Source organism: Rhodococcus sp. NPDC049939, assembly GCF_040656415.1.
In the GTDB taxonomy this organism is placed as follows: domain Bacteria; phylum Actinomycetota; class Actinomycetes; order Mycobacteriales; family Mycobacteriaceae; genus Rhodococcus_F.
The window spans coordinates 229667-287337 of the sequence record NZ_JBFAMC010000005.1; the positions used below are offsets into that span (position 1 = coordinate 229667).

The 57671-nt window shown below is 64.0% G+C and carries 51 protein-coding genes and 3 tRNA genes; 27 read left to right on the forward strand and 27 right to left on the reverse strand.

Annotation, left to right across the window (positions count from 1 at the left end; all coding sequences use genetic code 11):
- Positions 1 to 25 precede the first annotated feature (25 nt).
- Genes AB0I57_RS18015 through cmrA form a run of 3 tightly spaced genes read left to right on the forward strand, consistent with a single transcriptional unit; the run spans position 26 to position 3419 of the window.
- Complete coding sequence (locus AB0I57_RS18015) at positions 26 to 559, forward strand: PadR family transcriptional regulator (RefSeq protein ID WP_358338162.1); 534 nt, start codon at positions 26 to 28, stop codon at positions 557 to 559.
- A 12-nt stretch (positions 560 to 571) separates the two neighbouring features.
- On the forward strand, positions 572 to 2596 hold the full coding sequence (locus AB0I57_RS18020; protein WP_358338165.1) for an NADPH-dependent 2,4-dienoyl-CoA reductase: 2025 nt from the start codon (positions 572 to 574) through the stop codon (positions 2594 to 2596).
- A 19-nt stretch (positions 2597 to 2615) separates the two neighbouring features.
- The gene (gene cmrA, locus AB0I57_RS18025; protein ID WP_358338168.1) at positions 2616 to 3419 is read left to right on the forward strand and encodes a mycolate reductase; all 804 of its coding nucleotides are present in this window, start codon (positions 2616 to 2618) and stop codon (positions 3417 to 3419) included.
- Here cmrA and AB0I57_RS18030 read toward each other — a convergent pair.
- Positions 3416 to 4210 (reverse strand): GntR family transcriptional regulator, encoded by a 795-nt coding sequence (locus AB0I57_RS18030; RefSeq protein WP_358338171.1) that lies wholly within the window; start codon positions 4208 to 4210, stop codon positions 3416 to 3418. The genes cmrA and AB0I57_RS18030 overlap by 4 nt on opposite strands.
- 283 nt (positions 4211 to 4493) lie before the next feature.
- Here AB0I57_RS18030 and AB0I57_RS18035 point away from each other — a divergent pair, with 283 nt between their 5' ends.
- The 6 genes from AB0I57_RS18035 (at position 4494) to AB0I57_RS18060 (ending at position 9274) form a co-directional block, all read left to right on the forward strand.
- Complete coding sequence (locus AB0I57_RS18035) at positions 4494 to 5573, forward strand: sugar ABC transporter substrate-binding protein (protein ID WP_358338174.1); 1080 nt, start codon at positions 4494 to 4496, stop codon at positions 5571 to 5573.
- Positions 5574 to 5727: 154 nt separating this feature from the next.
- Positions 5728 to 6546, forward strand: coding sequence for an ATP-binding cassette domain-containing protein (locus AB0I57_RS18040; protein ID WP_358338177.1), 819 nt, complete (start codon positions 5728 to 5730; stop codon positions 6544 to 6546).
- Complete coding sequence (locus tag AB0I57_RS18045) at positions 6543 to 7778, forward strand: sugar ABC transporter permease (protein ID WP_358338180.1); 1236 nt, start codon at positions 6543 to 6545, stop codon at positions 7776 to 7778. The genes AB0I57_RS18040 and AB0I57_RS18045 overlap by 4 nt, the downstream gene beginning before the upstream one ends.
- Positions 7779 to 7955: 177 nt before the next feature.
- Positions 7956 to 8555, forward strand: a complete 600-nt coding sequence (gene orn, locus AB0I57_RS18050; RefSeq protein ID WP_358338183.1) for an oligoribonuclease — start codon at positions 7956 to 7958, stop codon at positions 8553 to 8555.
- Positions 8556 to 8639: 84 nt separating this feature from the next.
- Positions 8640 to 8712, forward strand: a tRNA-His gene (locus tag AB0I57_RS18055).
- A 166-nt stretch (positions 8713 to 8878) separates the two neighbouring features.
- A complete protein-coding gene (locus AB0I57_RS18060; RefSeq protein ID WP_358338185.1) occupies positions 8879 to 9274 on the forward strand; it encodes a tautomerase family protein in 396 nt (131 codons plus the stop codon).
- 165 nt (positions 9275 to 9439) lie between these two features.
- Here the strand turns inward: AB0I57_RS18060 and AB0I57_RS18065 are convergent, their stop codons facing one another.
- Positions 9440 to 10669, reverse strand: a complete 1230-nt coding sequence (locus AB0I57_RS18065) for an Ig-like domain-containing protein (RefSeq protein WP_358338188.1) — start codon at positions 10667 to 10669, stop codon at positions 9440 to 9442.
- A gap of 287 nt (positions 10670 to 10956) precedes the next feature.
- Here AB0I57_RS18065 and AB0I57_RS18070 point away from each other — a divergent pair.
- Positions 10957 to 11029 (forward strand) — tRNA-Lys (locus AB0I57_RS18070).
- A 153-nt stretch (positions 11030 to 11182) separates the two neighbouring features.
- Here the strand turns inward: AB0I57_RS18070 and AB0I57_RS18075 are convergent.
- On the reverse strand, positions 11183 to 11404 hold the full coding sequence (locus AB0I57_RS18075) for a DUF3618 domain-containing protein (RefSeq protein WP_358338191.1): 222 nt from the start codon (positions 11402 to 11404) through the stop codon (positions 11183 to 11185).
- 159 nt (positions 11405 to 11563) lie between these two features.
- Here AB0I57_RS18075 and bcp point away from each other — a divergent pair, with 159 nt between their 5' ends.
- Positions 11564 to 12037 (forward strand): thioredoxin-dependent thiol peroxidase, encoded by a 474-nt coding sequence (bcp, locus tag AB0I57_RS18080; protein WP_358338194.1) that lies wholly within the window; start codon positions 11564 to 11566, stop codon positions 12035 to 12037.
- Positions 12038 to 12076: 39 nt separating this feature from the next.
- On the opposite strand, the gene AB0I57_RS18085 is transcribed toward bcp, so the two are convergent.
- Genes AB0I57_RS18085 through AB0I57_RS18100 form a run of 4 tightly spaced genes read right to left on the reverse strand, consistent with a single transcriptional unit; the run spans position 12077 to position 14350 of the window.
- Entirely contained in the window at positions 12077 to 12388 is a 312-nt protein-coding gene (locus AB0I57_RS18085; protein ID WP_358338197.1) for a thioredoxin family protein, read from the reverse strand.
- Positions 12385 to 12804: a low molecular weight phosphatase family protein gene (locus AB0I57_RS18090; RefSeq protein ID WP_358338200.1), complete on the reverse strand. Its 420-nt coding sequence runs from the start codon at positions 12802 to 12804 to the stop codon at positions 12385 to 12387. Before AB0I57_RS18090 ends, AB0I57_RS18085 begins: the two co-directional genes overlap by 4 nt.
- Before the next feature lie 56 nt (positions 12805 to 12860).
- The gene (gene arsB / locus AB0I57_RS18095) at positions 12861 to 13967 is read right to left on the reverse strand and encodes an ACR3 family arsenite efflux transporter (RefSeq protein ID WP_358338203.1); all 1107 of its coding nucleotides are present in this window, start codon (positions 13965 to 13967) and stop codon (positions 12861 to 12863) included.
- Positions 13964 to 14350, reverse strand: coding sequence for a metalloregulator ArsR/SmtB family transcription factor (locus AB0I57_RS18100; protein WP_358338206.1), 387 nt, complete (start codon positions 14348 to 14350; stop codon positions 13964 to 13966). The genes arsB and AB0I57_RS18100 overlap by 4 nt, the downstream gene beginning before the upstream one ends.
- A 233-nt stretch (positions 14351 to 14583) precedes the next feature.
- Here AB0I57_RS18100 and AB0I57_RS18105 point away from each other — a divergent pair, with 233 nt between their 5' ends.
- Positions 14584 to 15249 (forward strand): TetR/AcrR family transcriptional regulator, encoded by a 666-nt coding sequence (locus tag AB0I57_RS18105; RefSeq protein WP_358338327.1) that lies wholly within the window; start codon positions 14584 to 14586, stop codon positions 15247 to 15249.
- A 3-nt stretch (positions 15250 to 15252) separates the two neighbouring features.
- Here the strand turns inward: AB0I57_RS18105 and AB0I57_RS18110 are convergent, their stop codons facing one another.
- On the reverse strand, positions 15253 to 15672 hold the full coding sequence (locus AB0I57_RS18110) for a holo-ACP synthase (RefSeq protein WP_358338208.1): 420 nt from the start codon (positions 15670 to 15672) through the stop codon (positions 15253 to 15255).
- A 6-nt stretch (positions 15673 to 15678) separates the two neighbouring features.
- Complete coding sequence (locus AB0I57_RS18115; protein ID WP_358338211.1) at positions 15679 to 25035, reverse strand: fatty acid synthase subunit beta domain-containing protein; 9357 nt, start codon at positions 25033 to 25035, stop codon at positions 15679 to 15681.
- Positions 25036 to 25531: 496 nt separating this feature from the next.
- Between AB0I57_RS18115 and AB0I57_RS18120 the strand changes: the two genes are divergently transcribed.
- The 3 genes from AB0I57_RS18120 to AB0I57_RS18130 all read left to right on the forward strand — a co-directional run bounded on the left by AB0I57_RS18120 (position 25532) and on the right by AB0I57_RS18130 (position 26489).
- Positions 25532 to 25615, forward strand: a tRNA-Leu gene (locus AB0I57_RS18120).
- A gap of 95 nt (positions 25616 to 25710) precedes the next feature.
- Positions 25711 to 26127 (forward strand): transcriptional regulator, encoded by a 417-nt coding sequence (locus tag AB0I57_RS18125; protein ID WP_358338214.1) that lies wholly within the window; start codon positions 25711 to 25713, stop codon positions 26125 to 26127.
- Positions 26124 to 26489, forward strand: a complete 366-nt coding sequence (locus tag AB0I57_RS18130; RefSeq protein WP_358338217.1) for a DUF3817 domain-containing protein — start codon at positions 26124 to 26126, stop codon at positions 26487 to 26489. The genes AB0I57_RS18125 and AB0I57_RS18130 overlap by 4 nt, the downstream gene beginning before the upstream one ends.
- Positions 26490 to 26508: 19 nt before the next feature.
- On the opposite strand, the gene rdgB is transcribed toward AB0I57_RS18130, so the two are convergent.
- From rdgB to clpS, 10 genes are all read right to left on the reverse strand, one after another.
- Positions 26509 to 27126 (reverse strand): RdgB/HAM1 family non-canonical purine NTP pyrophosphatase, encoded by a 618-nt coding sequence (gene rdgB / locus AB0I57_RS18135; protein WP_358338219.1) that lies wholly within the window; start codon positions 27124 to 27126, stop codon positions 26509 to 26511.
- A gap of 4 nt (positions 27127 to 27130) precedes the next feature.
- A complete protein-coding gene (gene rph / locus AB0I57_RS18140; RefSeq protein ID WP_358338222.1) occupies positions 27131 to 27919 on the reverse strand; it encodes a ribonuclease PH in 789 nt (262 codons plus the stop codon).
- 44 nt (positions 27920 to 27963) lie between these two features.
- Complete coding sequence (locus AB0I57_RS18145) at positions 27964 to 28722, reverse strand: cyclic nucleotide-degrading phosphodiesterase (protein WP_358338225.1); 759 nt, start codon at positions 28720 to 28722, stop codon at positions 27964 to 27966.
- A gap of 77 nt (positions 28723 to 28799) precedes the next feature.
- The gene (locus tag AB0I57_RS18150; protein WP_358338330.1) at positions 28800 to 29483 is read right to left on the reverse strand and encodes a rhomboid family intramembrane serine protease; all 684 of its coding nucleotides are present in this window, start codon (positions 29481 to 29483) and stop codon (positions 28800 to 28802) included.
- 10 nt (positions 29484 to 29493) lie between these two features.
- Positions 29494 to 30456 (reverse strand): cysteine synthase, encoded by a 963-nt coding sequence (locus AB0I57_RS18155; RefSeq protein ID WP_358338228.1) that lies wholly within the window; start codon positions 30454 to 30456, stop codon positions 29494 to 29496.
- Between the two features lie 8 nt (positions 30457 to 30464).
- The gene (locus AB0I57_RS18160) at positions 30465 to 30737 is read right to left on the reverse strand and encodes a MoaD/ThiS family protein (protein WP_358338231.1); all 273 of its coding nucleotides are present in this window, start codon (positions 30735 to 30737) and stop codon (positions 30465 to 30467) included.
- A gap of 65 nt (positions 30738 to 30802) precedes the next feature.
- Complete coding sequence (locus tag AB0I57_RS18165; RefSeq protein ID WP_358338234.1) at positions 30803 to 31279, reverse strand: M67 family metallopeptidase; 477 nt, start codon at positions 31277 to 31279, stop codon at positions 30803 to 30805.
- A 63-nt stretch (positions 31280 to 31342) separates the two neighbouring features.
- Positions 31343 to 32416 (reverse strand): P1 family peptidase, encoded by a 1074-nt coding sequence (locus AB0I57_RS18170; RefSeq protein ID WP_358338237.1) that lies wholly within the window; start codon positions 32414 to 32416, stop codon positions 31343 to 31345.
- Positions 32413 to 33006, reverse strand: coding sequence for a DUF2017 domain-containing protein (locus AB0I57_RS18175; RefSeq protein ID WP_358338240.1), 594 nt, complete (start codon positions 33004 to 33006; stop codon positions 32413 to 32415). The genes AB0I57_RS18170 and AB0I57_RS18175 overlap by 4 nt, the downstream gene beginning before the upstream one ends.
- Before the next feature lie 36 nt (positions 33007 to 33042).
- Positions 33043 to 33381 (reverse strand): ATP-dependent Clp protease adapter ClpS, encoded by a 339-nt coding sequence (gene clpS / locus AB0I57_RS18180; protein ID WP_358338243.1) that lies wholly within the window; start codon positions 33379 to 33381, stop codon positions 33043 to 33045.
- A 103-nt stretch (positions 33382 to 33484) separates the two neighbouring features.
- Between clpS and AB0I57_RS18185 the strand changes: the two genes are divergently transcribed.
- The 3 genes from AB0I57_RS18185 to AB0I57_RS18195 are packed head-to-tail and all read left to right on the forward strand — an operon-like array spanning position 33485 to position 37491.
- Positions 33485 to 34804: a nicotinate phosphoribosyltransferase gene (locus tag AB0I57_RS18185; protein ID WP_358338246.1), complete on the forward strand. Its 1320-nt coding sequence runs from the start codon at positions 33485 to 33487 to the stop codon at positions 34802 to 34804.
- A complete protein-coding gene (locus AB0I57_RS18190; protein WP_358338249.1) occupies positions 34801 to 35433 on the forward strand; it encodes an isochorismatase family protein in 633 nt (210 codons plus the stop codon). Before AB0I57_RS18185 ends, AB0I57_RS18190 begins: the two co-directional genes overlap by 4 nt.
- A gap of 9 nt (positions 35434 to 35442) precedes the next feature.
- Positions 35443 to 37491, forward strand: coding sequence for an ATP-dependent DNA helicase (locus tag AB0I57_RS18195; protein ID WP_358338252.1), 2049 nt, complete (start codon positions 35443 to 35445; stop codon positions 37489 to 37491).
- A 28-nt stretch (positions 37492 to 37519) separates the two neighbouring features.
- Here the strand turns inward: AB0I57_RS18195 and glgP are convergent, their stop codons facing one another.
- Complete coding sequence (glgP, locus tag AB0I57_RS18200; RefSeq protein ID WP_358338255.1) at positions 37520 to 40120, reverse strand: alpha-glucan family phosphorylase; 2601 nt, start codon at positions 40118 to 40120, stop codon at positions 37520 to 37522.
- A gap of 157 nt (positions 40121 to 40277) precedes the next feature.
- Here glgP and AB0I57_RS18205 point away from each other — a divergent pair, with 157 nt between their 5' ends.
- The 7 genes from AB0I57_RS18205 (at position 40278) to AB0I57_RS18235 (ending at position 50306) form a co-directional block, all read left to right on the forward strand.
- Positions 40278 to 42299, forward strand: a complete 2022-nt coding sequence (locus AB0I57_RS18205; RefSeq protein ID WP_358338258.1) for a maltotransferase domain-containing protein — start codon at positions 40278 to 40280, stop codon at positions 42297 to 42299.
- Positions 42296 to 44494, forward strand: coding sequence for a 1,4-alpha-glucan branching protein GlgB (gene glgB, locus AB0I57_RS18210; protein ID WP_358338260.1), 2199 nt, complete (start codon positions 42296 to 42298; stop codon positions 44492 to 44494). The genes AB0I57_RS18205 and glgB overlap by 4 nt, the downstream gene beginning before the upstream one ends.
- A 13-nt stretch (positions 44495 to 44507) precedes the next feature.
- Complete coding sequence (locus AB0I57_RS18215) at positions 44508 to 45965, forward strand: neutral zinc metallopeptidase (protein ID WP_358338263.1); 1458 nt, start codon at positions 44508 to 44510, stop codon at positions 45963 to 45965.
- A gap of 213 nt (positions 45966 to 46178) precedes the next feature.
- Positions 46179 to 47162: a 2-dehydro-3-deoxygalactonokinase gene (locus AB0I57_RS18220; RefSeq protein ID WP_358338333.1), complete on the forward strand. Its 984-nt coding sequence runs from the start codon at positions 46179 to 46181 to the stop codon at positions 47160 to 47162.
- Positions 47159 to 47791: a 2-dehydro-3-deoxy-6-phosphogalactonate aldolase gene (locus tag AB0I57_RS18225; RefSeq protein WP_358338266.1), complete on the forward strand. Its 633-nt coding sequence runs from the start codon at positions 47159 to 47161 to the stop codon at positions 47789 to 47791. The genes AB0I57_RS18220 and AB0I57_RS18225 overlap by 4 nt, the downstream gene beginning before the upstream one ends.
- A gap of 47 nt (positions 47792 to 47838) precedes the next feature.
- Positions 47839 to 48987 carry a galactonate dehydratase gene (dgoD, locus tag AB0I57_RS18230; protein WP_358338269.1) on the forward strand — a complete coding sequence of 383 codons (1149 nt, stop codon included), beginning with the start codon at positions 47839 to 47841 and terminating at the stop codon, positions 48985 to 48987.
- A gap of 5 nt (positions 48988 to 48992) precedes the next feature.
- Positions 48993 to 50306: an MFS transporter gene (locus tag AB0I57_RS18235; RefSeq protein WP_358338336.1), complete on the forward strand. Its 1314-nt coding sequence runs from the start codon at positions 48993 to 48995 to the stop codon at positions 50304 to 50306.
- Positions 50307 to 50320: 14 nt separating this feature from the next.
- On the opposite strand, the gene AB0I57_RS18240 is transcribed toward AB0I57_RS18235, so the two are convergent.
- Together AB0I57_RS18240 and AB0I57_RS18245 are read right to left on the reverse strand one after the other, a co-directional pair.
- The gene (locus tag AB0I57_RS18240) at positions 50321 to 51226 is read right to left on the reverse strand and encodes a tetratricopeptide repeat protein (RefSeq protein WP_358338339.1); all 906 of its coding nucleotides are present in this window, start codon (positions 51224 to 51226) and stop codon (positions 50321 to 50323) included.
- Positions 51227 to 51367: 141 nt separating this feature from the next.
- Complete coding sequence (locus AB0I57_RS18245) at positions 51368 to 51730, reverse strand: DUF3817 domain-containing protein (RefSeq protein WP_358338272.1); 363 nt, start codon at positions 51728 to 51730, stop codon at positions 51368 to 51370.
- A 176-nt stretch (positions 51731 to 51906) separates the two neighbouring features.
- On the opposite strand from AB0I57_RS18245, the gene mce reads away from it, so the two are divergent.
- Both mce and AB0I57_RS18255 read left to right on the forward strand, forming a co-directional pair.
- A complete protein-coding gene (mce, locus tag AB0I57_RS18250) occupies positions 51907 to 52377 on the forward strand; it encodes a methylmalonyl-CoA epimerase (RefSeq protein ID WP_358338275.1) in 471 nt (156 codons plus the stop codon).
- A gap of 65 nt (positions 52378 to 52442) precedes the next feature.
- Positions 52443 to 53567, forward strand: a complete 1125-nt coding sequence (locus AB0I57_RS18255; protein WP_358338278.1) for a hypothetical protein — start codon at positions 52443 to 52445, stop codon at positions 53565 to 53567.
- On the opposite strand, the gene AB0I57_RS18260 is transcribed toward AB0I57_RS18255, so the two are convergent.
- The 5 genes from AB0I57_RS18260 to AB0I57_RS18280 form a co-directional block, all read right to left on the reverse strand.
- The gene (locus AB0I57_RS18260; RefSeq protein ID WP_358338281.1) at positions 53564 to 53890 is read right to left on the reverse strand and encodes an ATP/GTP-binding protein; all 327 of its coding nucleotides are present in this window, start codon (positions 53888 to 53890) and stop codon (positions 53564 to 53566) included. The genes AB0I57_RS18255 and AB0I57_RS18260 overlap by 4 nt on opposite strands.
- A 16-nt stretch (positions 53891 to 53906) precedes the next feature.
- The gene (nucS, locus tag AB0I57_RS18265; RefSeq protein ID WP_358338284.1) at positions 53907 to 54581 is read right to left on the reverse strand and encodes an endonuclease NucS; all 675 of its coding nucleotides are present in this window, start codon (positions 54579 to 54581) and stop codon (positions 53907 to 53909) included.
- A gap of 111 nt (positions 54582 to 54692) precedes the next feature.
- Positions 54693 to 55364: a hypothetical protein gene (locus AB0I57_RS18270; protein ID WP_358338286.1), complete on the reverse strand. Its 672-nt coding sequence runs from the start codon at positions 55362 to 55364 to the stop codon at positions 54693 to 54695.
- 333 nt (positions 55365 to 55697) lie between these two features.
- Entirely contained in the window at positions 55698 to 56978 is a 1281-nt protein-coding gene (locus AB0I57_RS18275; RefSeq protein WP_358338289.1) for an MFS transporter, read from the reverse strand.
- Positions 56975 to 57628, reverse strand: coding sequence for a GntR family transcriptional regulator (locus tag AB0I57_RS18280; protein WP_358338292.1), 654 nt, complete (start codon positions 57626 to 57628; stop codon positions 56975 to 56977). Before AB0I57_RS18280 ends, AB0I57_RS18275 begins: the two co-directional genes overlap by 4 nt.
- Between the last annotated feature and the right edge of the window lie 43 nt (positions 57629 to 57671).

Consider the following 57671-nt stretch of genomic DNA (forward strand, 5'->3'; position numbering starts at 1 on the left):
ACCTCGTTGCATACATACTCTGCTCATGGCACTCGAACATGCGCTGCTCGTCTCCCTGACCGAGCATTCCGGGTCGGGCTATGAATTGGCGCGTCGGTTCGACAGGTCCATCGGCTTCTTCCAAAGCGCTACCCACCAGCAGATCTATCGCGTGCTCAAGCGCATGGACGAGTCCGGATGGGTCGAAGCCGAGGTGGTGAAGCAGGACGGCAGACCGGACAAGAAGGTGTACCGCGTCAGTGCCGCTGGGAGTTCGGAACTCCAGCGCTGGATCGCCGAGCCGACCAAGCCAAACCACCTACGCAACGATCTGGCGGTGAAGATCCGCGCCGCACGGCGCGGTGACCTCCCCGCACTCAAAGCCGAGGTCGCCCGCCATCGCGACGGCCACGCTGCCCGGCTCGAGGTCTACCGCATGATCGAAGAACGGGACTTTCCCAACCCGGATCAGCTTTCCGGGCCAGCCCTTCACCAGTACCTCGTCCTGCGCGGTGGAATCCGTGTGGAAGAGGGTTTTACCGACTGGTGTCAAGAAGTACTCGACACGCTCTCACAGTAAGGACACAGCTTGATGACACAGTTCCCGCAGCTCCTCGCCCCGCTGGATCTCGGCTTCACGACGCTGAAGAATCGGGTCGTCATGGGCTCGATGCACACGGGCCTCGAAGACCGCGCCAAGGACATCCCGCGGGTGGCCGAGTACTTCGCCGAACGCGCGCGTGGAGGTGTCGGGCTGATCATCACCGGTGGATACGCCCCCAACCGAACGGGCTGGCTCACCCCCTTCGGTGCCAAGTTGAGCAACAGATTCGAGGCCCGACGTCACCTCGCGATCACCAAGGCCGTACACGACGAGGGCGGCAAGATCGCCCTGCAAATCCTGCACGCAGGCCGCTACAGCTATCAGCCGTTCAGCGTCTCCGCGTCGTCGATCAAAGCCCCGATCAACCCGATCCGCCCACGCAAGCTCACCGACCGGGGAGTTCGGTGGCAAATTCGCAACTACGTGCGTTGCGCACGCTTGGCGCAAAAGGCGAACTACGACGGTGTCGAGATCATGGGCGGCGAAGGCTACTTCATCAACCAGTTCCTCTCCGAGCGCACCAACAAGCGCACCGACAGGTGGGGTGGCACGTCCGAGAACCGTCGCCGAATCGCGGTCGAGATCGTCCGCCGCACCCGCGAGGCGGTGGGCCCGAACTTCATCATCATCTTCCGCCTGTCGATGGCCGACCTGGTCGAGGGCGGCCAGACCTGGGACGAGATCGTCACGCTGGCAAAGGAAATCGAGGCTGCCGGCGCCACCATCATCAATACCGATATCGGTTGGCATGAAGCGCGGGTTCCGACGATCGTGACATCGGTACCGCGGGCCGCGTTTGTCGACATCACCGGCAAACTCGAGAAGCATGTGAACATACCTGTGGCAGCAGCGAACCGGATCAACATGCCAGAGGTCGCGGAAGAAATTCTCGTCCGCGGTGACGCCCAACTGATCGCGATGGCCCGGCCGATGCTCGCCGACCCCGACTGGGTTCGCAAGGCCGAGGCTGGGAAGTCGGATGAGATCAACACGTGCATCGCCTGCAACCAGGCCTGCCTCGACCACGTCTTCATGCGAAAGCAAGTGTCCTGCCTACTCAATCCCCGCGCGGGCCGCGAAACAGAACTCATCCTCTCGCCCACCAGAACCTCCAAGAATGTCGCCGTCGTCGGAGCAGGCCCTGCCGGATTGTCGGCTGCCCTCGGTCTGGCTCAGCGGGGCCACTCGGTGACGCTCTTCGAGGCGGACTCGCAGATCGGTGGACAGTTCGGAATCGCCCGCAAGATTCCCGGCAAGGAGGAGTTCGCAGAAACGATTCGCTATTACAACCGTCAACTCCCGCTGGCCGGCGTGGACGTCCGTCTCGACACTCGTGTCAGTGCAACCGAACTCGTCGGCAAGTACGACGAGGTGATCGTAGCGACCGGTGTGACGCCGCGCGTCCCGACAATCGAGGGGATCGACCATCCGAAGGTCCTGACGTATCCCGAGGTCGTGCGGGACGGTAAGCCCGTCGGGAAGTCGGTGGCGGTTATCGGCGCCGGCGGTATCGGCGTCGACGTCAGCGAGTTCCTCACGCACGAGCACTCCCCCACCCTCGACCTGAAGGAGTGGAAGCAGGAGTGGGGCGTCACCGACCCCGAGTCCGCCGCGGGAGCGCTCACCACACCGGACCCCGCGCCGTCCGCGCGCGAGGTCTACCTGTTGCAGCGTAAGGAGGGCCGGATCGGAGCGGGTCTCGCGAAGACCACTGGCTGGGTTCACCGCGCCGCGCTGAAGAACAAGGGCGTGCAGCAACTGTCCGGCGTGAACTACGAGCGCATCGACGACGACGGTCTGCACATCACGTTCGGTGAGAAGCGCGAGAAGGCCCGCACCCTCCCTGTTGACAACGTCGTGATCTGCGCAGGTCAGGAATCTGTTCGCGACCTTGTCGACGAGTTGACCGAGGCAGGCGTCACCACTCACGTCATCGGTGGTGCCGACGTAGCCGCCGAGCTCGATGCCAAGCGTGCGATCGAACAGGGCACCCGTCTCGCGGCACGGATCTGACCTATTAGGCTGACTGACCGTGAGCTTGCCGAACCCCACCCCCAATGCCCGCGCCGTCGTTACCGGCGCCTCGTCCGGAATAGGCGAGGCGCTGGCGGCCGATCTGGCCTCGCGCGGCCACTCCCTGATACTCGTCGCCCGCCGCGGTGAAGTCATGGAGTCGCTGGCCGAAACTCTCCGCGCCAAACACGGCGTGGAGGTCGAGGTGCAAGCGTGCGACCTGTCGGATCGTGACGCGCGCGCGAAACTGGTCGCCGACCTCGCCGGCCGTGAGATCAGCGTCCTGTGCAACAACGCTGGAATCGCCACGTTCGGCTCCATCGCCGAACTCGACCCCTCCTACGAGCGGGCCCAGGTGGAACTGAATGCGGTTGCCGTTCACGACCTGACCCTCGCGGTGCTCCCCGGCATGCTCGAACGCAAGTCCGGGGCGATCTTGATGGTCGGCTCCGCAGCCGGGAACATGCCAATCCCTCACAACGCGACGTACGCAGCCACCAAGGCATTCGTCAACACCTTCTCCGAGTCGCTTCGCGGTGAACTCAAGGGGACGGGTGTGAATGTGACCCTTCTCGCGCCCGGACCAGTCCGGACCGAAGAGCCCGATCCCGCCGATGCGTCGATCGTGGACAAGCTGGTGCCGGATTTCTTGTGGGTCTCGAGCCAGTACACCGCCTCGGTCTCGCTCGACGCCTTGGCTGACAACAAGATGCGCGTGGTACCCGGCGTCATCAGCAAAGCGATGTCCGCTGCCGGGCAATACAGCCCGCGTGCCGTCGTCGCACCCATTGTGGGGACTTTCTACAAGAAGCTGGGTAGCTAGCCGGGGCCGAATGTGCCTTTCGGCGGTTCGGAAACGTCGAAAGGCACATTCACCTCGTCAGGATCTGCCAAGCGGAGCCTGCTCTCGCGGCGTAGATGCACATCGGAAACGTATTTGCCACCAACGTATCTCGTGTCGGTTGCTTCGATACGAACACCGTTTTGGTCTTCGATACGCAACTTTTCGACCAACAGCGGCGAGCCCGTGGCGATGCCGAGATGTTCGGCGTCGTTGTCGTCGGCGATGGTTGCGGCGATCGTCCCGCGGGCTTCACTGACGATGATGCCGCGGTCCTCCAGCAACCGGTACAACGAGTTCGTGCCGAGGTCGTAGTCGAGAACGAAGGAGCAGCGCGGCGACAGAGTCACCTTTTCGAGCGCCACAGGCAGCCCGTCGCACAGGCGAACCCGTACAAGTCGAACCGCGCGACTGCCCGGAGGCAGAAGCAATTCCGCTGCAGTTTCCGGCGGCAGGTCGACCCAATCCGAAAACAGCACTTCGGAGGTGACCACTACGCCCCGTTTCGCCATCTCATCGGTGAACGAACGTAGGATCCCTACCTTCCGACCAGTTTCGTTGCCGGAGGCGTAGGTGCCACTACCGGGAACTCGATAGAGGAGTCCTTCGGCCTCGAGCGACTTGACCGCCTGGCGGGCCGTCATCCGGCTCACGCCGAACTTCTTCGAGAGTTCGGATTCACTAGGCAGGGGGTCACCGGCGCCGGCACAGCCCAACCGGCGCCGCAGCTCGTCTGCAATTTCCAAATAGCGAGGCGGTCGCACCCGTTTCATCCACCCACCCCTCCCTCGAGACCCAGATCATGGTTATCCGGACAGCTCTTGCCGCTGCCGATTCCCTGGTATGAAACCGCCGTCGGAATCCACCGGTGTCCTGCGGTTATCGAAAAGTCATTGGGCTGGACCTATTCCGATTCTTTACGCGAGGATGTGTATACCTTGACAAGAACACGTGTGACGGTCAACACTCCTTCCGGCTATACAGCTAGCCAACTGGCTTGGTTCTCTCGGTCGGGCTCCGCCCGGCTCATATGCGCCTCACGAAGGAGAGCGAATTATGCGTCTACACAAGAAGTTGTCGGTGCTCGCTGCGGCAGCTGCGACCATCCCTCTGCTCGCAGCCTGCGGTTCGAGCGGAGCTTCCAGCGACCAGAAAACGGTTGCGCTCCTGCTGCCTGAGACGAAAACGGCCCGATACGAGAGCAAAGACCGTCCGGCATTCACCGAGAAGTTCGAAGAGCTGTGCAGTGACTGCGAGTTGCTGTACTACAACGCCGACCAGGACCCGTCGAAGCAACAGCAACAGGTCGAGGCTGCCATCACCCAGGGTGCGTCGGTTCTCGTGCTCGACCCGGTCGACGGCAAGTCAGCTTCCTCGTTGGCCAATCGCGCCAATCAGGCTGGCGTCAAAGTAATCTCGTATGACCGCATGATCAGCGACGCTCCGGTTGACTACTTCGTCTCCACCGAAAACGAGAAGGTCGGTGAGATGCAGGCACAGGCGCTGCTCGACGCGTTGAGCTCCATCCCTAACCCTCGCATCGTCATGATCAACGGCTCGCCCCAGGACTCGAACGCCGGAGACTTCAAGGCCGGCGCGCACAACGTGTTCGACGCCAGCGGAGTCGAGATCGTCGCCGAATACGACACCCCGGACTGGAGCCCGGACAAGGCCCAGACGCAAATGGAACAGGCGATCGCGAAGGTAGGCAAGGACGGTTTCGATGCTGTCTACGCCGCCAACGATGGCACCGCGGGCGGTGCCATCGCCGCTCTGAAGGCGGCCGGCATCGACCCGGCCACCAAGCCGGTCACCGGTCAGGACGCAGAGCTGTCCGGAGTGCAGCGCGTCGTCGCGGGCGAACAGTTCATGACCGTCTACAAGAAGATCACGCCGCAAGCCGAGGTCGCCGCCGAACTCGCCGCCGCGCTGGCACAGGGCCAGGAGCCGCCGGCCGGGCTCGTCAACGCCTCGATCGACAACGGTGCGGGATCGATCCCCGCCGCCTACACCCCGATGGTTGCGATCACCAAGGACGTCGTCGCCACGGAGATCATCGACGACGGCTGGTGGAGCGAGTCGGACATCTGCACCGACTTCTACGCCCAGGCGTGTGAAGCCGCAGGAATCAACTGATCGAAAACCGGTAAACCAATCCGGTTGTCGCGAACTCGCAGCCGGACAGCGCAGATGTCACAAGCGTCCGCCTGATCCGGCTGCCCGTTCGCGCCGAGAGAGGAACGAACCACATGCATCACCACGCCATGCCGCCCGACCAGGGGTCTGCATCATGACTGTCACCACCGAAGGCCCCAGCGCCGCCTACACCCGGACCAACCAGCCATTGCTGTCGCTGAAGGGAATCTCGAAGTCGTTCGGCCAGGTGCAAGCCCTGACAAACGTGGACTTCGAGGTCCACCCCGGCGAAGTAGTTGCCCTGGTGGGCGACAACGGAGCGGGCAAGTCGACCTTGATCAAAGTGATGTCCGGCGTCGGCCCGCCCGACTCCGGGGAGATCTCCTTCGAAGGCAAGCCCGTTCGCATCGCCAGCCCACACGACTCGGCTGAACTCGACATCGCTGTCGTCTACCAGGATCTCGCCCTGTGCGACAACCTCGATGTCGTCGCGAACCTGTTCCTCGGCCGCGAGGAAGTCGGCAAGGCAGGGTTCCCACTCGATGAGATCACGATGGAACGTCGCTCCCGGGAGCTGCTCGACATCCTGGCCGTGCGGACCCTGCGGTCGGTCCGCTCGGAGGTCGGGGGTCTCTCAGGCGGCCAACGCCAAACCGTGGCCATCGCACGCGCAATGCTCGGCAACCCGAAGGTGGTGTTGCTGGACGAACCCACCGCCGCACTCGGCGTCGCGCAGACCGAGCAGGTCCTCGCTCTGGTCACGCGACTGCGTGAGCGTGGCCTGGGTGTGGTCCTGATCTCTCACAACCTCGCCGACGTCTTCCAGGTCGCCGACCGGATCGCTGTCCTGCGTCTGGGCCGCAACGCCGGATCCTTCCGCACCGACTCGGTCAGCCGCGAGACGGTCGTCGGCGCCATCACCGGCGCACAGTCCGACAGGCCGTCCACAGAAACCGAGGAGTCCCACTCGTGAGCACCCTTCCCGCCCAACGACTCACGGTCGAGCCAGACACTCCGGCGCCACAACCGAAAGCCAAGTTCGACCTGCGGGCTGCCGCCCGCAAGATCGCCGAAGGAGAACTCGGCTCCGTCCGCGTCCTGCTCGTGCTGATGTTCATCTGGATCGTCTTCTCCATCGCCAACGACCGCTTCCTGTCACCGGTCAACCTGAGCAACCTGGCGCTGCAGATCGCCGGTATGGGCACCATCGCAGTCGGCGTGGTTCTCGTACTGCTACTCGGCGAGATCGACCTGTCCGTCGGAGCGGTCAGTGGCCTCGCCGGCGGCATCATGGCCACAACCTCGGTGCTGCGTGGATGGCCGGCGTGGATGGCGATCCTCGCCGCTCTCGCGGCCGGGGCGGTGATCGGTCTCGTACAGGGCACGATCGCCACCCGCCTGCAGATCCCATCGTTCGTGATCACCCTCGCCGGCTTACTCGCCTGGCAGGGTGCCCTACTCGCCGTGCTGGGATCCAACGGAACCGTCAACATCACCGATCCCGCCATCCTCGCACTGGCAGGTACGTTCTTGAGTCCCGCAGTCGGATGGGGCCTGGCCGCGCTGTCGATCGCCGTCATCGCAGGCGGTGAACTGCTGCAACGCCGGCGCCGCAGCGCACAGAACCTCGAAGTCGAGCGCGCTGTCATGCTGGTGGTTCGCGTGGGCTCCATCGGGGCCGCCATCGTCGCGGGCACCGCCGTGCTGGGTTCGGACCGTGGCGTGCCCCTTTCACTGCTGATCCTGATCGGACTTGTACTCCTGGTCCACGGATTGCTCCGGTGGTCGGCCTTCGGACGCCATGTGTACGCGGTCGGCGGAAACGCCGAAGCCGCCCTCCGCGCGGGCATCCGGGTGAACCGCGTCCGCATCTTGGTGTTCATGCTTGCCTCCACCATGGCGGCGGCGGGCGGCATCCTTCTCGCCTCTCGACTCATGGCCGTCAACCAGAACTCCGGTGCGAGCGACCTGCTCCTGCTGACGATCGCGAGCGCGGTCATCGGAGGCGTCAGCCTGTTCGGCGGGCGCGGAACGGTCTGGGCGGCACTGCTCGGCGCAGTGGTCATAGGCTCCATCTCAAACGGAATGGACCTGCTCGCGCTGGATTCCTCGGTAAAGTTCATGGTTACCGGCGCCGTTTTGGTTACGGCGGTCTCCTTCGACGCAATCACGAGGGGGCGCCGAAGGGCGCACGGTCGGCTCTGAGTTCACACCGCACTGGCATTGCCGCACAGTGGTACACGTACGTACCGCTGTGCGGCAATGTTTTTCGCAGCCACACCGGGAACGATCCACCAAGAAGTCTCGCTCCCGATTGCGAATACCGCGAGAAATTGTCTACCGCAGATTCGTTCCGCTACCGACGTGACTACTGTGTTCCTAGTGCAGGACAAACTAGTGTGGATCGACTGTGAAATGACCGGCCTTCGGCTCGGTTCCGACAAGCTGATCGAGATCGCGGCTCTGGTCACGGACAGCGAACTGAATGTGCTGGGTGAAGGTGTCGACATCGTCATCCACGCCGACGACGAAGCTCTTGCCGCCATGCCTGACGTGGTGGCCAAGATGCACGAAAACTCTGGACTGACCGAGGAGGTTCGGAAGTCCACGGTCACCCTCGCCGAGGCCGAGCAGCAGGTGCTCGCCTATATCCGCAAACACGTACCGGTGGCAGGTACCGCGCCCCTCGCAGGCAACTCGATCGCGACGGACCGAGGGTTCATCACTCGTGACATGCCAGACCTCGACAACCACCTTCACTACCGGATGATCGACGTCAGCTCCATCAAGGAACTGTGCCGTCGCTGGTATCCGCGGATTTACTTCGGCCAGCCCGAGAAAGGACTCGCTCATCGCGCCTTGGCCGATATCCAAGAGTCGATCCGCGAACTGAAGTACTATCGAAAGACCGCCTTCGTTGCCGATCCTGGTCCGTCTACCAGCGACATTGCCACCATCGTCGAGGAACTCGGACCCGCCTGACATAGCGATTGGCTTCTCGGGCACCGAACACGCTAGTATCTTCCTCGCTGAAGTTACCGCCCTGGGCGGTGCCTGAAGCGCATGGTGAGTGTAGTTCAGTTGGTAGAGCACCAGGTTGTGATCCTGGCTGTCGCGGGTTCGAGTCCCGTCACTCACCCAAAGAGAGACACCGCCCCACCTGTGAGAACGCCGGTGGGGCGGTGTCGTTTCCGAGATTCGCGCAACGGGCCGTGCAAGCAAGCGCACGAGCGGAGGACGCGATGAGCGCCGATCAGGACCTAGGTACCTGCGCGCGACTCGAGCGGCGGTGCGATGATTGGCCGATGCCGAGCTCCCTTATCGAGGTCCGACGTAACTACTCCGAGGCGGAAGAGGTGCAGCTCATTGATGCTGTCCACGAGGCGTTGGTTGAGGCGTTCAAGATTCCAGAGGAAGACAAGGACGTACGCCTGATCTCGTACGCACCGCACCGGTTCAGCCATCGACCAGGACTCTCACAGCCAGAGTTCTTCACCCTGGTGTCGATAGATTGCTTCACTGGGCGCTCGACCGATGCCAAGCGCGCACTCTATGCGGCCGTAGTCGGCCGACTATCCGATCTGGGGATTCCCCGCGACCACATAACGGTCGTTCTCCGCGAGATTCCAACGGAGAACTGGGGCATTCGCGGGGGGCAGGCAGCCTGCGATGTCAACCTCGGCTTCAACGTAAACGTCTAGCCACCGCGCACTCCCGGCCTCCGGAGTGTCGAAATCCCTTGCGATGCAGGGGTTCAAGTCCCGCCACTACTGCAACCGGGTCATCGGCCGCACGTAGTCGGTGCAATCGCCTGGCCCAGCGAACCTTCCCGCAATGCCAGTTAGTCGACACGGTAACGCCCCTGCTCACGCTTCGGCGTTACCCGCCTTCCACACATCCCACGGGACGTTCCAGTCACCGAGGCCGTCCGTACCCGACAGCGTGCCTCCCACTGTGTTCTTGACGATCACGATGTCACCACGTTTGGTGTTGTCGTATACCCACTTGGCGTTGGCGGGGCTGAGGTTCAGGCAGCCGTGGCTCACGTTCGTGTAGCCCTGCTGCGCGACCGACCACGGTGCCGAGTGGAAGAAGATGCCACTGTAGGACATTCGAGTCGCCCAATCGACTGGCGTCCTGTATCCGTCGGCAGAGTTGACCGGCACACCGTAGGTCGAAGAATCCATGACGAGATGCGAATAGCGCTCTGCGATGATGTAGACGCCGTTGTCGGTTGGTGCGGCGTCCTTGCCCATCGACGTGGGCATCGTCATGATCACTTCGCCGTTGCGCTCGAAAGTCACCTGCTTGGTGTTGTCGTCCGCCGTGGCGACTACGGCGTCACCGATCGTGAACGAAGTACTACCGTCCTCTTGGCCGAACAGCCCGTCACCGAAATCCTGGCCGAACGCAGCGACTGTGACGTCCACAGTAGTTCCAGGCACCCAGAAGTTCTCTGGACGCCAGCGCACCTCACGCTTGTTCACCCAGTAGAACGCTCCCTCGACTGGCGGATTCGTCTTCACCGTAATTGCAGCTTCTGCGACCTCACGGTTGGGAATGTCCTCGTCGAACTGGACTGCGACGGGTTGACCGATGCCGACGACTTCGCCCTCCCACGGCAACACGTACGGTTTGGTGACATTGCCCGGTGCGCTGGTGGTGAACACAGACGTCGTGGTCGTCGCGCCACCCAGCCCCTGCGCCGTCGCTTCCAGCCGGTACTGCCTGTCGTAGCCCAGCGGCTCCGTGTTCACCCAGGACAATCGATCGGCCGCAATCGCGCCGTCCACGAGCTCGCCCTCTGGGTCGATCATGACGACCTGCGACAGGATGCCGTCGACCACCGTGACGGTCACCGGTTCGGCGGGCGAAATTCCCACGGCACCGTCTTCTGCCGACAGCGCCAACTTGGCCTTGAAGAGTTCGGTCGCCGGGTTGGAGTTGATCGGCGCCCGTCCGTCCGACGTGGCACTGCCGGCACCGGGGAGGGTGCACCCAGCGATCGACAGAGCTGATACGAGTGATGCTGCCACAATTGTCGCCGTCTTCGAGACCGACCCCACCGCTTGCCTGCGCCTGTGCTCAGCACTCATAGAACACCCCGTTCACGTCCTTGCTCCGGATTCACGCTCACGCCGGCAAGTCCTTCGCCTGTGCAGCAGGAATCCATACGTCGAGCCCGTGTGGATTCTTATGATGCCAGCTGCCGGAAGCCGGTTTCCCAACAACCGTTCGAGCAGCCAATAACGTTCGAATATCAATCGTGACCAGCAATGCCGTCGTTCCCGGTAGGAGAAGGATTCCTCGTCCAGCGGACCTGCAACCTGGCGATTTGCATTCCCGAGAAGCGAACCGCTAGTGTTTTGTCTCGCAAGAGCGAGCGCCTATAGCTCAGCTGGTAGAGCAAGTGACTCTTAATCACTGGGTCCGGGGTTCGAGTCCCTGTGGGCGCACTTGCAGGTAGACCCCCATTTCTTTGCAAAGAATGGGGGTCTTTCTCTTTGCTACCTACCTCGGTGCAGGCGGCGGTTTCGCGGATGAACGAAGATGCGGCTGGGATGTGAAGTTGCTGCGAACTTCACATCCCAGTAGCCGTCCGAGCGCCGTCAGCGAAACGCTTTGCGAAGCACCAGGAGTCCCACGACCGCGCCGGCGGCAATCAGGCTGTATTTGACTGCCGGCTCATTCAGCTTCGCGAGCACAGTCCGCTTGGTGTTCTCCACGAGAACCTTCGGATTGGTGCGGACCGCCAATTCGTCGAGAGTGCTCGCGAGCTGATTACGTGCGTTCTCTATCTCACGCTCGATGCTCTCGGTGTCCCTGGGCACGTATCCTCCAACTTGTTCGACTGTTCGATCAGCGAGAACGACGCTACCGCGACGGTCCCACACTTCCGTCAACGGTAGACGAGAACGACGAAGGCGCGACTACGTCTCCCCCAATCGCACTCGGCTCACGTTCATCCGCCTTCGGTAGCCTGACTTGCCGTGACGGATAACAGCAGACTCAGCCCCGGAGAAACCGCCCCGGCCTTCACTTTGCCCGACGCCGACGGCAACGACGTATCACTGGCCGACTACCGTGGACGCAAGGTAATCGTGTACTTCTACCCTGCCGCCGGCACTCCGGGTTGCACCAAACAGGCGTGCGACTTCCGCGACAACCTCGCCGCCCTCGGCGGCGCCGGCCTGGACGTGATCGGCATCTCCCCCGACAAGCCCGCCAAGCTGGCAAAGTTCCGCGACGCCGAGCAGCTGAGGTTCCCGCTGCTGTCCGATCCCGAGAAGGCAACGCTAGAGGCCTGGGGCGCGTTCGGCGAGAAGAAGATGTACGGCAAGACCGTGAGGGGCGTCATCCGCTCTACATTCGTGGTCGACGAAGAGGGAAAGATCGAGGTCGCCCAGTACAACGTCCGCGCTACCGGCCACGTCGCAAAGTTGCGTCGGGATCTGTCGGTCTGAATCGTCGAGGTGCGCCGTGGACCTATTCGTCGACGTCGGCTACGACTGCTGCAATGCGGCGATCACGTGGTCGACCGTCGGCGATCCGGCCAACCCCTCGGGCGTCCGATACAGCCGGCACGAAAGGCCCACGGCCGCGGACGGGTCGTCGAACAGGTCAACCCCGTCGACAAATACAGTGGGTGAGCCTCGAAACCCCATTCGGTGCGCTTGTTCATCGGATTCGATTGCAAGCAAATTGATTTCGACGTTGCTGTGGCCGAGCCGATCCAGTGCTTCACGCACGCGCACCTCGGCGATCTCCCGATGCGGACAACCCTCCGTGTACGCCACTGCTACGTGCATGGTCATGGTTTCCGATGTCCCAACTCGACGGCGAGTTCGTTGACACGGGCTGCGATGTCGTCCCGGACCAGGCGCATCCGTTCGATGCCCTCGATGCCGCGTTCGGACGGTTCGCCCGTGTCCCAGTTCTCGAACCGAGTACCCGGAACGGATTCGACGTGCGCCTCGCGACCGAGCGTGACCACCAGGTCGACGTCGCGGATCATCTGAGGGTCGACCGATGTAGGGGTCTCGCCGGTGATATCGACGCCCACCTCGAGCAGCGCCTCGGCCGACAGCGCATTGACCGCGGTGCCCGGCTTGGTACCGGCGGAGTACACGTCGACAGCCTCACCGGCAGCCTTGCGCATCAGCCCGGCCGCCATCTGGGACTTTCCGCCGTTCTTGACACACACGAACAACACGCTCGGGTTCTCGGACATGACGATCCTTTCGATCAGGGCATCGGCAGCTCCGCATCGAGCAGAACGCTTTTGCATCAAGGCTTCTTGACCAAGGATGCCGATGCGGGCGCGAATTCAGCCGAGTGGGCGAAGCGCTTGCGCAGTGCCAAGGATACGTAGACCAGTCCCACCAGGACGGGGACCTCGATCAATGGCCCGACCACCCCAGCCAATGCCTGCCCTGACGTTGCTCCATAGGTGGCGATCGCTACAGCAATGGCCAATTCGAAGTTGTTGCCCGCGGCGGTGAACGCCAAAGTGGTGGTTCGCTCGTATCCGAGACGTGTGACGGCACCGAAAAGGTAGCCGCCGCACCACATGATTGCGAAGTACACCAGCAGTGGGACCGCGATCCTGACCACGTCGAGGGGCCGGGAGGAGATCTGATCACCCTGCAGTGCAAAGAGCACCACAATCGTGAAGAGCAAACCGTACATCGCCCACGGGCCGATTCTGGGGATGAACGTCGACTCGTACCAGGTCCTGCCCTTGATCCCTTCACCGTAGCGACGGGTCAGGTATCCGGCGAGCAGCGGGATTCCGAGGAAGATGAGCACCGACTTCGCGATCTGCCACGGTGAGGTGTCGATGGTGGTCTGTTGGAGGCCGAGCCAACCGGGGAGGATCGACAGGTAGAACCAACCGAGGACAGCGAACATGATCACCTGGAAGATCGAGTTCAGGGCAACGAGGACGGCGGCAGCCTCGCGGTCGCCGCGCGCGAGGTCGTTCCAGATGATCACCATCGCGATGCACCGGGCGAGGCCGACGATGATCAGACCGGTGCGGTATTCGGGCAGGTCCGGCAGCAGCAACCAAGCCAGAGCGAACATCAGTGCCGGGCCGAACACCCAGTTCAGCAGTAGTGACCCGATGAGTAGTTTGCGGTCGCCGGTGACGGTGTCGAGGCGGTCGTAGCGCACTTTTGCGAGCACCGGATACATCATTATCAGCAGGCCGAGAGCGATCGGCAGCGAGATGCCGTCGATCTCCATGGCGCTCAGTGCGTCGTCGAGTTCCGGGATCGTCCGGCCCAGGAACAGACCCGCGACCATGGCGATGCCGATCCAGACCGGGAGGAACCGGTCGAGGTTGGACAGTTTGTCTACAACGGGAGTGCGTGCGGTGCTGGCCACGCTCACGACGACCCCTCAGCACACGCCTCGGACTGCACTGCGGGGCCGGGTTCGGCGCGCAATACGGCGCACAGTTGCTGCAGAGCCGAGGGATTCGCCCAGTAGTAAACCCAGGTTCCCCGTCGCTCACAGTCCAGCAATCCCGCTTCCCGGAGCACCTTCAAGTGGTGTGAGATCGTCGGCTGGGACAGATCGAACGACTCGGAAATGTCGCATACACAGGCTTCGCCGCCGGGGTGGCTGGCAACCAGACTCAGCAACCGGAGTCGAACCGGGTCTCCGAGCGCCTTGAACATCCGGGCCAGCCCACCAGCCCAGTCTTCGGTCAACGGTTCTCGCACCAAGGGCGAACAACATGCGCCAGTCGCCGGCAACACCTGATTCGACATTCGTCAATATTGACAGATATCTAATCAACCCGCCAGCCTCGTGATCCATGACCTGTCGCAAGCGCAGCGATCGATATCTGTGGTCGACTACAGGTTCGTCGCCACATCGCGCGATACGCCGCCGACTCGAGTTGAAGTAAGACGCGCCGCAGGTAGGAAACTTCGGAATCCCGAGAAAAGACCGATAGCCTGGGGCTGTGGAGTCTTCAGCTAGCAATCACGCGCCACACCGCATGGACCCAGCGTTGGAATTGCAGTCGGACCCGCAGGAGTTGATGCCTCGCAAGCGTCCGATCCAGGAACGTAGTCGCCGCAAGTTCGACGCACTTCTCGCTGCTTCACGAGAGTTGCTGGTGGAAGTAGGCTTCGAATCGTTCACCTGCGAAGAAGTAGCAGCCCGCGCCGATGTCCCTATCGGAACGCTCTATCAGTTCTTCGCAAACAAGTACGTGATCGTGTGCGAACTGAACAGGCAGGACCTCGTCGGTGTCCAGCACGAGCTCGCACAGTTCAACGGTGAGGTCCCGTCCCTCGACTGGCTGAGGTTTCTCAATTCCTTCGTCGATCACCTGGCGGGACTGTGGACCTCAGACCCGTCGAGGCGAGCGGTGTGGCTGGCGATGCAGTCGACGCCCTCGACCCGCGCCACCGGGGCACTCCACGAGAAAGCACTCGCGGAACAAATCTCCCGGATGCTTGCACCGCTCACCCCGCATACGTTGCGCGAGCGGCGCAAAATGATGGCGGAAGTCCTGGTCCACGTCGTGTACTCGATGCTCAATTTCTCAGTGCAGGACAATCAGAGCCATGCGGACGCCGTCGCCGAACTCAAACGGCTCATGGGGGCATACCTGCTGGTCGCCGAGAAGGAATCACGGTCGTCCGCACCCAAGTCATAGCCGTCACGGTGACTCGGTAGCGGCGGTGCCGTCACATGACTCGATCACGGCGAACGCACCGGCCATGTCTCCGTCATGAGTGAGGGATATGTGAATTTTCGTGTCCGACAGATGCTTGGCGACGTCTCCGAGTAGACGAATGCTAGGTCGCCCCCACGCATCGGTCACCACCTCGATCATGTGATGGACCGCCTCGGGCAGCACCGGCGGGCCGGCGAAGAGAGAAGTGGACCAAGCCTTGATCACTGCCTCCTTCGCGGCCCACCGGGCGGCGAAATGCCTGGCCGGATCGGAGGTCCGGGTCGCGGCGTCTCGGCGCTCGCCCGGCGTGAAGTTGTCGAGCATGGCCGTTCCCGGCCGGTCCATCTGCTCGGCGAACTCCGACACCGTCACGAGGTCGAAGCCGATCCCCAGAACTCCCATCACAACCTACTTGCAGCCGGGCAAGCCCGAGCTGTAGACGTCGCCTTCTCCCAAGCGCGCAGTCTCGGTCAGCAGAACGTCCGCCTCGAGCTGACGGGACGCCGAAGCCGGGACGTCGTCGCCACCGAAACGGCGATCGGCCGGACGCTCGAACAGGCTGCCGCCCCCACACATCGCCCGAGCCAGGCGACGCTGACCCTCCAGGGTGCGCTGTCCGGCCTGCTCGAGATAAGCCGCTCGCACGCCGGACGGGATCGCCTCGACGAACGCCTGCGGGTGTACCACCGCGATCATGCCGGATACGTGCCCGAAGCCGAGGCTGGTCAACAGACCTGCCCGGAGCGGAAGGTGCTCTCCGAAACGCAGCGGCTCCCGAGCCCACACGAGATGCTCGTACTCGGACATCTTCTCGTCGACGCAATCGAGGCTGCGGTTCGGTGGGACGACGCCCTGGGCAAGCACCTGGCAGAGACCGATCAGCTGGAACGCTGCGGCACCACCCTTGGCGTGTCCGGTGAGACTCTTCTGCGAGATGACGAACAGCGGTGCACCTTCGCTGCGGCCGAGTGCACTGGCCAGGCGTTCGTGCAACTCCGACTCGTTCGGGTCATTGGCGGCGGTGGAGGTGTCGTGCTTGGAGATCACCGAGATGTCGTCTGAGCTCACCCCGAGCTTGCCGAGCGATCGGGCAAGTTCGGAATCCACTCCCCCGCGACCGGCACCGAGCGCACCGATTCCGGGAGCCGGGATCGACGTGTGGACACCGTCGGCAAACGAATTGGCGTAAGCGACGACACCGAGGACGGGCAGCCCCATCTCGAGCGCCAGATCGCCGCGCGCGAGCAGGACGGTTCCGCCGCCCTGAGACTCGACGAACCCGCCGCGTCGGCGGTCGTTGGCCCGCGAGAATCGGCGGTCGTCTATGCCCTTGGTCCGCATGTCATCGGTATCGGCCGTCGCGGACATGTCGCCGAATCCGACGATGCCCTCGATCCCGAGATCGTCGAACCCTCCGGCAACCACGAGTTGGGCTTTCCCGAGCTTGATCTTGTCGACGCCCTCCTCCACCGAGACCGCGGCGGTGGCACATGCTGCAACCGGATGGACCATGGCGCCGTAGCCACCGACGTAGGACTGAACAACGTGCGCCGCAATCACATTCGGCAACGCCTCCTGCAAGATGTCGTTCGGCCGGCTCTCGCCGAGAAGCGTGTCGACGTACAGCGACCTCATCGACGTCATACCGCCCATACCGGTGCCCTGGGTGTTGGCGACCAGCGAGGGATGCACCCACCGCAGCAGCTCGCTGGGTGTGAATCCTCCGGTGAGGAACGCGTCGACCGTGGCGACGATGTTCCACAGGCCCACCCGGTCGACGGACTCGGCCATGTCGGCCGGGATGCCCCACTTGGTGACATCGAACCCGGCCGGGATCTGCCCACCCACACTGCGCGAGAGCTTCATCTTGCGGGGCACGCGGATCTCGGTACCCGCACGGCGGGTGACCTGCCAGTCACCGCTGTCCGGTACCTGGGTTGCGACCGTGTTCTCCGGGTCGGCCTCGACGAAGCTCAGCGCCTCCGCCTCGCTGCTGACGACAAAGCTCAGATCCTTGTCGAGGAACACCGACGTCAGCAGGGGTGAGGTGTTCTCGACCATCGCCCCGTCGTCCTCGTAGCGGCGGATGCCGCAGCGCTCGACGACCGTGTCGTGATACCGATCGGCAATCTCTGCCTCTGGAACCAGTTCTCCGCTCTCGGTGTCGTACCAGCCGGGTGCAGGCGTGGACTCCCACACAACCAGTCCGGTGTTCCAGGCAAGCTCGAGAACTCCTGCGGCCGAGAGTTCTTCGTCGACCTCCATCTCGAAGCGGGTGCGTGCGGAACCGAACGGACCGAGTTCACCAGCGCCCACGATGACGACGAGGTCTTCGGGAGCCGCAGTTACTTCCGGCCAATGCGTCGCTACCGACTCGGCGAGCCGCGGGGGTGCCGGCAGAGCAGCGATCGTGTCGGATTCGGCGGCACTGTCGTCGCCGACGTCTACCGCTGCCGCTTGCTGAGCCTGCTTTGCCAGGGTCGGCAAGTCCAGATTCGCCTGGGCAAGTCCGCCGGTCAGGTCGGCCGCCAGCGGATCGGTGGAGGCCAGGCGACGCGCCTCCGGCTCGCACCACTGCAGCAGTTCGGTAGCCATTTCCCGCGTGGACCAGGTGCGCACCCCGGCACTTTCGACCGCTTCGACCAGGGGATCGTTGCCGCCCATCAAACCGGTTCCGCGGACCCAGCCGATGAGAGCATGCACCAGCGTGACACGTTCAGCCCAGCTCCGCTCCGCCTTCCAGCGAGCGACGATGGCGTCGAGCGCGGCCTTGGCCTCGCCGTACGCACCGTCGCCACCGAACAGACCGCGGTTGGGAGAACCGGGCAGCACCACGTGCAGGTGGGTGTCGACGTCCCTGTCGTAACCGATCTTCCCCAGTCCGCCGATCAGGCGTTCCACCGACCACAGGAGCACGCGCATTTCCATTTCGGCGCGAGCACCGGCATCGGCAAGATCACCCGCCACCCGAGGTGCGGCGAACGGGAACAGGAGCGTCGGGGTTGCAGCTTCTTTGACGAGCTTCTTCGCCCCACCAGCGGTCTCGTACTGAGCGTCACCGATCCACGCGATGAGCGCGTCGATGTCGGTGTAAGAGGCCATGTTCGCGGGGACCACCCAGAGGGCGGCACCGGCACGAGCGTGGCTGCGGTAGAGGTCACGGTAAAAGTGCAGCCGCTCGTCGTCGAGACGTGACGTGGTCGCGAAGACGGTAGCACCGCCCGCGAGCAGTTCCCCCACAACCGCGGCCGCGATGGAACCCTTGCTGGCACCGGTGACGACGGCGACCTCGTCGGCCCATTCGCCCGTCGCGTCGTCGGTGGCGACCGCCGCCTCTGCGATACGCACGTATGTGTCGGCGAGTGTTGTACGGCCCTCGTGTATCGCGCGAGCCTGCCACCACTGTGCATGCGCCGCGACCGATTTTCCGGCACCTTCGAAGCTCTCGACGCCGAGCGGCTCCGAGGACACCGGGACGGCGTCTCCTTCCGCCTCACCCGACCGAATCCACATGCGGGCCAGATCTTCACGTGCGGTGGCCCAGCGGTCGTCGAGCAGCACCGCCTTGGCGCCGTCGAACACCGGAGCGACCAGACGCGGCCAATCGGAACCTAGTTCCGCGGACACCAGGTCGATCAGTTCGGTGTCGGTCGGCTGCAAGGTCGTTGCCGTTTCGTCGGCGAGACCGAGTTGCTCGAGCACCAACCGGGCAGCCGAAGCCAACACGCCATCGCGGCCCGTGATGTGTGCGGTGAATTCGTCGAGCGCGGCGGCGTCCACGGTGCCACCACCGCCGCCACCCGCGGATGGGAGAGAGACACTGATTCCTCGACGCGCCGCCACGGAGGCCACGGCGCCGTCGATGATGGCGTCCACTGCGGCGCCGTCGGCAAGACCGCCACCGGCGAGGCCACCGAGTTCACCGCCACGGATGCTGGAACCGTCACGAGTTCCGAGCGCCACTTCGGCGGTGACATGGTGCGCCCAGCCGTCGCCGAGTTCCCAGACCTTCTTGACACGGTCCGCAACCGCTGTGGGACGACGACCCGAAGGGCCGAAGACCTTTCGGAGGTGATCGGTGATCGAATCGGACAACACCGGGCCGAAGGGCTTGTATGTGCGCGCCAAGGAGTCGACGGTGCCGGCCAGCGAGCGCATATCGGCGTCGGCGGCGCCGTCGATGGCACCGAGCGAGAGTTCGGAGCCGAGGTCGACGAGCAACTGGTTCCGTCGCGAAGACACGCCATCGCAGAGCGCCTCGATCGTGTCGGCGGGACCGATCTGATCGGGACGCAGCTTGGTCCACAAGCTGATCAAGACTTCAGTGGCATCGGCAGCCTTGAACGCGATGTCGTCGGGACGCGGCCCGCCGGATGCAGCGGCAACTGGAGCGCTTGGAACCGCTGGCGCGAGCGCAGGTGCTTCCGGCGCAGTACCGTTGTCCGGCGCCTCACCGGCCTCGTCCTCCTCGGTCGGGGCCGGATCGACATCGGTGGCGTAGACGACGGATGCCTCACGTTCGATGTTGAGAACCTCGACAGGGTGACCGAAGCGATCCGGCAGCTTCAGCGTCTGCGTCGCCAGGTTCGCGACCGTGGGGACCGCGCCGAGGCCGATCTCCACGAAACGCTCGACACCCAATCCACCATCGGATTCATCCGCGAACAACAGATCCTGCGTCTCGATCCACCGCACCGGGCTGGCGAACTGCCAGGCCAGAAGTTCGATGAGAAGCAGGCGGGTGAGTTCGACCGGGTTGTTCGCCCACGAGTCGAATTCTTCGAGCACATTCTCGAGGGGCTTCGAAGGAACGAGGTCGGCGATCTCCTGCACGAACTCCCTCTCGAGGGAGAACGGCTTGGGTACGAGGTTCGGGATGTATCGCCCGACCAGAATCGCCGGGTCGATCTCCTGCGGAAGGAGTTCCTCGAGCCGACCGCGGAAATCGTCGACGCCATTACGCAGCACCGTCGAGTGGAACGGGACATCGATTCCAGGAACCTGGATGTACGCGCGCTTGCCGCCGAAAGCCTCACGACGGGTATCGATTTCCTTTTCGAGCGCATCGAGTCCGGCAACCGTACCTGCGATGACATACTGCGAGCCACGAAGGTTCAGGTTCACGACCTGTAAGAACTCACCGGTCTGCTCGGCGACTGCGGCGACGAACGCTATGACGTCGTCGTCGCTCAGTCCGATCTGCGAGGGACGGATGGCGGCCATCCTGTAATCGGAGCGACCCGCCTCGTCTCGGGGAACGAGTGCGTGCATCGCGGAGCCGCGTTGGAAGACCACTTCGAGGACAGCCTCCAGGGGCAGCACACCGGCGACAGCGGCGAGAGCGTTGTACTCACCGACCGAGTGGCCCGCCAAGAGCGCGCCTTCGACGAACGCGCCGGACTCGCGCAATTCGGCTACCTGCGCAACCCCGAGGGTCGCCATTGCTACCTGGGTGAACTGAGTCAGATGCAGGACACCGTCCGGGTGCTTGTACTCGACGCCCCGTGCTTTGACGACCGTCGGGTTGTCACGGACCACGGCCAGGATCGAGAATCCCAGAGCCTTGCGGGTGTGCTTGTCGGCCCGATCCCAGATCTCACGTGCGGCCTTCGACCGAGAGCGGGCGTCCAGGCCCATCCCGGCTCGCTGGATGCCCTGTCCAGGGAATGCATAGGCGGTCCTCGGCGCGGCGGTCCGACCCGTCGCGACCATCACCAGATCGCCGTTGATTCGGCAACCGACCTCGACGATCTCGGCACCGCGGTCGACGGCGACTCGGTCGACGCGGACGTCGATCTCGGCACCCGGCCTGACCATGCCGAGGAAGCGAGCCGTCCAGGCGGTGAGTCGGCGCGGCGGTGTCCTGGTCTCGGTGCGGTCCACCGAGGTGACGACCTGCTGGGCAGCAGCGGACAACCACATTCCGTGCACGATCGGGCTGCCGAGGCCTGCGAGCAATGCCGCGTTGTCGGAGGTGTGGATCGGGTTGTGGTCCCCCGATACCTGGGCAAAGGAGCCCATGTCGCGGGGAGCGACGATTGTGGTGTCGCGACGTCGACGGCGCGGCGTGTCGATGGTCTCGTCGCTGAGCGAGCCACCTGCACGGGCCGGGTCAGGCAGTTCGCCCTTGCCGGTGCGCCCACGGATCGCGAAGCGCTCCGCGAGGGTGGCGACCGCAGGCGCATCCAGGCCTTCACCGAGCATCGCGCCGACCTCGACCTTGACCTCGACCACACGACCCAGGTCGGTGTCGACAACCGAGGCAACTGCGGCCTTGACTACGAGAATGCTTGTCTCCGCAGGCAGTTCGCCGACGAATTCGACACTGTGGTCCAGGTGGACCAAGTCCAGCATTCCCTCGATGACCGACAACGAATCTTCGGTCTTCGCCATCCCGAGTACGGCGAAGACGGCAGGCCAGCAGGCGCCGACGATCACATCCGGGACAGCTTTTCCACTGACGCTCAGTGTCGTGGGCAGACCCGAACCGGTTACACCCGCATGGTCAGCGGCCAGGTCCGGCCTCCACGCGAGGTTGAGGCGCGCCACGCCGCCCTTGACGGTAGGCAGTTCCTGTCCGGCCGCAACCGCGAGCAGTGCCGACATCGACTGTTCCGCATCGGACTCTGTGACTATCGGAGCACCACCATCGGCGACGGATGCGGGCACGGTGATCCGGATGCTCACCGACTTTCCTGCCACAAGTGGGACGGTGAGCAGCACGTGCTCGTCGTCGGCGACGGTAAGTTCGGCGCCGGTAGTTTCGTGGAACGCCTTGGTCTCGGACTCGACCGACCACTTGTCGAGGTCACCGAGTCGTCGGACCGGGCTCTGGGTCAGACGTGTAGCCCACGTGATGTCGGGCGCGCACAGAACCGCGTCGATGAGGCTGTGAGCGACGTCCCGATGCCGCCGACCGTGCAAGGCAACCGGCGTTGCGCCATCGGCGAGCAGTTCGTCATAGGTCGCCTGCTCGAAGCGGTCGAGCAACTCACCGACCGGTTCGTCGACTCGGGTGATACCCGCGACGGAGACGGTGCCCGGGATGACACAGACCTGGTCCGCACCATAGCGGGGGTCGTGCGCCTGCCACAGCGAGTCCGAGCGCCACCAGCGGCGGACGTCACCGTCCACGACGGGCACGAAGTTGACCGGCTTGCCGGGTGTCTTGCACAAAGACACGAAGAACGACACATCCGCGGGATGCAGCGCGGTGGTGGCGAAGTCGGGATACTGCCCTTGCAGCGCGCAGATCGCGGCCTCGGGCCGCTCGAGGATCGAGGTGTCCGCGAACAAGGTGGGGATCGCTCCCCGGTCGACCGGGTGCAGACGCGACTCTGTGCGCTGAAGCATCTCACCGAATCGGTCGCGCCACGTTATATCGAGCCACGGGCTGGTGGTGGCCTCCCTGATGGCGTCCTGAAGGTCTGTGCCGCAGTCGAATTCCTTCGCAGCGTCGATTCCGACAGTCAGTTCGAGGTAACGGCGAAGCCACTGCTCATATGTCATCGTCTCGAGGTCGCCGAAGTACGGCTTGGCGGTGATGTTCAGTGCCGCAATGATCTCGTCGCGACGCTCGGCCACTGCCGCTGAATCGCCGGCGACCTCGTCGAGAAGTCGACCGGTGCGCGAGGCGGCATTGTCGATCTCGTGGATGTCGGCGCCGAGCTGGCTGCGGCCCGAGGCCATGCCGCCCTCGGCGGTGCCCGCTGCGACCCAGTCCGGGGTTCCGGGAGTGTCGACAAGTAGTTGCTTCACCTCCGGAGAGGTAGTGGCCTCGAGGGTGGCCATGGCTGCGGTGCCGACCAGGATGCCGTCGACGGGCATTGCGGGGAACCCTGCTTCGATCGACCAACGACCGGTCAGGTATTCGGCCGCCCGTTCGGGAGTGCCGATGCCACCGCCGACGCAGATCACCAGGTTGGGCCGTGAACGCAGCTCCGAGTAGGTGTCCAGCAGAAGGTCGTCGAGGTCTTCCCACGAGTGGTGACCGCCGGCCCTACCACCCTCGATATGGACTATGACGGGGAACGAAGGAACCTCGTTGGCGATGCGAATGACGGAACGGATCTGCGTGACCGTGCCCGGCTTGAAGACGATGTGCGTTATGCCGATCTCGGTTAGTTCCTCGATGAGCGCCACCGCGTCCTCGAGTTCCGGGATGCCGGCGGAGACCACGACGCCGTCGAAGGGGGCACCTGCCGTACGTGCCCGCTGAAGAAGGCGCTTGCCTCCTATCTGCAGCTTCCACAGGTAGGGGTCGAGGAACAGTGAGTTGAACTGCGCTGCCCGGCCAGGCCCGAGCAGCGTCTTCAGTTCGGTGACCCGGTCCTCGAAGATTTGCTCGGTTACCTGTCCGCCACCTGCAAGTTCGGCCCAGTGGCCTGCGTTCGCGGCGGCTGCGACAATCTTCGCGTCCACGGTCGTCGGAGTCATACCGGCGAGAAGGATCGGCGAACGACCGGTCAGCTTCGTGAACGCGGTCTCGACTCCGACGCGGCCTCCGGGAAGTGTCACCGGCTTCGGAAGGAACTCGGTCCATGCCGCCGGAACCTCGGGGGTGGCGCCGGGGGTGAGCAGGTTCCGCTGACCACCGCGAGTAGCCGCCGGGACGATTCCGACACCCCGGCCGCGCACACTTGCAGAGGTCATACGAGTGAGGATGTCCTCGGGACCGAGGTCCAGGATCCATGCGGCCCCATCATCGATGGCGCCGTCGACCGCGCCGACCCAGTCGACCGGTTCGACCAGTGTGCCGCTCGTGAGGATACGAGCCTTCTCCTCGTCGAGACCACACCGCGCAGCCCACCGACCAACGATGTCGATCGTCTCGGCAAGAGCGGGATGGTGAAATCCGATTTCCACCGCCAATGCCTCGAAGACCGGCGAGAAGACCGAGCCACCACGTTTCTTGGCATCGCGCTCGCGGGCCTCGTCGGCCGCAATCTGCTCGCAGCGTTGCTGCACGCGCGCCAGCTGGGTCGGCGGGCCGGACAGCACTACCCGTCGACGGGCGTTGCGGATGCTGAGGACGGCTGCACGCTCAGGGTCGAGGCCCTCCGCGAGTTCGTCGACGATCTGACGAAGACGCTCCGGATCGACATTGGAGACCGCAAGCATGGGGGTCGAGTCCGCCGCGGAGATCACACCGCGGCGGCGCCCCACCAGCCCGGCGGCAGCACCGATCAACTGAGCAAGCGCAAGCAGTTCACCGTCCTTCTCGCCCGAGTAAGCTACTGCTTCTGCAGCGAGCAGCCCCTGCGAGTGGCCTATCACCGACACGGGAGCCGTGACCGCGGGATCGAGGCCCTGTGCTGTCAGTGCACGCAGCGCGGCAATCTGGGTGAGAAAGACGCCGGGTAGCGACACCGCCGCCGAGGTGAGCGCCGCGCCGGATGGGCCGGCAGCTGATGCACCGTCTTCTTTGTCGGTGAGTTCCTGCTCCAGGATCCACGCGATGGGATCGAATCCGGCCGGCCTGACGACCAGCAGTTCCTGCGCCACGGGGGCCAGGCAAGCAGCAGCGTCGTTGACAATCTTGGTAAGTGTGGGTTCGAGGCCGTTGTCGCGGCTCAGTTCCTCGAGCGAATTCAGCCAGGGAGCTCCCTGACCACCGAAGGCCAGCGCGTAGGGCTCGCCCGCGTGTAGACGATCCGCAAGAGTCCCCCGCACAGACGACCGAGTGTCGCCCCGTTCTACGCCGACGTGCCGCGAACCCTTCGAATTCCTTCTGTTCCCCGCGGGTGTCGTGTCGTCAATCGTCACGCATGTGTCCTCTCCTGATCCCCTGATCCGATGTGGGAATTGCCTCCCCCCTGGTCAGGGGTGGGATATGTCATGTCTTCCGCCCTCGGCACGCTGATCGGACACGTTGGATCCCGTCAGCTCTCGATGGCTGTTCAAGGTTGACACAGAATTATGAGGATTTACTCATGTTCGTGGCTCCACCCGGGCTTTCCGGCTGCATATCCGGGGAAAATCCCGTGATGTCACTCACAAGTTTCACCAAATGTGACTGGCGAGTAGACCGCGTCCTCGCTGGACTCGAGCGGTGCGTGGACGTCCAAGAACCTGAGGAAAGCCTCATTTTTATCGTTATCAATTTGTTACCCGCTTGACGTACTTTGCTGCCCGTGCATCGGCTCCTCGGGCCGCGCATTCCCGCAACTCCTGTTCTGAGCATCAGTGGGTGTGACCCGGCGCGCCGGAACTCGGCCCACGATTGGCGCCGTCTCGGCCGTGGCGTAACCTGTTCCCTCGCGCGCGAGTGGCGTAATTGGCAGCCGCGCCAGGTTTAGGTCCTGGTGTCCGAGAGGACGTGGGGGTTCGAGTCCCCCCTCGCGCACTCTTGATCCCTGCGATCTCGCAGGGGCTGTGACCATCGCCATAGCGTCGATCTGCTCCTAGCAGCGCATTCGGCGATTCAGGTACCGTCTCTACGTGCCCGGAAACCACAAGCAACGTCGCCCCGCACTGATTCTGCTGGTGGCCGTCGGCGCCGCGGGATGTCTGGCACTCGGTTGGTGGCAGTGGACTCGATTCGAGGCGGTAGGGGGAACCGGACAGAATCTCGGCTACGCCTTCCAGTGGCCACTGTTCGCGGCGTTCCTCATTTACGCATACCGGCGGTTCGTGCAGCTCGAGGGCGCGAAACTCGACGAGGCCGAACCGGAGAATTCGGCCGAAGCACCAACCGCTCCGACCGCACCGCACGAGATTCCGGCCGACCTCCTTCCCGCTCGCCCCACGGTGGTCGAAGACACTGATCCCGACGACCTGGAGAGCCGGCAAATTTCGCAGTACAACGAGTATCTCGCCGAGTTGTCCGCTCGCGAGAGCGATAGGAGTTCCACGTGAGCACTGGCCAAGACGAGAAGACCGCCAGTCCCGTAGTAGACACCGCGAAGCAGCAAAAGGTCGCCCCCGCGCTCCTTCGCTACCGCATCCTCGCCTACGCCACCGGCGTGTGGTTGCTGGTCCTCACCGCTGAGATGGTCGCAAAGTACATCTTCGGGGTCGACAACCTCCCCAGCTGGATCGCAGTGGTCCACGGCTGGGTGTATTTCGTCTACCTGCTGGTGACTTTGGACCTGGCAGTGAAGGTGCGGTGGCCTGCGGGCCGAACCGTCGGAACCCTTCTCGCAGGGACCATCCCGTTCCTGTCCTTCTACGTCGAGCACCAGCGGACCAAACAGGTTCGATACGCGTTCGGCCGTTAACCGAGCCTGTCGTCAACGGTCAGCGGTCGGTAAGCGCCGCGAGCACCGGAACGAGTTGGGCCAGGGCGCGTCCTCGATGTGAGGACGCGTCTTTTTCTTGCGGCGAGAGCTGCGCAGCCGAGCGGCTGTCGGACTCCGGCACGAAGATCGGGTCGTAACCAAACCCTCCGTCACCGATCGGCTCACGGGCGATCGTGCCGCGCCACTCACCCCGCACCACCGACGAGTCACCGCCGGGGACCACTAGAGCGCACGCCGAGACGAAAGTCGCTCCCCTCCTGCCGTCGGCCACATCCCTGATCTGCGCCAGAACCAATGAGGTGTTGGCGGGATCGTCGCCGTGCACACCCGACCATCGAGCGGACAGGACGCCCGGCATGCTGTTCAGTGCGTCTACTTCGAGTCCGGAATCATCAGCGACGCAGGGCAATCCGGTTGCTTCGGCACCATCGCGCGCCTTGGCCAGAGCATTCTCCTCGAATGTCGCGCCGGTTTCCGGGGCCTCAGGATATTCCGGCACCGAATCGAGCCCGACCAATTCGATACCCTCGACCCCCTCGGACTCGAGTACTCGATGCAACTCACGAAGCTTCTTCGCGTTGCGACTGGCCACCAGCACTCGCACTGCCTTCGGCACCGAACTAGCCTCCGAACTTCTTCCGCGGCGCCTCCGGAACCTCCGGCTCCGGCAGACCACCCGGGTAGGGAAGCTCGAGCGCGGCCTTCTGGATCTCGAAGAGACGCTCACAGCCGGCCAATGACGAATCCAGGAGTCTGTCGAGTGTGCTCCGGGGAAACGTCGCCCCCTCACCGGTGCCTTGGATCTCGACGAGAGTACCCGTGTCGGTGGCCACCACATTCATGTCGACCTCGGCCCGAGAATCCTCCTCGTACTGCAAGTCGAGGCGCACGCGGCCATCGACCACGCCGACACTCACCGCGGCTATAGCGCAGGAAATCGGCTGAGGGTCTGTGAGGCGGCCGGCGGCGCGAAGGTACGTCACCGCGTCCACCAGAGCGACGTACGCGCCGGTGATGGCGGCGGTACGAGTTCCGCCATCAGCCTGCAGGACATCACAATCGAGGGAGATCGTGTTCTCGCCGATCGCAGCGAGATCTATGCACGCTCGCAGAGAACGGCCGACCAGTCGGCTGATCTCCTGGGTTCGTCCCCCTACCTTGCCCTTGACCGATTCGCGTCCACTACGGGTATGGGTCGCGGCGGGCAGCATCGCGTATTCCGCTGTCAGCCAGCCGAGCCCGGAGCCTTGACGCCAACGGGGAACACCCTCCTCGACACTGGCCGTGCACATCACCCTGGTATTTCCGAATTCCACCAACACCGAGCCCGCAGGGTGTGTGGTGAAGCCCCGGGTGATCTTGACCTCGCGGAGTTCGTCGTCCGTCCTACCGTCTTCTCGTGTGGTCACCACCGAGAGCCTAGTCGCCCGCCTCGAGGTCCGCCCACACGCCTTCAGATGGTGTAGACGCCCCCGGGGGAGACCGCATGGACCGGACCGGAGAACTCGGCTTTGGCCTCGGCGATGACGTCTTCACGCGACGTCCACGGCGGAATGTGGGTGAGCAGCAGTTCACCGACACCAGCGCGGTGCGCAACCTGACCGGCTTCCGTACCGGAGAGGTGGATGCCCTTCGGACGATCCTGGCTGTGCGTCCACGATGCTTCTGCAAGCAGCACGTCGGCACCGCGGGACAGTTCGATGACCTCGTCGCACATACCCGTGTCACCGGTATAGGCGAGGGAGCGCCCAGCGCTGTCGGTCAAGCGCAGGCCATAGGCCTCGGGTGGATGATTCACCCGACGCGCGACGATCGTGAGGTCACCGAACGTCACTGACTCTCCGTCCGTCCAATTGCGCACGTCGATCGTGTCGGAGATGTCATCCACGTCGGCCTCGCATTCGGCGGAGGCAACACCTATCCGGTGGGCGGTGTCTGAAGGACCGTAGACGAGTGCGCGACCGGTCGGAGGGTGTGGGTGATAGCGACGCCACACCAGCAGACCGGGCAGGTCCAGGCAATGGTCGGCGTGCAGATGGCTGAGGAAGATCGAGACCTTGCCGGGGTCGGCGAATCGTTGCAGCGCACCGAGGACGCCCGGTCCGAAGTCGAGGACCACCGGCGGTGTTTCCGGCGCGGTCAGCAGGTAGCCCGATGCCGGTGAATCCGGTCCGGAGACGCTGCCTGAACACCCCAGGACGGTAATGCGCATACTCGTCATGCTGCCACGGCGACCCGATTTGGAAAAAGCTGCCGCCGGATTCGGCGCGTCGACCGCATCGCGCGGTATTACACGAACGATTGCGGGCCGATCGCCTTCCGGTTCCGCTGCTTCCTGGCATCTGCAGAGAGCAGCCATGCTGCGACGACGCCACCGACCGCTCCGAACAGGTGCCCCTGCCAGGAAACCAACGGGGAACTCGGGAACACTCCCCACAGCAGGCTGCCATAGAAGACGAATACGACGATGCCGAGGAGGATCTGACCCACGTTGCGGGTGAAGATCCCACGAACGAGCAGATACGCCAGCAGGCCGAAGATCAACACCGAGGCACCGATGTGGTTGGTATACGAGCCGCCGGTCAACCATGTACCCAGGCCGCCGACCACCCAGATGATTCCAGTCGCCGCTAGTCCCCTGGCGATGCCTGACAGCAGGACGAGGAATCCGAGCACCAGCAGTGGGACGGTGTTCGCGAAGAGGTGGGCCCAGTCGGCGTGCAAGACCGGGGCGAACAGAATCCCCCAGAGCCCGTCGAGTGTCCTCGGTTCGATGCCGTTGTTCTGAAGTCGGTCGTCCGTTACGACGTCCACGAATTCGATCGCGTACAGCAACAACGTGAAACAGCCCACGAGGACAGCAGACTTCTGCCACACCGGCCGCGGTTTCCGCCCGGGATCGGGAATCGAACCACCTCGAGGTACCGGCGAATTGAATCGCGAGGAATCGAACGAATTGCTCAAGCGCCACACACCGCTCTCGTCATGCCCACAGTTGCCCTTCCAGTGCTTCTTCGGCATCTTCGACCGTACCGTCATAGGCGCCGGTTGACAGATATTTCCAGCCTCCGTCGGCGACCACGAACGCTATGTCCGCCCTTCGCTGCGCCCTGACCGCTTTGCGCGCGACCCCGAGTGCGGCATGGAGGATGGCGCCGGTGGAGACACCCGCGAAGATCCCCTCGTTGTCGATCAGTTCACGCGTTCGGCGAACCGCATCCGCAGGACCCACCGAGAAGCGGGAGGTGAGGACGGTCTCGTCGTACAACTCGGGGATGAAACCCTCGTCGATGTTGCGCAGGCCGTACACCACTTCCCCATACCGTGGTTCGGCCGCCACGATCTCGATCCCGTCGACGTGCTCCCGCAGATAGCGCCCGACGCCCATCAACGTGCCCGCAGTGCCGAGGCCGGCGACGAAATGGGTGATCTCCGGAAGGTCCCGAAGGATCTCCGGGCCAGTGGTCTCGTAGTGGGCAAGAGCATTGGCTGGGTTGCCGTATTGGTAGAGCATCACCCAGTCGGGGTTGTTCGCAGCCAATTCCTTGGCCACCGCTACGGCCTGATTCGAGCCTCCGGCCGCAGGTGAGTCGATGATCTGCGCCCCAAACGTCGTCAGCAACTGACGGCGTTCCACAGACGTGTTCTCAGGCATTACGCAGATCAGCCGGTATCCCTTCAGCTTCGCGGCCATCGCGAGCGAAATTCCGGTATTGCCACTGGTCGGTTCGAGGATCGTCGCTCCGCGGGTCAGGACGCCATCCTTTTCCGCCTGTTCGATCATTCGGAGCGCAGGCCGATCCTTCACGGAACCGGTGGGGTTTCGGTCTTCGAGTTTCGCCCACAACCGGACGGGAGTCGCACCGTCCCACCTCGGTGACAAATTCGGCAACCCCACGAGTGGGGTGTCTCCGAGGGTGTCGAGCAACGAATCGAACCGCGCCACGGCAGCGATCAGCCCCCTGCGACGGCGGGGAGAATCGTCACCGAGTCTCCGTCGGCCACCTCGGTGTCGAGGCCGCCTGAGAAACGGACGTCCTCATCGTTGACGTACACGTTCACGAACCGGTGCAAGCGGCCGTCGTCGATCAGACGGTCCTTGATGCCGACCCAGCGGGCGTCGAGGTCGTCGATGACGGCGGAGAGTGTAGGACCCGTTGCCTCCACTCGCTTTTGACCGTCGGTATGGGTGCGCAGGATGGTGGGGATGGAAACAGTGACAGCCATGGTCGGCTCCTAAGGGATGTGGTTCGTCTGTCCGGCACGGGACCCGCCGCTACGGGCGGGCGGCGTCACTTGTCGGGGACGTCAGCCACGGAGGTGTGTGCGAACTTGTAGCTCTGAACCACGTCTACGGGCTCCTCGGCGACGACACCGTCGATGATTCGGTAGCTGCGCAGTTCGTGGACGCCAGGGTCGCGAGTGGAGATCAGCACGTAGTGAGCGTCCGGCTCGGATGCGAGAGAGATGTCGGTGCGGCTCGGGTACGCCTCGGTGGCGGTGTGCGAATGGTAGATCACTACCGGGGACTCGTCGGCGTCGTCCATCGCACGCCAAACCTTCAGCTGCTCACCTGAGTCGAATCGGAAGAAAGTCGGCGAACGCTCGGCGTTCAACATCGGGATGTGCCGTTCGGGGCGGTCGGAGCCCTCCGGCCCGGCGATGATTCCGCACGCCTCGTCGGGGTGGTCGGCGCGTGCGTGCGCGACCATCGCCTCGACGAGATCCGACCGGATCGTCAACAATTCATCCACCTCCGTGAGCGCCATACTAGGTGCGTAGGGGCAGGTCGGCCACATCTGCCGCGCCCGTGCCGCTTCTTCGACCCTCCGTCACCTCTGTTCGAATACAGAAGGGAACAGATCCCGGTAGCTGGGGATTCCCGCCACCTGAGTCGCGGTGATGACAGCATCGACGATCGCCCTCTCCACAACAGTGGCTGCAGCGGTACACACCGATGCCAGGATCGGCAGGTCGGCGGGAAGCCCGTCCGGAATGCCTGCAACGGTCTCGATTCCTCGGGTCGCCGTGGAGAGTGCGAATATCGTGTCGCCGTCCAGAGGTGTATGCGCGGGGCGAATCGCCCGGGCCAAGCCGTCGTGTCCGGCGACGGCGACCCGGCGGCACGAGGCCTTGCTCAGTGGGGCGTCCGTAGCGACCACGCCGATCGTCGTGTTGAGGACGGCGGACTTGGCCGCCAACTCGTTTGCTGCCGCCAATTCGCAGCGTTCCGGAGCGCGTAGCCCGAACGCGGCGGTGTTCTCGGCACCGACACCCCACAACAATCCGGTCGACGGGTCGAATACTGATCCCGCCGGGTTTGCCACGATCAGCGCCGAGACGGTCACACCCTGCGCGGGCCCGTCCTCGATGACCAGGCTCGCCGTACCAATACCACCTTTGAGCGCCCCTGCACGCGCGCCTACCCCCGCTCCCACCGAACCCGAGTGCACGGTTGACGATGCGGAGTCGGCAGCGCGGTAACCGAATTCGGCGGTAGGACGCCGATGCCAGTCCCCGACCGCAAGGTCGTAGATCACCGCACCCGGGACGATCGGAACCACCTGGTCCTCCGTGCCCATCTGGATCCCGTGACCACGCTCCTCCAACCATCGCATCACCCCGTCCGCAGCGGCGAGGCCGTACGCGCTGCCGCCGGTCAGCAGGATCGCATGAACCTGCTGGACACTGTGACTGGGATCGAGGAGGTCGGTTTCCCGAGTGCCCGGTGCTCCACCACGGACGTCGACAGCCCCGGTGACCCCGTGCGGCGCCAGGACGACCGTGCATCCTGTCGCGGCCCCGCTTCCGAGCGTGGCCTCGTCGTCGAGTTCGTGATGGTGTCCGACGCTCAAGCCTGCCACGTCGACGAGCGAATCGGTGCGGCCCGGCGTCGTGGCCGTCACGGTGCGAGCACCTGAACGAGCGAATCCTGTATCCAGGTCAGCCAGTGATAGATATCCAATTGGCCTGCGCGTGGATCCGAGCGGTCGATTTCGTCTGGGGTTTCGGCCTCGATCCCCAGATTGGTGCCGAGCGCCAACCGGATGTCGTTGATTGCACTGAGCCAGGCGTCGGCCTGCTCCGGTGTCAGAAGAACCTTGCCGCCGCTCTCGGGAATCGTCTGCAAAATGACCTGTGCCGCCGCAAGTTTCGCGTCGATGATCTCCGGTTCGTGTAGTCCACGCAGAGCCCCGTTGATGTCGGCGGCCGACTCCACCGGGGCGTCGTCCCCCGCGTCCCCCGCGTCCCCTGATTCGCGCCGATGAAAGTCGGGTAGGAGCCTGGCGAGCACAGCATCTTCCGGGGCCTTGGTATTACCGGTGCGCATTCCGGTGAGCGCCGCAAGTTCATCCTCCGGCGCGGATGAGGCCCGTTCTTCGAGGAGACCGACGACAGAGGCGACCAGCGATCGCAGCACTGCGGCCTCGTGTGGGTCCAACTCCGTACGCAGCTTGACGCCACCGAGCGAGTTCTTCCTGGTCCACATTCGCACGTCAGGTACCGAATTCCTTACTGTCCGAACGGAAAGTTAGTTGCTGTCACGTTGCATTGTGGCCCACAGACCCGCAGCGTGAAGCCTACGCACATCGTTTTCGACCTTGTCCCGAGTGCCGCTCGAAACCACGGCCTTCCCCTCGGAATGCACCTGCATCATCAGTTCCGTGGCCCTGGCCTTGCTGTATCCGAAAAGCTTCTGGAATATGTAGGTGACGTAGTGCATCAGGTTGACCGGGTCGTCCCACACAACAGTGACCCATGGCCTGTCGTCGACCACGCCGACCTCGACAACTTCCGACTCTGCAGGTGTCACCTGCGGCGAGGCCGGCATTGCGGCCACCGGTAGGGCTGTCGTCGAGCAATATGCCATGTCCCCAGGGTACGACGTGCAGCCTCTGGGCGACACCAGGGTACCGGGACGCCACGGCGTCTAGACACCACGGCTCATGGACACCACGGCTTAAGGTAACCGAGTGTCCTCACAAAGCAGCGCACTGTTCACCGACCAGTACGAGTTGACGATGCTGTCGGCGGCGCTCGCCGACGGATCGGCGAACCGGCGCTGCTGTTTCGAGGTGTTCGCGCGTCATTTGCCCGACGGCCGCCGGTACGGGGTGGTGGCAGGCACTTCACGATTGGTGTCCGCGCTGTCGAACTTCCATTTCGGCGATGCGGAGATCGAGGTCGTCTCGCGCTTCCTCGATGCCGCGACGATCGGATGGCTGCGCGATTTTCGCTTCAGCGGCGACATCGACGGCTATCGCGAGGGTGACTTCTACTTCCCCGGTTCCCCCATCCTCTCCGTTCGGGGAACGTTCGCCGAATGCGTCTTGCTCGAGACGCTCAGCCTGTCGATCCTCAACCACGACAGCGCAATCGCATCAGCCGCCGCCCGAATGGTCAGCGCCGCCGACGGACGCCCCATGGTCGAGATGGGTGCTCGGCGCACACACGAAGAGTCGGCGGTAGCGGCGGCCCGTGCCGCATACCTTGCCGGTTTCGCTTCTACGTCCAACCTCGAGGCGGTCCGCAGGTACGGCGTACCCGGTGCGGGCACCGCTGCGCATGCGTTCACATTGCTGCACACGACCGACCGAACGAACGAGGCAGCGGCGTTCCGAGGTCAGGTCGCGGCCCTCGGTGTAGGAACCACGCTGCTCGTCGACACCTACGACATCACCAACGGCGTGAAGACAGCTGTGGAGGTCGCGGGGCCCGAACTCGGGGCAGTTCGGATCGACTCAGGCGATCTGGGTGTCTTGGCCCGCCAGGTTCGCAATCAACTCGACGACCTCGGCGCCACAGCAACAAAGATCGTCGTTTCCGGCGACCTCGACGAGTACGCAATTGCAGCATTGCGGTCCGACCCGGTCGACGTCTACGGCGTCGGCACGTCCGTGGTTGTCGGGTCCGGCGCCCCAACGGCCGGAATGGTTTACAAGCTAGTCGAAGTGGATGGCATTCCCGTCGAGAAGCGGAGCAGCAACAAGGCTTCGCGGGGCGGCTCCAAGCGAGCGGTGCGGCTTTCCCGCGACACCGGAACCCTGGTGGAGGAGGTCGTGTATCCGGCCCACGCCGGCGCCCCGCACCCGGCCGGCCTCGAAGCACGGGAACTGATGGTCCCCCTGGTTCGCGGCGGCGTGGCAACACTCGATACGCCTACCCTGGAAGAGAGCAGGTCCTATCTCGCCGCGGGGCTCGTAAGCCTGCCCTGGGAAGGATTGAGGCTGTCCCACGGCGAGCCTGCCATCCCGGTGCGGTTCGCCGACTCCGGTTCCTGGAGGGTTCGATGACTGGTATCAAGAAGAAGGAACCCTCGCGGGCGCTGGTCGTGGTCGACGTCCAGAACGACTTCTGCGAGGGGGGATCACTGGCTGTCGACGGCGGTTCGGCCGTTGCCGCCGCGATCAGTGGCTTCCTGGCATCGAGCCACTACGGTGCCGTCGTCGCTACGATCGACAACCACATCGACCCCGGCAGTCACTTTTCCGATGAGCCGAACTACGTGGACAGTTGGCCGGAGCACTGCAGGTCGGGAACACCGGGCGCCCGGTTCCATCCCGACCTCGACAGAACCCGCATCCAATCGGTCTTCTCCAAGGGGGAGTTCTCTGCGGCCTACTCCGGATTCGAGGGAAAGGATCCCGACGGGCAGAGCCTGGAGAGCTGGCTGCGCGCAGCCGGAATCACCGAGGTCGACATCGTCGGAATCGCTACCGACCACTGCGTGGCCGCGACTGCGCTCGACGCAGTCGGCGCGGGATTGACCACACGAGTCCTGCTCCCGCTTACCGTCGGAGTGTCCCCCACGTCGGTCGAGACAGCCTTCGCCAGGATGCGAGCCGCAGGGGTACACCTTATGGGACGCGATGCCGACACCTCCTCGGACCGTGTGACGATTTCCGACGTAGGCCCCGAGTAGCCTGCTCGGGTGCCCGAAAACCTCCCCAACGTCCCCGAACTGTTGCGCACGGCGGTGCGGTCACTGGGCGGCGCCGAGCGATCACACCAGCTCACCATGGCCTCGGCCGTCGCGCACTCGATCGACACCGGGGAGCATCTTGCGGTGCAAGCCGGTACCGGCACCGGCAAGTCCCTTGCGTACCTCGTGCCCAGCGTGCGGCACGCAGTCCAGACGGGGAAGACGGTCATCGTCTCGACGGCCACCATCGCCTTGCAGCGCCAGTTGGTCGACCGCGACCTGCCGAGACTCGCCGATGCTCTCGAGGATTCGCTCGGCAGAAGGCCACACTTCGCGATCCTCAAGGGCCGCAGTAACTATCTGTGCTTGAACAAGGTCCACACCGGATCGGCGGAAGAGCCGCCCACGGACGAACTTTTCGATGCGTTCGCCGTATCTCGACTCGGGCGTGAGGTCCAGCGTCTGACCGAGTGGTCCTCGGACACCGAGACCGGCGACCGCGACGACCTAGTACCCGGGGTCAGTGACAGGGCTTGGCGCCAGGTCAGCGTGACGGCTCGCGAGTGCCTGGGCAAGTCACAGTGCCCGATCGGTGAAGATTGCTTCGCCGAGCGTGCCCGCACGGAAGCTTCACAGGTCGACGTGGTGGTCACCAACCACGCCCTTCTCGCCATCGACGCCATCACGCCAGTCGCCATCATTCCCGAGCACGATGTCGTGATCATCGACGAGGCACACGAACTGGTCGACCGGGTCACCAACGTCGCCACCGCGGATTTGGCGGCCTCCGCGATCAGCAACGCCGCACGACGCTGCGCGAAGCTCGTCGAGGAGCGGGATGTGGATCGTCTCGAGGCGGCGAGCGAGAGCTGGGCCGCGTTGCTCGACGAACTGAAACCGGGGCCGTGGGAAGAGCTGCCGCCCGGTGCCGCACCAGCACTCGCCGCCGTGCGCGATGCCGCGTGGACGCTGCGCACAGCTGTCGGTCCGTCACGGCCCGGCATGGCGTTGAGCGACCCGGAGGCGGCTGCCGCACGCAACACGGCGCTCGCGTCCGTCGAGGAAGTTCACGACGCCGCGGTCCGCGTTCTCGGCGCCTTTGACGAACCTGATCCGGCCAAGCGTCGCGACGTCGTATGGCTGGCCGCCGACGAGAACCGCGGATCCGTACGCCGGGTCGTTCGAATGGCGCCGTTGTCGGTGGGCGGGCTTCTGCGGTCGCAACTGTTCGAGGAATCGACGGTGGTCCTCACCTCCGCCACACTCACAGTCGGCGGCGCCTTCGACGGCTTGGCCGTCAACTGGGGGCTTCCGGCCGAGTCCTCGGCGGTGATCGATCCGGCGATGGCCACCGGCCACGAAGCACCGTCGGACTCGGGCACGCTCAAATGGAACTCACTGGACGTCGGGTCTCCTTTCGACCATGCCCGCGCCGGAATCATCTACATTGCGAAGCATCTTCCCTCTCCGGGCCGGGACGGTCTCGCCCCCTCCTACCTCGACGAGATCGCCGAACTGGTCGAGGCAGCAGGCGGGCGCACTCTCGGGTTGTTCTCGTCGATGCGGGCCGCCAAAGCGGCGTCCGAGGCGATGCGTGATCGCCTGGACACCCCGATCCTGTGCCAGGGCGACGACGCAACCGGCACCCTGGTACGGGCCTTCGCTGCCGACGAGTCGACTTCTCTGTTCGGCACGCTTTCGCTGTGGCAGGGCGTGGACGTGCCGGGCGCGTCTCTGAGCCTCGTGATTCTCGACCGCATCCCGTTCCCCCGGCCCGACGACCCGTTGCTGGCCGCAAGGCAGAGGGCGATCGAGTCACGCGGCGGCAACGGGTTCCTTTCCGTCGCAGCTAATCACGCCGCGTTGCTGCTCGCGCAAGGCGTGGGCCGCCTGCTGCGCAGCGGCGACGACAAGGGTGTGGTGGCAGTCCTCGATCCACGGCTCGCGACCGCGCGCTACTCCGGCTACCTGCGTGCCTCGCTGCCTCCCTTCTGGGAGACGTCCGATCCGGAGATCGTGCGCAAGGCGCTCGAACGGATTCGCGACTCTCGGCCTTGAATTCTGGCTAGTCCGTTTGCTGCACCATTCAGGGGTTCGGCACCGTAACCAGACCCAGCTCAGAAGGGTCGACCAGGAGTTCGTTGCGCGGAAGAACCCTCACCGTGTATCCGACCGACCCCGACAGCGGGAGAGCCGTGTCGGCGACGAACAGTTCCCCCGACTCGTTCGATTCGGTGTGCGTCATGTCAACCGTCACGACATCGGTGAGTTCGTCGTTCTCGTCGACCCGGCCGAGCACGGCCTGCACGGTGACATCCGAAACCGTCAGATCGCCAAGCCTGATAGAGGCACGCAGCACCAACTTCGTCCCTATTTCCGGAGTATCCGGCGAACACACACCGTCGACTTGCCGAACCGAGACCGACGGCCACGCGGCCTCCACGCGCTGATGGAACTTTGCGAGCTCACGAGCACCCGCGAAATGGTCAGCTTCCACTCTGCGTGCCGACTCGACGGCGGGCGCATAGTACTGAACGGTGTAGTCGCGGACCATCCGGGAAGCGAGGACCTTCGGACCCAGGTTCTGCAGTGTGTGACGCACCATCTCCACCCAGTGGACGGGTATGCCGTCGTCGTCGCGGTCGTAGAACCGCGGCACGACGTTCCGCTCGAGCAGCTCGTACAGGGCGCTCGCCTCTAGATCGTCGCGGCGCGCCTCGTCGGCCACACCATCGGCGGTCGGGATGGCCCAGCCGTTCTCGCCGTCGAACATCTCGTCCCACCAGCCGTCACGGATCGACAGGTTCAGTCCACCGTTGAGCGACGATTTCATTCCTGATGTCCCGCAAGCCTCCAGCGGCCGAAGCGGGTTGTTGAGCCACACGTCACAGCCCCAGTACAGATATCGGGCCATCAACATGTCGTAGTCGGGGAGGAAGACGATCCGGTGCCTTACATCAGCCGCGTCGGCGAAACGCACGATCTGCTGGATGAGAGCCTTGCCGCCGTCGTCTGCGGGGTGACTCTTGCCCGCGACCACCAACTGCACGGGGCGCTCCTCGTCGAGGAGCAGAGCCCGCAACCGCTCGGGGTCGCGCAGCATCAGCGTCAGCCTCTTGTATGTGGGTACCCGACGTGCGAAGCCGACGGTAAGGACCCGACCGTTGAACACCTCATCCGTCCAGTTCAGCTCCGCGGCGGTCGCACCGCGCTCGAGCCACGACGCACGCACCCGTCGGCGCACCTCCTCCACGAGTTTCGTTCGCAACAGGTTGCGGGTGGCCCACAGCTCGTGTGCGGACAGGTCCTGCAACCGTTCCCACCCTCGGGCTTCCTCTATGAGTTGGGGACCCGCGACCCGGACGGCGAGATCGATCCACTCCGGTGCTGCCCACGTGGGAGCGTGCACACCGTTTGTCACCGACCCGATCGGTACCTCGCGGGCGTCGAATCCCGGCCACAGAGACCGGAACATGTCACGGCTGACCCTCCCGTGCAGCTTGGATACGCCGTTGGCGCGTTGAGCGAGTCGCAAACCCATGTGCGCCATGTTGAACACCGCCGGATCCGACTCGCGGCCGAGCCCGACGATCCGGTCGGTCGTCAATCCCGGAAGGAGCGACGACTCGTTCGCCCCGTTTTCTCCTCCGAAGTAGTGCCGCACGAGATCGAGCGGGAATCTATCTATGCCGGCGGGAACCGGGGTGTGCGTGGTGAAGACGGTGCCGGAGCGGACAGAGGCAAGCGCCTCGTCGAAGTCGAGCCCGTCCGCAGTCACCAATTCGCGGATCCGCTCGATACCGAGGAAGCCCGCGTGCCCCTCGTTCATGTGGAATACGTCCGGATCGGGCAGCCCATGAGCGTGGGTATAGGCCCGCACAGCGCGGACGCCCCCGATGCCCGCAAGAATTTCTTGCTTGATGCGGTGATCCTGGTCGCCGCCGTACAGGCGGTCGGTTACGCCCCGCAACTCGGCGTCGTTCTCGGGGATGTCGGAATCGATCAGCAGAAGCGGGACGCGGCCCACCTGCGCGATCCACACCTGGGCGCGCAGCACTCGACCACCGGGTACGGCAACGTGGATGAGGACGGGCGCACCACCGTTGGATTTCGATCCTGATTCGGTGAGCAAACGCAGTGGCAGCCCCTGCGGATCGTGCGGCGGGTAGTGTTCGGCCTGCCAGCCGTCTGATGTCAACGACTGACGGAAGTAGCCCGAGCGGTACAGCAGGCCGACACCGATCAGTGGCAACCCCAGATCGGAGGCCGCCTTCAGGTGGTCCCCGGCGAGAATTCCCAGCCCACCGGAGTAGTTGGGCAACACCGCACTGACCCCGAATTCCATTGAGAAATAGGCGATCCCATTTCCCACTGACACTCCCCTCCGTTGCTGGTTCTGGTACCAGCGTGGACGGGTCAGATAGTCGTCGAGGTCAGCGGCCGCGGCATCGAGACGGGCGAGGAAGCGATCGTCGGTGGCCAGTTCGTCCAACCTGGCCGGATCGACCTCACCGAGCATCCTGACCGGGTCGAACTTCACCCGCCGCCACAGTTCCTCGTCGAGCAGTGAGAACAACTCCTGTGTGCCAGGGTGCCACGACCAACGCAAATTGGTGGACAGCTGACCTAGGGCCTCCAGCCGATGCGGAAGGTGAGCTCGGACGGTGAATCGACGCAAAGCTTTCACCTCCGTGACGATAACCCAATACGCGCGACGCTGTGATTTGGCGGACCGGCGCCCCGCGATCACTCATACCGACAGGAAGTCAGGCACTCGATTACGGTTGAATCGGCAGCCCCGGGTTGGACTGCCGGCAGCTTCCGGCTATGGAACGGAGCCCAGCGTGACAGGTCGACTCGGCATCGACGACGTGGAACCCCACATCGGCGACGGACGGTTTCCCGCAAAGGCGGTTGTCGGAGAGGTTTTCCCGGTTCGGGCCACCGTGTGGCGCGAAGGACACGATGCAGTGGCCGCCACACTCGCGGTCAGAGGGCCTCGCAGCGCCGGATCCGGTGGTTCGGCGACTTTCCGTGTTCCCATGGTGGAGGGGCCGCTTCCGGACACGGTCGACGGCTCGTTCACCCCGACCAGCGAAGGCCTGTGGACGTTCCGCATCGAGGCCTGGAGCGACCCGGTCACCACCTGGAAGCACGCTGTGGAGGCCAAATTGGGTGTCGGACAAGGTCCGGCGGAACTGTTCAACGACCTCGAAATCGGAGCTCGCCTGTTCGAACGAGCCGCCCGCGGTGTCCCCCGAACAGACCGGTCGCGATTGATCGGAGTGGCGGCGTCTCTACGGTCCGACCACCATCTCACCGAACGAATCGCCCCGGCCTTCGCATCCGACATCACCGAACTGTTGCGAGCACACCCCCTGCGTGAACTGATCACAAAGAGCGAACCGCACAGCGTGCTGGTCGAACGTACGCGCGCACTGTTCGGTTCCTGGTACGAGTTCTTCCCGCGGTCCACAGGCGGCTGGGACGAGAGCGGCAACCCGAGACACGGCACGTTCGCTACAGCAACCACAGCACTTTCCCGGATCGCGTCGATGGGATTCGACGTCGTCTACCTACCGCCGATCCACCCGATCGGAGCGGTCAACCGCAAGGGCCCCAACAACACACTGACACCCGGCCCAGACGACGTCGGTTCGCCGTGGGCCATCGGCTCGGCCGAGGGCGGTCACGACGCTCTACACCCTGATCTCGGGACCATGCGCGATTTCACGGCGTTCGTCGACGCCGCTCGAAAGCTCAACCTGGAAGTAGCCCTCGACCTGGCGTTGCAGTGCGCCCCAGACCACCCGTGGGCGCAGGAACACCCCGAATGGTTCACCGTTCTGCCTGACGGCACTATTGCGTACGCGGAGAATCCGCCGAAGAAATACCAGGACATCTATCCGGTCAACTTCGACGAGGACCGGGACGGAATCTACGCCGAGGTCCTGCGCGTCGTGCGGCACTGGGTGGCGGCGGGGGTGAAGATCTTCCGAGTGGACAACCCGCACACCAAACCGCCGGACTTTTGGGAGTGGCTCATCGCCGAGGTCCAGAAATCGGACCCGGACGTTCTGTTTCTCTCGGAGGCCTTCACGCGACCGGCGCGCTTGTACGGACTCGCCCGGCGCGGATTCAGCCAGTCCTACACGTATTTCACCTGGCGGACCACCAAAGAGGAGTTGACCGAGTTCGGCAACGAGATCGCGGCAAAGGCCGACGAGGCGCGCCCCAACCTCTTCGTCAATACCCCGGACATCCTGCACGAGAGCCTCCAGATCGGGGGCCCGGGCATGTTCGCGCTGCGAGCAGCATTGGCTGCAACCCTGTCGCCCACATGGGGGGTGTACTCGGGATACGAACTCTACGAACATCTACCGGTCAGGCCCGGCAGTGAGGAGTACCTCGACTCCGAGAAGTATCAGTTGCGCCCCCGCGATTTCGAAGGTGCCGCCGCTCGCGGAGAATCGCTCGAACCGTGGATTACTGCACTCAACCGCATTCGGCGTCAACACCCGGCGCTACAACAACTGCGGAACATCCACTTCCATCAAGTGGACAACGACGCGCTGATCGCATACTCCAAGTTCGACCCCACCACAGGCGACGCCGTGCTCACGGTGATCAACCTCAACCCGTTCGGCCCCGAGCAGGGCAGCCTGTGGCTGGACATGCCGGCGCTGGGACGGGACTGGCAAGATCACCTCACCGTGCTCGACGAGGTCTCCGGCGAGCAATACCACTGGGGGCAGACGAACTTCGTACGTCTCGAGCCCTGGCGAGCTGTCGCCCACATCCTGGCAATTCCCTCCATCCCCTATCCCGCCAGAACGAAGCTGACCTATCGCGGAGGTAGACAGTGACCGTCGATCCGCCCACCGCACTTGCGCCCGACGCCGCAGACCTCAACCTGTTGGCCGCAGGCGTGCACTACAACCCGCATTCGATCCTGGGTGCGCACCCGCACCCAGGAGGTACGGTGATCCGCGCCCTACGCCCGCACGCCGAGTCCGTTGAAGCCGTCATCGGCCAGAGAACCGTCTCGATGGAGCACATCGCCCACGGCGTGTGGGGGACCCTTATCTCGGAGCAGGATCTGGCGGACTACCGGCTCTCCACGACATGGCCAGGCGGTCACAACGAAGTCTCGGCGGACGGATACCGGTTCCTGCCGACCCTGGGCGAACTCGACCTACACCTGTTCAGTGAAGGCAGGCACGAGCGACTGTGGGAGATTCTGGGTGCACACCGACAGCGTTACGAAACTCCCGACGGCATCGTTACCGGCACCTCATTCGCTGTCTGGGCTCCCGCCGCGCGCGGCGTGAGCGTGATCGGCGACTTCGATGCGTGGAGTGGAAGCCGGTTCCCGATGCGGGTACTCGGCTCCAGCGGTGTCTGGGAGTTGTTCATTCCCGGGATCGAGGAAGGCGAGGTTTACAAGTTCCGGGTCCACGGCCCCGACGGCAGCATCCGCGACAAGGCAGATCCCATGGCTTTCGCCACCGAGGTACCGCCTGCCACCGCGTCGCGGGTGTCGGTCAGCACCCACCAGTGGCGCGACGCCCAGTGGCTCGAGCAGCGGGCTAACACAGAACCTGCGCAATCCCCGATGAGCATCTACGAGGTCCACCTCGGATCGTGGCGTCCCGGCCTGAACTACCGCGAACTCGCCGAACAGCTCGCCGCTCACGTCCGCGCTGCGGGATTCACCCACGTCGAACTACTTCCCGTCGCCGAGCATCCGTTCGGTGGGTCATGGGGGTACCAGGTCACCTCGTATTACGCACCCACCTCGCGGTTTGGTTCCGCCGACGACTTCCGGTGGTTCGTAGACCATCTGCACGCCGAAGGGATCGGGGTGATTGTCGACTGGGTGCCCGCCCATTTCCCCAAGGACGACTGGGCCCTGGCCCGTTTCGACGGCACACCGCTGTACGAGCACGGCGACCCGCGGCGCGGTGAGCAACTCGACTGGGGAACGTTGGTGTTCGATTTCGGTCGACGCGAAGTACGCAACTTCCTCGTGGCCAACGCCCTGTTCTGGATTGACGAATTCCACGTGGACGGACTCCGAGTGGATGCAGTGGCCTCGATGCTGTATCTCGACTACTCCCGGCCGGAAGGCGGTTGGACACCGAACATCCACGGCGGCCGGGAGAATCTGGAGGCCGTCTCGTTCCTGCAGGAAATGAACGCGACCGTACACAAACAGCACCGCGGCGTGGTCACCATCGCCGAAGAATCGACAGCCTGGCCAGGAGTCACCCGTGCCACCAACGTCGGTGGTCTCGGTTTCAGCATGAAGTGGAACATGGGGTGGATGCACGACACCCTCGGATACATGGCCCACGACCCGGTCCACCGTAGCTACCACCATCACGAGATCACGTTCTCGCTGATGTATGCGTGGAGTGAGAACTTCCTGCTTCCCATCAGCCACGACGAGGTGGTTCACGGCAAGGGCTCGCTGTGGACGCGGATGCCCGGAAACGAGTACATGAAGGCCGCTGGGGTCCGCGCCCTGCTGGCGTACATGTGGTCGCACCCCGGAAAGCAATTACTGTTCATGGGACAGGAATTCGGACAGATCGGAGAGTGGTCCGAAGAGCGTGGCCTCGACTGGCACCTACTCGACGATTCCCAAACGGGGGACCTCCACCGCGGCCTTCTCCGATTGGTCGGTGACCTCAATGCCGCCTATCGCGAGCATCAGGCGCTGTGGACCCTCGACACGTCGCCCGGAGGCTACTCCTGGATCGACGCAAACGACACCGCGAACAACGTGCTGAGCTTCCTGCGGTACGGCACCGACGGGTCGATCGTGGCGTGCCTGTTCAACTTCTCGGGTACCCCGCACACGAATTATCGTGTGGGCTTGCCGGAACCCGGCATGTGGCGCGAAATTCTCAACACTGACGCGGAAATCTACGCCGGGGCGGGCGTCGGAAATCTAGGTGCGGTGACGGCGACGTCGCAGCCGTGGCACGGGCGGCCCGCCTCAGCAGAGGTCGCGCTGCCTGCCAACGGCGCGATCTGGATGAGTCTGGAGCGTTGACAGGGGGCTGACCTTGCTGAACGAATATCGGCTGTGGACTGCGAGTGCAGGCGTTCTCACCTCGACGGCACTCGTCTTGTCGGGGTGCGCCCTTTCGGTCGACGGGGAGGCTACGTCCATATACGACGATCCGTTCCAGGTGGCGGGGCTGGAAGTCACCTCGGGGCCCAGTGGCGCCCGCAAGGGGGTACCCGACGCCAATCTTCCCGTCACCGGCACCGACGGCGGGGAGATCGACCGTGTGGTTGCGAACGCGGTCAGCGATATCGAAGACTACTGGCGTTCCCAGTTCCCGGCGCTGTTTCAGCGCGACTTCGAACCGGTAGAAGAACTCATCTCCTGGGATCCTCGCGACCTCGACGGCCCGCGCTTCTGCGGAGACAGCACTGCGGAACTTCTCAACGCCGGCTACTGCAGCATCGACCACACGATCGGCTGGGACCGGGCGCTGCTGGTGCCTGAAGTAGCCGAGAAGTTCGGCACTGTCGCCGCCGTCTTCGTGTTGGCGCACGAGTACGGGCACGCTGTACAGACGAAGGCCGGTATCGCCGTCGCGAACACCGGCGGCGGTGACATCGTGCGTGAACAGCAGGCCGACTGCTTCGCCGGAGCGTTCATGCGCCATATCGCAGAAGACAAGTCGGCACACTTCACCCTGAGCACCTCGGAAGGCCTCAACAACGTACTGGCGTCGGTGGTAGCCATCGGTGATCCAGACCCCAGCGACTCGGGCAACGTGCACGGTTCGGCGTTCGAACGCGTCACCGTCACCCAGATCGGGTTCACAGATGGTCCTGCGGCGTGTACTCGTATCGACGAGAGCGAGATCAAGTCTCGCCGAGCGGACCTGCCGCAACAGTTCACGGACGAATTGGACAACGGCGAACTTCCCGTCACCGAAGAATCCATCGAAGCGTTCTTCCATTCGTTCCAGCAGATCTTCGATCTGAGCGACCAGCCCGAACTGGACCTGACGGGTGCCGATCTCGATTGCTCGGACGCGGCCGCAACCGAACCGGTCTCGTACTGCCCAGCCACCAACACGATCGGGGTCGATGTCGACCTCCTCGCTGAACGAGGAACACCGGACTATTCGCGTAGGCGCGAGCTTGTTCAGACCGAACTCACCGGCGACTACAACGCGTATGTCCTGCTCGCTTCCCGATACACTCTCGCGCTGCAGCACGCCCGTGGGGACAACCTTTCCTCACCGAAGACCGCTCTGCGCGCCGCGTGCCTGTCCGGCGTGATCACCGCTGCGCTCAGTCCGGACAACCCAGCGACGCTGGAGGCAGGCAGCGTGTGGCTATCGCCCGGCGACTTGGACGAAGCGGTGTCGGGACTACTCACCGACGGTTTGGCGGCCAGCGATGTCAACGGTCAGACGGTACCGAGCGGGTTCTCCCGCATCGACGCATTCCGCACCGGTGTGCTCGGCGGCGAACACGCTTGTGAAGTCCGGTACCGCTGAGTTCAGGCTGAAGATCTCAGGTGCAGTCGGAGTCAGTACGGACGACCGTGAGGCTCCGCGCCGGAGCCCGGTTGTCTGGCGGGTGGCCCTGCATCGAGTTCGCCACGATGCAGTCATCCACTGGATGAATCCCACATAGCGAGATCTTGGTCGTCACGGTGGGATTTCAGGCACATAGTGGATTGGGTGGCGCAGCAAACCTCCAGCACATCGATGCCACGACTGATTGCCCTCGACTGGGGCACGTCGTCGCAGCGTGCGTGGCTCCTCGGCGAAGGGGGCCTCGTTCTTGCCGTCCGCCGAAGAGCAGTGGGGTTGCTCGGCGCCGTCGGCGACGACCCGACCTCACGGACCCGCCACTACGAAGCCGCATTCGACGAGATCTGCGGTGACTGGCTCGCGGCCGATCCTGACCTTCCAGCTATCGCGTGCGGCATGGTCGGCAGCAGCCGAGGATGGCGTGAGGCAAGCTACCTGACCGTCCCCACCGACCTCGCCATCAGAGCCACGGACCTGACCGCGGTGTCCCACCCGCGCGGAGTGGTGCATCTCGTACCCGGCGTTCGCGTCGCTCCCGCCGCCGACGGCACAGTACCCGGCGATGTCATGCGCGGGGAGGAGACCCAGATAATCGGAATACTGGGCCTGCACCCGCCGACCGAATGCCCACTGATCATCGTTCTTCCCGGAACCCACAGCAAGTGGACACGAGTGGAGAACAACGAGATCGTCTCATTTGCTACCTCATTGGCGGGCGAGATGTACGGACTGACGCTCGAGCACGGCATCCTCAGCCGAACTGCAACCGCAGGTGTGCGGAATGACGCCGCATTCGAGCGCGGACTCGCCATAGGAGGGTCGGTTCCGTCCCGCGGATTGCTCACCGAGCTCTTCGGGGCACGGGCGCTCGTCCTCGACGGACTGCTCGATCCGGCCTCGGTACCGGACTATGTCTCCGGCGTGATCATCGCCGACGAAGTCCGGCATCTGCTGCCGGAATACTCCACCGAAGGACGAATACTGTTGTGTGGGAATGCAGATCTCTGCAGACGCTATGCCATTGCCCTGCACGTTCACGGTGTAGGCACCGAAACCGTCGCCGAAGAAGCTGCAGCACAAGGATTGTGGCAGGTTGCGATCACTGCTGGACTGGTCCGGAGTGCGCCACACACGACTCCCGTGAAGGAGATCCGATGAGCGCCGGAGTCCAACCAAAGCCAACCGGACTGATCGCAATTCTGCGTGGGATCACTCCACAAGAGATCGTCTCGGTTGGTTCCGCCCTCGCCGAGGCAGGCTTTGCCGCAGTAGAGGTTCCGCTCAACTCTCCCGAACCGTTCGAGTCGATCGAGCGGTTGGCCAAGTCCGTGGGCGACGTGTGCGTCGTCGGTGCGGGGACCGTGCTGAGCGTCGATGACGTGATCAGATCCGAGGCAGCAGGGTCTCGGATCATCGTTTCGCCCAACACGGACGCCGATGTCATAAGAGCTGCCGTCGCTCGGAACCTGCGCCCATATCCGGGTGCCATGACACCGACCGAGGCATTCCGGGCAATCGCTGCCGGTGCGCGCAACATCAAACTGTTCCCGGCCGATGCCGTCGGGACAGCTGGGATGAAAGCGTGGCAGGCAGTCCTGCCCGCTGAAGTCGAATTGCTTCCCGTCGGCGGTGTCAACAGGACCAACCTGGCCGCCTGGGTGGCCGCAGGCGCGGGAGGCGCAGGGCTCGGATCGTGCCTGTACCGACCCGGGGACGGCGCGGACATCGTCCGTGGCCGCGCAGTCGAACTCATCGATATCTGGTCGGCGGAAGCCGCCCGAAACTGACCCACACAACCCCGGGGGCCTCGGCTCCACGCCACACAGGAGGACCGATGAAGATCAAATCCCTCACCACCTATACCGTTCCGCCGAGATGGCTGTTCCTGAGGATCGAGACGGACGACGGTGTGGTCGGCTGGGGTGAACCGGTCCTCGAAGGTCGGGCCGCCTCGGTCGCCGCTGCGGTCGAGGAGCTGTCCGACTACCTCGTGGGCCAGGATCCGACCCAGATCGAAGACTTGTGGACCGTCATGTATCGATCGGGGTTCTATCGTGGCGGCGGCATCCACATGAGTGCCCTGGCCGGCATCGACCAGGCACTGTGGGACATCAAGGGCAAAGCCCTCGGCGTTCCGGTGCACGAACTTCTCGGTGGTCGCGTCCGAGACCGGATCAAGGTCTATTCCTGGATCGGAGGTGACCGGCCCTCGGAGACGGCGAAGGCAGCGCGCGAGGTGGTCGACCGAGGGTTCACAGCTGTGAAGATGAACGGCACCGAAGAACTTCAGTACCTCGACTCGTGGGAGAAGGTCGACCGGTGTCTGGCCAACGTCGCGGCGATTCGCGACGCGGTCGGCCCGAACGTCGGCATCGGTGTCGACTTCCACGGACGAGTACACAAGCCGATGGCCAAGGTCTTGCTGCGCGAACTCGAACCGTTCCGGTTGATGTTCGTCGAAGAGCCTGTCCTATCCGAGCACGTCGACGGTTTCGTCGACGTGCTGCGACAGTCGCCGATCCCGATCGCGCTAGGCGAAAGGCTATATTCCCGTTGGGATTTCAAATCGGTTCTCGCATCCGGAGCGGTAGACATCATCCAGCCGGACCCATCACACTGCGGCGGGCTCACGGAGGCACGGAAAATTGCGAACATGGCCGAGGCCTATGACGTCGCACTCGCACTGCACTGCCCCCTCGGACCGATCGCCCTGGCCACCTGCCTGCAGATCGACGCAGGCTGTTACAACGCGACAATTCAGGAGCAGAGCCTCGGCATCCACTACAACACCTCGAATGATCTGCTCGACTACCTGGTCGATCCCTCGGTCTTCACCTATGCGGACGGGCAGGTCCGAATCCCGAACGGCCCCGGGCTTGGCATCGAGGTGAACGAGGACTACGCCATCGAACGAGCGGCCGAAGGGCACCGCTGGCGTAACCCGGTGTGGCGCCACAGCGACGGATCCTTCGCGGAGTGGTGAGATCGATGTTGCAGATCCAGAAGGACGGTCGGTTCAGCCCGGTTGCTGCGCAGGCATCGAAGGCCCGTGTGCTCATCGCGGTGATGCTGTTCGTGACCGTTGTCATCAACTACATGGACCGGGCCAATCTGTCGATCGCGTTGCCCGCGATCGCCGACGAAATGGACCTCTCGACGGCCCAACAGGGACTGCTGCTCTCTGCCTTCGGCTGGACCTATGCAGCGCTGCAGATTCCAGGAGGGTGGCTCGTCGACCGCATTCCCCCGCGAGTGCTCTACCCCGCATGTCTCATCCTGTGGTCGGCGGCCACCGTCTTCATGGGGATCGTCGGCGGCTTTCTGGCGCTCATCGCGCTGCGCCTACTCGTCGGCGTGTTCGAGGCGCCTGCGTACCCCATCAACAACCGGGTCGCGACTACCTGGTATCCGGAGCGCGAACGTGCGACGGTGATCGGCTTCTACACCTCCGGGCAGTTCATCGGTCTTGCTCTGCTCACCCCCTTCCTGGCCTGGCTGCAGGCAGTGCTGTCGTGGCACTGGGTATTCATCGTCACTGGTGTGATCGGGATCATCTGGGGTGTCGTCTGGTACGCGTTCTACCGCGAACCGAGCGACTCACGGGCAAACGAGGCCGAAATCGAACTGATCCGGGATGGCGGCGGGCTCGTGGACCTCGAACAGGGGCAACAACCCGAACGCCCGGCCGTGACCCGGAACGACGTCGCCACCGTACTCGGCAGGCAAAAGCTGTGGGGGATCTATCTGGGGCAGTTCTGCCTCACGTCAACTTTGTGGTTCTTCCTGACCTGGTTCCCCACATACCTCGTCGACTACCGCGGAATGGATTACATCGAATCCGGTTTCCTCGTCTCACTGCCGTTCATCGCTGCACTTGTCGGCGTGCTGTTTTCCGGGGTGTTCTCCGACTTCTTGCTTCGGAGAGGGGCATCGCTGGGAGTCGCCCGCAAAGGCCCGATCATCGTGGGACTACTGTTGACCGTCGCAATGCTCGGCGCCAACTTCACTGACTCCACCGCGCTGGTGATCGTGTTGCTTTCCGTCGCGTTCTTCGGCAACGGCCTTGCGTCGATCACCTGGTCGCTTGTGTCCGCACTCGCACCGAAGCGACTACTCGGACTCACCGGTGGAATGTTCAATTTCATAGGGAATCTGTCGTCGATCGCAACGCCCATAGTCATCGGTCTGCTCGTCACCGACCAGAGTTTCGCGCCTGGATTCGTCTATATGACCGTGGTGACAGCACTGGGGATCGCGTCGTACATCTTCCTAGTGGGAAAAGTGGAACGCGTGAAGGGGTGAGCCCCGGTTCCTCCTCAGTACAGTGCCGCGGCCAGCTTCCGACGTGCGGTAATCACAACTGGTTCGGCGGGATCGAACAGTTCGAACAGTTCGAGCAGCCGGGTCCGCGCCCGGGTCTTGTCGTCCCCGGTACTGCGGGCGACAAGGGCGATAAGCCGAGCAAAGGCCGCATCCGGGGCCTGTGAATAGACCTCGACGTCGGCCGCACGCAGTTGTGCCTCGACATCGTCCGGGGCGGCGTCCGCAGCGGCAACCGCGCCAGAATCAACCGACTGCACCCGGGCGAGGAAGCGTACCTGGCGCACTGCGCCAAGTGCTTGTGCGTTTGCGGGTTCTTCGTCGAGGATCTTCTGGAACTCGGCTTCCGCTGCCGCCAAGTCGCCTTCGTCGAGCGCTGCCTCGGCCGCGACGAAACGAGGGTCTTCCGGCTCGGGTTCGTCCGTGTCGCCCCCACCAGCCGGCGGACCGGACAACTTCCCGGCTACCGCTTGCTGTATCGCAGCAAGCCACTGACGCAACTGCGGCTCTGGCTGTACGCCCTGGAAGTCGGCGAGAGGTTGTCCAGCGGCGATCGCGACCACAGTCGGAACGGACTGAACGCCGAATGCCTGCGCAATTCGCGGGTTGGCGTCTACATCGACTTTCGCGAGCACCCACGTGCCACCCGCCTCGCGCGCCAACTTCTCGAGCAGAGGCGACAGCTGCTTGCATGGCTCACACCAGGTTGCCCAGAGGTCGACGATGACAGGGACCTGCTGGGAGCGGACGAGCACCTCGGCTTCGAACGTGGCCTCGGTGACGTCGACGACAGCCTGGAGCCCCGTGCCACCCGGAGCAGCACCGTCGCCAGGAGCTGCCGGGGGCGGCTGTGGGGCGTTCGCACGCTCCTTGAGCGCGGAGAGATCGACTGCCCCGGTCATGGCTGCGGCCATTGCCGAGGAACGCGCTGAGGGACGAGAACCTGGTCGAGTCACGCTCTCCAGTTTGTCACGATTCGCGTACCTACTGGAACGCGGGCCGAACAATCGGTCGTTCCAGCGAGCCGGCGTCGGTCCAGGTCTTCAGACCAGTATGGCTTCGCTCTTGACGGCGCTGGGATCGGAGAGCTCTGCCATGCGGCCATTTCGTACGGCCCAGACCTCGAAGACGACGGTGCCGAAGGGTGGGATGCTCGCGAAGAGTGCCCAGAAGCTGGTGAGCGGGTTCCAGCTGAGTTTGCGGGCGGTCCACAACGCGATCAGCACGTACAAGATGAAAACACCGCCGTGGACTGGTCCGAAGATCTTCACACCGATCTCGTTGCCGTCCGCCGGGATGTACTTGAAGGCCATGCCGACGAGAAGGCCTACCCAGGTGATTGCTTCCAGAATCGCGACAAATCGGAAGCGTTTGGCCGTTGTGCTGAGATCAAGAGCGTTCACCATGGCGGCTATTGTGCCCGACATGCACAGACAGTCCGTAGTCGAGTGCTACACGCCACACAACTTCTCCAGCCGCGATCTTCCCTGGCTCTGCGTCGGGCGTCACTCGGACGTGTAGGCAGCGACCGAAGTCACATCCCGATGAGACCTATCGAGGCGATGGTACTAGCGTCAAGGGTATGACCCAGTCTTCCGCGGCACAGATTCCGCCACCACTGTCTTCGAACCTCGTGGTCGGCATAGACCACGTGGGCATTGCAGTGCCCGATCTCGACGTCGCGGTCTCGTGGTACGTCGAGCACCTCGGCATGGTGTCCACGCATGAGGAAGTGAACGAGGAGCAGGGTGTGCGCGAGGCAATGCTGAGCGTTGCCGGCTCGCCCGAAGACAGCACTACGCTGCAACTTCTCGCACCGTTGAACGAGAAGTCGACCATCGCGAAGTTCATCGGCCGTAGCGGTCCCGGCCTCCAGCAGTTCGCGTATCGCGTCACGGACATCGAAACCCTCTCGGCTCAGCTCCGCGATCGTGGCGTCCGGCTCCTGTACGACACTCCCAGACGTGGAACCGCCGGCTCGCGAATCAACTTCATCCACCCGAAGGACGCGGGTGGCGTTCTCATCGAACTCGTCGAGCCCGCGACCCATTGATCGTGCAACGCTCCTCACCATAGGCAGAGGGACCCGCTTCACTTTTGCCAGGTAGATTGGCATCCATGTCAAACGAGCTGGACCGCGATTCGATCTCTCTTCCTTTCTCCACCGTGCGCAAGGGGTTCGACCGTGACGAGGTACGTAACTACTTCGAACGATTCGATGCAGAACTCCGCGTCACTGCCGCCGACCGCGATGCGGCGGCGGCGCAGGCTCGAGATCTCGCCAAGCAGCTCGAAGATGTACGGGAAGAGAACGAGGGACTCCGGAAGGACGTCGACCGCCTGTCCGTACCTCCGACCACTGCCGAGGGAATGAGTGACCGCATCTCCCGAATGCTCCGTCTCGCGTCCGACGAAGCCTCCGAGGTGCGCGCAAAGGCTGAGGCCGAAGCGGCCGAAACGATCTCTGTCGCCGAGCAGGAAGCTGCCCAGCTTCGGGGCCACTACGAGTCCCTGATCGCGGAGATCGAAGACCGTCGCAGTGCACTCGAGGTTCAGCACGAACAGACCATGACGAAAGCCCGCACGGAGGCCGCACGGATCGTCACGGCTGCTCAGTCCGAGCGTGACCGCTTGAACGCCGAAGCCGAACGGCGTCGATCGCAAGTGCAGGACGACTTCGACCGCACGATGTCCGATCGGCGCCGGAAGGCGATAGCCGAGGCCAACGAACTCGAGAGCACCAGCAAGGCGGAAGCGCATCGCCGTGTCGCGGAAGCTACCCACGAGGCCAACGAACTCGAGAGCACCAGCAAGGCGGAAGCGCATCGCCGTGTCACGGAAGCTACCCACGAGGCTGAGCGAAGGCTGCAAGCGGCGACCGATCAGTCGGAGCGCAAGATCACGCACGCACGAGAACTCGCCGAAGAACTTCGTGTACTTCGCGGTCGAATTCTGGCTCAGCTCTTGGGCATTCGAGGCCAGCTCGATTCTGTTCCCGCCATGCTGGCCTCAGTCAACCGAGAAAGCGAACTCCTCGGCGCGCAGAACGAGGACGCACCATCACTCTCCCCGGCGGGTGCAGAGTCGAACAACGGTTCCACGTCGAACTCGGCAGGCACCGAGTTCGGCCCGGATAGTGCAGGTGGCGCGCCAGCGGAGAACAACTCCGCAGGGCCGTCCACGAGCGACAAGAGTGCGGGCGACCGGTCGATCGACCAGCGAAACGTTCGCACCGGGAACTAGGACCACCTGCGCGTCAAGCCCCGGGTACCGCGACCCGACCAACATCCACTGTGCCAATGCCTGCGGTCTTCACCGCTGCCGTAATCCGCGGGCCAGGCGACGAGGTGGGCCACGCCTGGCCGGATTTCGTGGTCGCAGCCCGGGCACCTGTACGACTTGGTCGCTCGCGCACCAGGGACTGTGCGGACGATGTAAGTCTCGTCCGAGGCACCGGCCGGACCGGATTCCCGGCGTATCAACGCACTGCCGAACAGTGTGCCTTCGGAGTCATTCGAGGGCACACTGCGGCGCGAATTCTTACGCTGCGGTCTACGACGGGGCACGGTCTCAGTCCATTCGTCAGAAGAGCCGGAGTTCGGCGCTGTCGGTGCCGCGTAGCGCGTCGTAGTCGAGTACAAGGCACCGAATCCCGCGGTCGCCGGCAAGGGTCTTGGCCTGCGGCTTGATCTGCTGGGCCGCAAAGACACCACTCACCGGAGCAAGCAGTGGATCCCTGTTCAACAGTTCGAGATAGCGCGTGAGTTGTTCGACACCGTCGATGTCGCCTCGCCGCTTGATCTCGACGGCAACAGATTCCCCGTCCGCATTCCTGCACAACAGATCCACCGGCCCGATCGCGGTCATGTACTCCCGGCGTACGAGTGTGTAACCGCTGCCGAGGGTTTCGACGTGCTCGGCGAGCAATTCCTGCAGGTGTGCCTCGACGCCATCTTTGACAAGCCCTGGGTCGATCCCGAGTTCGTGACTGGAGTCGTGCTCGATTTCCTCGATGGTGATCCGGAGTTCCTCTCCGGCCTTGTTCGTGACCAACCACAAGGATTTGCCGTCTCCCACCGAATCCTCGACCAGCCAGCACGGCGGACTCATCCAGTTAAGCGGCTTGTAAGCACGGTCGTCGGCATGAATGCTGACGGACCCGTCGGCCTTGATCAGTAGTAGTCGACGAGCCATTGGCAGGTGGGCCGTCAAACGACCGACGTAGTCGACTCGGCATCGAGCAATCACTAGGCGCACCTAGTCACCCTAAGCGATTGCGGCGACATGTCTCGAACGACAAGGCTCCCAGTTCGAGAATGTTCGCGCCACGGCGGAGTCGGCACACGCCTCGACGGCAGCGCTCGGACTTCAAACCTCGATCTGTGGATCTGATGACACCGCTACAGCCGCCCGGCCGACCCAGCGGTCGAGCGCGACTGCCATCCAGGCTGCGACAACTCCAGGTATCACGAAGATCGTCCAGCCCAACAAGTTCGGGAAGATGGTGTGACCCAATACGCCGGAATCGACGAGTAGATACGCGACCAAGGCGAGAACCGCAGCCGGTGGAAGTGCCCACAGACACGCCCGTTGCTTCCGCCGGGCGACCAGCCACCCGGCCGTCAGGGCTGTGACACCTGTAACGATCATGATGATCAGGATCGCTTTGGTCCCGTAGAAGCCGACAGCATCCGCGATGTCCTCGAGTGTGCCCATGACCAGTGCTCTGACTACCAGTGCCGACAGAGCCAATGCACAGCCGATCCCGGCCCTCGCGCGACTGCGGGCAGATATCGACACGGCCAACGCCACTCCGACTGAAATGACCAGAACTTGAGCCGATACAGCGATCCTCCCAGGTCCGATAGTGGAAAAGGTCGGCAACAGGAATGCGATCAGAACAGAGGTCCACAGAGTCAGATGCCCGACGAGCAGTCGGACCGGTTCGGTCCGCTCGTCGGACCAGAAATCAACTGGAGCACCACCCAGATCGGAGCGCTGAGTCGCAAAACGTGAGGGCGATTCATCCGGTTCAGCCACGTCGACGATTATCGAACATCTCGGTAGGTTGCGCGGAAGAAGCCATGAGAACTCATCCGACAGCATCCCGCATCATGCGTTCGCCAAAGGCAGCTTGCCACCAGGCAGACCAACTCGAGCCAGAGCACCCGGGTGTACGGGCAGACCCAACCAATGGCGAGCTGTCTGGCTACCGCCCAGATCGGCCCGTGTGCGCGCCGACACGTGGACGGCCGCCGAGTCCCGACATCTGCGCTGCACCCCACTGAACAACGCACTTCATCTCTCTGGCAGCGCATTTCAGCGACAAGCCAACTGCACTTCCTGCGGGTCGCGTGGCTCCCGGACAAGGCATTACCCGCGCTCTGACGCCGTCTCCGCGATCTCGGGCAGGTACCCACGCCACTTGACGAGGACGAGTGCCAGGCTCGCCGACGCGGCGATCGCTCCGACAACGAACATCAGCGGGTAGGTAACCGCAGGGTTCGCGCCCGTGATCATCGCCATCACGGCAGGTACCGCGAAGCCGAGGTAGCTGAGAGAGTAGAAGACCGCGGTGAGACCGGCCAAATCGTCGGGGCCGGCGATGCGTTGAACCTCCAGCAGCCCCGATACCAGCGCGAGACCGTAGCCACACCCCAGAACCGCGGCCGCGATAATCGACATCGGCACCGTGAGGACGCCCGATGCGATGGCCGCAATGGACATGCCTGCCATGAGCACCCCAAGGGCCACCGCGACCGCCCGGCCGTTGCGTGGGGTGTCGATCCTGCGCCCGAGTGCCTGGATCCCGAACCCCGAGCTGAGGGCGATCATGCACAACAGTGCCGAGAACGCCACGGGCACACCGCCACTGCGGCTGGACATGAGTGCCGGCATCACCGCGTACGCCGACGCGGCGGCACCGAACACCCACGGCGCCACCGGGGCCACGACGTACAGGAACCGGCGGTGCCCGGCCGAGGGGATCCTCAGGTCCTTCGCGAAGGACCCGATCGAGTCGACCCGTACCGCGGTGCGGGTCTCGGGAACCTGCCGTAGCGCAACGCCGACGGCGAGGGCGAGCGTCGAGTGCACGGCATAAGGGAGTGCGTTTGGCCACGGAGCCCACTGCGCGAGGACACCGGCAACGCCCGCGCCGATGCCGAAACCGGCGGTCAGACTCATTGCGGCACGTCGGGCGCCGGATCCTGGCCGGGCCGACGGGTCTCGGTCGGGCGTCGACAGCTCCTTGAGCCAGCTTCCGCCGACAGCCATGCCCAGTCCCAGCGCTACGCCGGAGAGTACCCGCCCGACGATCAACAAAGCCGCGGACTCCGAACCCGCCGCCAATACCAGTGAACCTGCCACTGCAACGAACGGCGCCGGCAGCATCAGGGAACGTCGTCCCAGGCGGTCTGACAGCGGACCTCCGACCAGCAGCGCGGGAACGATGCCGAGTACGTACGCGAACAAGAAGGTGTCGACCATCACCTGTGAGAATCCGTGCTCGAGCCTGTACATCACCAGCAACGGCGTGAACTCGTTGCCTCCCCACGCCACCGCGAACATGCCCGCGGCAACGAGCATCCACGCTCGCAGGCGTGTGGGCGCCTCGGTTGTGGTGACGGCGACACTGTCTTCGACCGCGGTCATCGCCGCCCACCCATACCGAGAGCGTGAACCTCTCGCATGTGCTGCCGGACGGCCGAAGCGAATCCACCCGCGTCGGCGGCCTCGATCAGGTCGGCCAGGCGGGTGTGATCCTCGATGATCTTGGTGATTTGTTCTGGATCGCGTGCAAGCGAATGCGCCGTCATCCTGCGTTGACGCTCCCTGAGCCCGTCATAGAAGGTCACGAGCAACGGATTACCCCCGGCACGGACCAGCGCACGATGGAAGTCGGCGTCGAGGGCGCTGAACCGCGCGGCATCGCCCGTGGACGCGACCAGCTCGCGTTGCTGCGCCAAATTTGTCCGGAGCGTCTCGACGAGCGAATCCCGAATGCGGCGATCTGCTACCACGGCCTCGACTGCGTGCACCTCCACGAGCAGACGTGCATCGACGACGTGTTCGGCCTCTCCCTCGGCGACCGGCACGACCAACGCTCCCCGCTTCGGGTAGAGCCGCATCCAGCCCTCCGCCTCGAGCCGCAGGAACGCCTCTCGCACAGGGGTCCTGCTGGACCCCATACGAGTAGCGATCTCGCCCTCGCTGATGAGTTCTCCGCCCGGAAGCTCCCCGGACAGGATGAGCTCCTTGACTTCGCGGTAGGTCAGCTCTGCCGCCGAATACAACTTAGACACAAGGTGTATTTATACGTTGTCGGGCGGATCTGGGACCGGCCGG

Coding starts and splice junctions, on each gene's coding strand:
- AB0I57_RS18015 (WP_358338162.1), top strand. CDS start 26: ATGGCACTCGAACATGCGCTGCTCGTCTCCCTGACCGAGCATTCCGGG.
- AB0I57_RS18020 (WP_358338165.1), top strand. CDS start 572: ATGACACAGTTCCCGCAGCTCCTCGCCCCGCTGGATCTCGGCTTCACG.
- AB0I57_RS18030 (WP_358338171.1), bottom strand. CDS start 4,210: ATGAAACGGGTGCGACCGCCTCGCTATTTGGAAATTGCAGACGAGCTG.
- AB0I57_RS18035 (WP_358338174.1), top strand. CDS start 4,494: ATGCGTCTACACAAGAAGTTGTCGGTGCTCGCTGCGGCAGCTGCGACC.
- AB0I57_RS18040 (WP_358338177.1), top strand. CDS start 5,728: ATGACTGTCACCACCGAAGGCCCCAGCGCCGCCTACACCCGGACCAAC.
- AB0I57_RS18060 (WP_358338185.1), top strand. CDS start 8,879: ATGCCGAGCTCCCTTATCGAGGTCCGACGTAACTACTCCGAGGCGGAA.
- AB0I57_RS18065 (WP_358338188.1), bottom strand. CDS start 10,669: ATGAGTGCTGAGCACAGGCGCAGGCAAGCGGTGGGGTCGGTCTCGAAG.
- AB0I57_RS18085 (WP_358338197.1), bottom strand. CDS start 12,388: ATGACCATGCACGTAGCAGTGGCGTACACGGAGGGTTGTCCGCATCGG.
- AB0I57_RS18090 (WP_358338200.1), bottom strand. CDS start 12,804: ATGTCCGAGAACCCGAGCGTGTTGTTCGTGTGTGTCAAGAACGGCGGA.
- AB0I57_RS18100 (WP_358338206.1), bottom strand. CDS start 14,350: ATGTCGAATCAGGTGTTGCCGGCGACTGGCGCATGTTGTTCGCCCTTG.
- AB0I57_RS18105 (WP_358338327.1), top strand. CDS start 14,584: ATGGACCCAGCGTTGGAATTGCAGTCGGACCCGCAGGAGTTGATGCCT.
- AB0I57_RS18110 (WP_358338208.1), bottom strand. CDS start 15,672: ATGGGAGTTCTGGGGATCGGCTTCGACCTCGTGACGGTGTCGGAGTTC.
- AB0I57_RS18145 (WP_358338225.1), bottom strand. CDS start 28,722: ATGCGCATTACCGTCCTGGGGTGTTCAGGCAGCGTCTCCGGACCGGAT.
- AB0I57_RS18160 (WP_358338231.1), bottom strand. CDS start 30,737: ATGGCTGTCACTGTTTCCATCCCCACCATCCTGCGCACCCATACCGAC.
- AB0I57_RS18165 (WP_358338234.1), bottom strand. CDS start 31,279: ATGGCGCTCACGGAGGTGGATGAATTGTTGACGATCCGGTCGGATCTC.
- clpS (WP_358338243.1), bottom strand. CDS start 33,381: ATGGCATATTGCTCGACGACAGCCCTACCGGTGGCCGCAATGCCGGCC.
- AB0I57_RS18190 (WP_358338249.1), top strand. CDS start 34,801: ATGACTGGTATCAAGAAGAAGGAACCCTCGCGGGCGCTGGTCGTGGTC.
- AB0I57_RS18220 (WP_358338333.1), top strand. CDS start 46,179: ATGCCACGACTGATTGCCCTCGACTGGGGCACGTCGTCGCAGCGTGCG.
- AB0I57_RS18225 (WP_358338266.1), top strand. CDS start 47,159: ATGAGCGCCGGAGTCCAACCAAAGCCAACCGGACTGATCGCAATTCTG.
- dgoD (WP_358338269.1), top strand. CDS start 47,839: ATGAAGATCAAATCCCTCACCACCTATACCGTTCCGCCGAGATGGCTG.
- AB0I57_RS18235 (WP_358338336.1), top strand. CDS start 48,993: ATGTTGCAGATCCAGAAGGACGGTCGGTTCAGCCCGGTTGCTGCGCAG.
- AB0I57_RS18240 (WP_358338339.1), bottom strand. CDS start 51,226: ATGACCGGGGCAGTCGATCTCTCCGCGCTCAAGGAGCGTGCGAACGCC.
- AB0I57_RS18245 (WP_358338272.1), bottom strand. CDS start 51,730: ATGGTGAACGCTCTTGATCTCAGCACAACGGCCAAACGCTTCCGATTT.
- mce (WP_358338275.1), top strand. CDS start 51,907: ATGACCCAGTCTTCCGCGGCACAGATTCCGCCACCACTGTCTTCGAAC.
- AB0I57_RS18255 (WP_358338278.1), top strand. CDS start 52,443: ATGTCAAACGAGCTGGACCGCGATTCGATCTCTCTTCCTTTCTCCACC.
- AB0I57_RS18275 (WP_358338289.1), bottom strand. CDS start 56,978: ATGACCGCGGTCGAAGACAGTGTCGCCGTCACCACAACCGAGGCGCCC.